This is a genomic window from Marinovum sp. E3, assembly GCF_055755275.1.
On the sequence record NZ_CM146908.1, the window covers coordinates 395,754 to 440,000 of the forward strand.

The following is a 44,247-nucleotide window of genomic DNA, read 5'->3' on the forward strand; positions in this document are numbered from 1 at the left end:
TTCAAACGCGGCAAACCCGATGCGGTGGCGCTGGAGATCAATTCCCCCGGCGGCTCGCCGGTGCAATCCTCGCTCATTGCCGGCCGTATCCGGCGGCAGGCGGCGGAAAAGAACATTCCGGTGATTGCCTTCGTCGAGGATGTGGCGGCCTCGGGCGGCTATTGGCTGGCCAGCGCGGCAGATGAAATCTACGCCGACCATTCCTCGATCATCGGCTCGATCGGGGTGATTTCGGCGGGCTTCGGCGCCAATGTCTTTCTTGCCCGTCAAGGGCTCGAACGGCGGGTGCATACCGCCGGCGCGTCCAAGAGCTTTCTCGATCCCTTCCAGCCGGAAAAGGAAGAGGATGTGGTGCGGTTGCGGCGCCTGCTCGACCAGTTGCATGTGAATTTCATCAGCCAGGTCAAGGAACGCCGCGGGGCCAAGCTGGCCGACAACCGCGATCTGTTTACCGGCGAGATCTGGGTCGGCGAGACGGCGCAGGAAGTGGGGCTGATCGACGGCATCGGCCATCTCGATCAGGTGATGAAGGACCGGTTTGGCGACAAGGTGAAATTCCGCCGCTACGGCCGCGGACGCAGCCTGGCGCAGCGGCTCGGCCTGTCGCTGGCCGAGGATGCCCTGGGGCTGATCGAAGAGCGGGCGGCCTATGCCCGGTTCGGGCTCTGACGTGATCGTCAAGATTGTCACATTGTTTCTCATCGGGATGGGCGTGCTGGCCATGTTCGGAAAGCTGCGCCTGCCGAAACGCCTGACCTCGGCGAAATGCCCGGCTTGCGGACGCTACCGGATCGGCAAGGGCCCTTGCCCCTGCGGCAAGGACAAGGGTCGCCGGGGATGACGGTCTGGCTTCTTTGTGGACTGGGGCTGGTGATCCTGGTGCTGGCCGGCGACGCACTGGTCAAGGGCGCGGTCAACCTGGCGCTCCGGGTGGGTATTCCGGCGCTGATCGTCAGCCTGACGATCGTTGCCTTCGGCACCTCGGCGCCGGAGCTGCTGATCGCCATCGAGGCGGTGTTGCAGAATGCCCCGGGTATCGCGCTGGGCAATGTCGTCGGCTCGAACACCGCCAATATCCTGCTGGTGCTGGGCCTTCCGGCGATCATTTCCGGCCTGCATACCTCGGGCTGTGACACCCGCGCGACCTATGTCCAGATGCTGATCGCCTCGGTGCTGTTCATGGGGCTGGCTTTTGTCGGCGTCTTTGTCTGGTGGTCGGCGCTGATCCTCCTCGCGGCGCTGGGGGCGATGCTCTACCTCGCCTCGCGCCAGGCGGTGCAGCATCGGCGCGACGCCAAAGCCGCGGCCGCGGTCGAGACGGTGGACGATCTCGAAGGCGCCGATCCCAGCATGTCCTGGGCCAAGATCGCCATGTTCCTGGCGCTGGGCCTCGTCGGCCTGCCGCTGGGTGCCGACCTGCTGGTCGAGAATGCCGCGGTGATCGCCCGCCGATATGGCGTCTCGGACACGGTCATCGGGCTGACGCTGGTGGCGGTGGGCACCTCGTTGCCGGAACTGGCGACCACGGTGATGGCGGCGCTGCGACGGCAGGCGGATGTGGCGCTGGGCAATGTGATCGGGTCGAACATGTTCAACCTGCTCGCCATCATCGGCGTGGCCGCCCTGATCAACCCGGTGCCGGTGGATGCGCAGTTCCTGACCTTTGATCTCTGGGTCATGCTGGGGGCGTCGCTGTTGATCTTTCCCTTCGTGTTCCTGCGCTGGGACATGGGGCGGCTCTGGGGCGTGGTGCTCACGGCGTTGTATGTCGGATATATTGTGGTGGTGATCGCCTGAGAAGGAGGCCGGGATGCGGGCACTGGTGACGGGAGCGGGCAAGAGGTTGGGCCGGGCCATGGCGCTTTGTCTGGCCGAGCGGGGCCATGATGTGGCGGTTCATTACGCCAGCTCGGCCGAGGCCGCCGACGAGGTGGTCAGCCTGATCCGCGCGATGGGGCGCAAGGCGGTGGCGCTGGAGGCCGATCTCCTGGACGAGGCGGCGACGCAGGCGCTCTTGCCGCGGGCGGCCGAGGCGCTGGGCGGGCCGGTCACGGTGCTGGTGAACAACGCCTCGATCTTCGAATACGACACGATCCAGACCGCCACCCGCAGGGGCTGGGACCGGCACATGGAAAGCAATCTGCGCGCGCCCTATGTGCTGATCCAGGCGCTCGCGGCGCAGGCACCAAAGGCGGTGGCCGACGCGGCGGGCGAGCCGGTGGCGCAGGCCCTGGCGGTCAACATGATCGATCAGCGGGTGCGCAAGCTGACGCCGGAATTCTCGACCTATACGCTGGCCAAGATGGGCCTTTGGGCGCTCACCCGGACGGCGGCACAGGGGCTGGCGCCGGAAGTGCGGGTCAATGCCATCGGCCCCGGACCGACACTGCGCGGCGCCCGCCAGAGCCCGGAGCATTTCGACCGCCAGCGCGCCGGCACGGTGCTGAACCGGGGCGCCGACCCCGCGGATATCACCGCCGCGCTGGGGTATCTGCTGGAGGCGAAGGCGGTGACTGGACAGCTGATCTGCGTCGATGGCGGGCAGCATCTGGGTTGGCAGACCCCCGACATTCTCGGGGTGGAGTGAGCCGTTTTGAAGACGCTTTGAGACCGGCCTCGGACGAGTTGTGCACTGCCCGCAGTCGCCCTCGGCGAAAAATCGAGAATCTGCAAAGTTTTCATGGTGTTACAAATTAGAGATAAAAGTTTTCTTTGAAATCAATGGGTTGAGAATGTGCCTAAAAAATAGGCAATTTAATCAACCCGCGTGAAGAAAACGGAAAAACCCCGGTCTCCAGTTGTAACCCCCAGAGTTCTCCACAGGATCCGTGGATTTGTTTTTGCTTGCCGCCGTAGGGAGGCCGTTGCAGCGCCAGAAGGGGAATCATAGGTTAACGCAATGACGGAATTGCCAGAGGGGCAGGCTGCCCCGGACCTGACCGGCCACGCCTGTATTCAGGCTTATCTCAAGACGTTGGACAGTTCGCCCGGCGTGTATCGGATGCTGGATGCCAAGAACGCCGTGCTTTACGTCGGCAAGGCGCGCAACCTGCGGGCGCGGGTGTCGAACTATGCCCGGCCGGCCGGGCACAGCCCGCGCATCGCCCGGATGATCCGCGATACCGCCTCGATGATGTTCCTGACGACGCGGACCGAAACCGAGGCGCTGCTGCTCGAACAGAACCTGATCAAGCAGCTCAAGCCCAAGTACAACGTGCTGCTGCGCGACGACAAATCCTTTCCCAATATCCAGGTGACCGATCACGCCTATCCGATGATCCGCAAGCATCGCGGCGCCAAGAAGGAGAAGGGCGCCTATTACGGCCCCTTTGCCAGCGCCGGCGCGGTCAATCGCACGCTGAGCCAGTTGCAGAAGGTGTTTCAGCTGCGCAATTGCGCCGACACCATGTTCGAAGGCCGGACCCGGCCCTGCCTGCTGCACCAGATCAAACGCTGCTCGGCGCCCTGCGTCGGCAAGATCTCGGAAGCGGATTATGCCGAGAGCGTGCGCGATGCCGAACGCTTCCTGTCGGGCCGGTCGACCAAGATACAGGAAAAGCTGGCCGGCGAGATGCAGGCGGCTTCGGAGGCTATGGAATTCGAGCGCGCCGCCAGCCTGCGCGACCGCATCCGCGCCCTGACCCAGGTGCAGACCGCGCAGGGCATCAACCCGCGCACGGTGGACGAGGCCGACCTGATCGCGCTGCACCTCGAGAACGGCCAGGCCTGCGTGCAGGTGTTTTTCATCCGCGCCGGGCAGAACTGGGGCAACCGCGACTTCTATCCCCGGGTCGGCGAGGATGTGGAGGCGGCCGAGGTGCTCGAGGCCTTTGTCGGCCAGTTCTACGACAGCAAGGAGCCGCCGAAGCAGCTGATCCTGAGCCATGCCATCGAGAACGCCGACCTGATGGTCGAGGCGCTGGGCCAGAAGGCCGGGCGCAAGGTCTCGTTGCTGGTGCCCCAGCGCGGCGAAAAGGCCGAGCTGATCGAGAGCGCCACCCGCAACGCCCGCGAGAGCCTGGGCCGCAAGATGGCCGAGACGGCGACCCAGGCCAAGCTGTTGCGGGGTGTGGCCGAAGCCTTCGGGCTCGACCGTCCGCCGGCGCGGATCGAGGTCTATGACAACAGCCACATCCAGGGCGCCCATGCGGTGGGGGCGATGATCGTGGCGGGGCCCGAGGGCTTCATGAAGAGCCATTATCGCAAGTTCAACATCCGTGGCGACGACCTGACGCCGGGGGATGACTTCGGCATGATGAAGGAGGTGCTCACTCGGCGCTTCAAGCGGCTGCTGAAGGAGGACCCGGAGCGCGAGAAAGGGCTCTGGCCCGACCTGCTTCTGATCGACGGCGGTGCCGGCCAGGTCTCGGCGGTGGCCGAGATCATGCGCGAATACGGCGTCGAGGATATTCCGATGGTCGGCGTCGCCAAGGGCATCGACCGCGATCAGGGCAAGGAGGAGTTCCACCGGGTCGGCCAGCGGGTGATGGCGCTGCGCCGCAATGACCCGGTGCTCTATTTCATCCAGCGCCTGCGCGACGAGGCGCACCGCTTTGCCATTGGCACCCACCGGGCGAAACGATCGAAGGCGGTCGGGGCGACGCCGCTGGACGAGATCGCCGGCGTCGGCGCGGCGCGCAAGCGGGCGCTGCTGGCGCATTTCGGCTCGGCCAAGGCGGTGAGCCGGGCCAACCTGGTGGACCTCAAGGCGGTGGACGGCGTGTCGGAAGCGCTGGCGGAGAAGATCTACGCCTTCTTTCACGAGAACGGCTAGCGGCTCTCTCGCAGGGCGCTGGCGCGCGCCGGCCTGTCTCCGTTCACGCCACGGAGGCGTCGGGGGCGCTGCCCCCAAACCCCCACTTCAAACCGGGGGCTCTGCCCCCAGACCCCCGGCGGTATTTTCAAAGAGAAGAAGACCGGGTTGCGACGAGATTCGGCAGGTCGGCGAAGCTGGAGAAGCTGGCGGTATGGGACAAGTCTTCGACCGCGGACTTGCGGTAGCCTTCGGTGAACAACAGGAAGGGAATGCCGGCCGCCGCAGCGGTTTCGGCATCGGTTTCGCTGTCGCCGACGTAGAGCGCGGTCCCGGCGCCGTCGAGGGCGGCATGCAGCATCACGGGATCGGGTTTGCGGGTGGGCAGGCTGTCGCCGCCGATCACCCGGTCGAAGAGCAGCGTCAGGCCGGTGTCGGCAAGGCATTTCAGTGTCGCCGCATGCGGTTTGTTGGTGCAAATCGCAAGGCTGTGGCCCTCGTCCCTGAGCACCGCCAAAGCGGCGCGGACGCCGGGATAAAGCGCGCTCGCCGGGGTTTCGACACGGGTGTAGAGCGCGAGGATCTCGTCGTGCAGCGGGTCTGTGTCGGCCTCGGGCAGGCGCAGTTCCCGGGCGACCTGACGGACCAGCGCGGGCAGGCCCTTGCCGACAAAGCCCTGTACCGTCCGTTGCGTCAGCGGGCCGGCCCCGCGGGTGGCCAGCGCCGTGTTCACGCAATCGGCGATCTGGGGCACGCTGTCGATCAGCGTGCCGTCGAGATCGAAGGCGATGGTCAGGCTCATGCCAGGCTGTCGCGGATGGCCTGCATGTTGCGGCCGTAGACCTCGGGGGCCTCGACCGAGCCGCCCTTGAACACCGCCGAGCCGGCGACCAGCACGTCGGCACCGGCCGCGACCACCAGCGGCGCGGTGTTCGGGTCGACGCCGCCGTCGATCTGGATATGCACCTCGCGGTCGCCGATCATCTCGCGCACCTTGCGGACCTTGGCGGTCAGGTCGATGAACTTCTGCCCGCCGAAGCCGGGGTTGACGGTCATCACCAGCACCATGTCCGCGAGGTCGAGCACATCGGCCACCGCTTCGGCCGGGGTGCCGGGGTTGAGCGCGACACCGGCCTGCATGCCGGTCGCCTTGATCGCCTGAAGCGTGCGGTGGATATGCGGCCCGGCCTCGACATGGGCGGTGAGCATGTCGGCGCCGGCTTCGGCATAGGCCTCGATATAGGGATCGACCGGGGCGATCATCAGATGCACGTCCATGAAGGTCTTTACATGCGGCCGGAACGCCTTCACCGCCGGGGGGCCGAAGGTGAGGTTGGGCACGAAATGCCCGTCCATCACGTCGACATGCACCCAATCGGCGCCCTGATCCTCGATGGCGCGGATCTCCGCCCCGAAGTTGGCGAAATCGGCGGAAAGGATCGACGGGGCGATCTTGACGGAACGGTCGAAGGGCATGGGCATCTCCTGGCGGTTTGCCGCCTCATAAGCCGCGCCGGCCACAAGGTCCAGTGATCCGGGCGCCGGCCGGGCTTCAGCCCGGCCCCCCCGAAGACCAGCAGGGCATCATGTCCTCCGGCGCCGGGGTGGCGTGAAACACCGCCCGCGCGATTGCCCGGCTGAGGCAGGTGGCGGCTGCGTGGCAGATCTCGATCATCTGCCAGTCCGGCGCGGTCATCTCCACCGCGCCGGTGGCGGCCGCAAAGACCAGGTCGCCGTCCATCGGCGTATGGGCCGGCACCACCGCCCGCGCGATGCCGTCATGCGCCGCCACCGCCATGCGCCGGGCCTGCGCCTTGGTAAGCCGGGCGTCGGTGGCGACCACGGCGATGGTGGTATTGGCGCCCGGCGCCAGCGCCGCGAGCTTGCGGCTCTGCGCCAGGTCGAGGTGTTGCGGCGCGGGATCGGGGCCCAGACCGCCGAATTCGCGGCCCAGTTCGAAAGGCGCAGCCCAGAAATGACCTGTGCCGGGGGTGGTGACGCTGCCCACCGGGTTGGCGGCGACCAGCGCCCCGACGGTGATCTCGCCGCGCCGGAGCGAGGCCGAGCCGAGACCGCCCTTGAGCATTGCCGTGGTGGCGCCGGTGCCGGCGCCGGCAGTGCCGAGGGCGAAATCCTCGGCCGCATTGGCCAGGGCGCTGCGGCCGAGCGCGGGATAGGGGTTGGCCGCCCAGGCCTTGTCGCCGCCGTTGAGCAGGTCGAAGAGGATCGCCGCCGGCACGATCGGCACCCGGGCGGGGCCGACGGCAAAGCCGCGGCCCTGTTCGGCCAGCGCGTCCATCACGCCCTGCGCCGCCGCAAGGCCGAAGGCCGATCCGCCGGAGAGCACCAGCGCATCCACCGCCGGCGCCATCTTGTCGGGTTCCAGGAGATCGGTCTCGCGCGTGCCGGGGGCGCCGCCCATGACCGCGACCGAGGCCACGAAAGGCGCCGCGCCCACCAGCACCGTGGTGCCGGATTTCAGCGTCGCGTCCTCGGCATTGCCGACGCGCAGACCGGCGATATCGGTGATCAGGTTGCGGGGACCGGGGGTCATATGCAGCGGCCTCCGTCGACTTCCATGCAGACCCCGGTGACAAGGCCGGCCTCGTCGGAGCAGAGGTAGCAGGCGGCGCCGGCGATGTCCTCGGGCGTCGAAAAGCGGCCCAGCGGGATGGTGGCGAGGAACTGGGCCCGTCGTTCGGGCGTGTCCTCGCCCATGAAAGAAGCCAGCAGCGGGGTGTCGCCCGCCACTGGATTGACGGCGTTGACGCGGATGCCATGTGGCGCCAGCTCGATCGCCATGGCGCGGGTGGCGGTGGTCATCCAGCCTTTCGAGGCGTTGTACCAGTTCAGGTTCGGCCGGGGCGAGACAGCGGCGGTGGAGGCGATGTTGAGGATCACGCCCGACCCGCGCGCCTTCATCAGCGGCACCACGGCGCGGGCGGCAAGATAGACCGATTTGCAGTTCACGGCGAAGACCCGGTCGAACTCGGCTTCCTCGATCTCCTCCATCGGGGCCGGCATATGGGTGACGCCGGCGTTGTTGACCAGGATGTCGATCTCGCCCATGGCCGCGCGGGCCTCGGCCACCATCCGCGCCATGCTGCCGCCGTCGGAGACATCCACATGTGCCGCACGGCCGCCAATCTCGCGGGCCTGCGCCTCGGCGGCCTCGTGATTGATATCAGCGAGCAGGACCTGCGCGCCCTCGGCGGCAAATTTCCGCGCGATGCCGGCGCCAAAGCCCGAGCCTGCGCCAGTCACGATGGCGCGTTTGTCCTTCAGTCTCATGCTCTCTCTGCCTCCCTCAGCCATGATAGGCCGCCACGGTCTTGAGCGTTGAAAAGCCGTATAGCGCCTCGAAGCCCTTTTCCCGGCCGTGGCCGGATCTGCCGGTGCCGCCAAAGGGCAGTTCCACCCCGCCGCCGGCGCCGTAATTGTTGAGAAAGACCTGGCCCGAACGCAGCCCCCGCGCCAGCCGCATCTGCCGCGCGCCGTCCCGGGTCCAGACACCGGCCACCAGGCCGTAATCGGTGCCATTGGCAATCCGCAGCGCCTCTTCCTCGGTGTCGAAGGGAATGATCACCTGCACCGGGCCGAAAATCTCCTGCTGGGCCAGCGGGTGGTCCGGCGGCACCCTGTCGAGTAATGTCGGCGCGGTGAAATAGCCCGGGCCCTCGGGCACCTCGGCCCGGGCCGCCATGGCGAGCCCCTGCGCCTGGTCCAGAAAGCGACCGACAAGGCCTTGCTGGCGGGCGCTGATCAGCGGGCCGACATCGAGATCCTCGAGCGCCGGGCCGACCCGCAAGGCGTCGTAGCGCGCCGCCATCCGGTCGCGCAGCGCGGCATGGACCTCGCGCTGCACCAGCACCCGCGACGCGGCCGAGCAGGTCTGGCCGGCGTTCTGGATGCCGGCGCCGACGAGAAAGGGCAGGGCGGCGTCGAGATCGGCATCGGCAAAGACCAGCTGCGGCGACTTGCCGCCCAGTTCCAGCGTTACCGGCACGACATGTTTCGCCGCCAGCGCCTGCACTGTCGCGCCGGTGGCGACCGAGCCGGTAAAGCTCAGGTGGTTGATGCCCGGATGGCCGGCCAGCGCCGCACCGGCCTCGGCGCCGAGGCCTGGCACCACGTTGAGCGCGCCCTTCGGCAGCCCGGCCTCTTCGGCCAGCCAGGCAAAGGCCAGCGCGGTCAGACAGGCCTCTTCCGCCGGTTTCAGCACGCAGGCATTGCCCGCCGCCAGCGCCGCGCCGACGGATCGGCCGATGATCTGCATCGGGTAGTTCCAGGGCACGATATGGCCGGTCACCCCATGCGGCTCGCGCAGGGTATAGACGGTGTAGCCATCGAGATAGGGCAGGGTTTGGCCGTGCAGCTTGTCGGCGGCGCCGCCGTAGAATTCGCAGTAGCGCGCCAGCGCCACCGCATCGTTGCGCGCCTGGGTCAGCGGCTTGCCGACGTCGCGCGCCTCGAGCTCGGCAAGCCAGTCGACACGCGCGCGGATCAGCCCGGCCAGGCGCGACAGGATGCGGCCGCGCTCGGCCGCGGGCATCCGGCCCCAGCCGCCATCGCGGGCAGCCTGCGCGGCCGTGACGGCGGCGTCGATATCCTCGGGGCCGCCGCGGGCGATGCGGGCCAGATCGCTGGCGTCCGACGGGTCGATCAGCGCGAGCGTCGCGCCGCCCTGCGCCGCGCGCCAGCCGCCGCCGATCAGCACCAGCGACGGATCGAACGGCAGATCCGTGAGCGTCATCCGAGCCTCCTCTTGCTTTGCCCCACGATCCGTCAGCGGTTCGCGGACCGCAAGCCGCGATTTATCCTTGCGTCACGGCGCCCGCTTCGGCCACGATCTTGCGCGGCAAAGTGCGGTGGTCACTGGATTCCCCCGATGGCCGCTGTTACATCGGGGCAACGCGAAGCAACCGGAGGCCCGCCATGAGCGCGACCGCCCGCCAGAAAGCCCTCATGCCCAGTGAAATCCGGGCGATGAAGGGCGGCACACCGATCGTATCCCTCACCGCCTATACGACGCCGATGGCGCAGATGATGGACGCGCATTGCGATTTCGTCCTTGTCGGTGACAGCGTCGCCATGGTGCAGCACGGACTCGCCTCGACGCTTTCGGCGACGATGGAGATGATGATTCTGCACGGCCAGGCCGTGGCGCGCGGGCTCGAGACCGCGATGATGGTGGTCGACCTGCCGTTCCGCAGCTTCGAGGAAAGCCCCGAGCAGGCGTTCCGCAATGCCGCGCGGATGATGGCCGAGACCGGCGCCGGGGCGATCAAGCTCGAGGGTGGCGAACAAATGGCCGAGACCATCCACTTTCTCACCCGGCGCGGCATCCCGGTAATGGCGCATGTGGGCCTCACGCCACAGGCCATCCATACGCTGGGCGGCTACAAGGTGCAGGGCCGCGGGGCTGGGGCCGAGCAGATCCTCGCCGATGCGCGCGCCGTGTCCGACGCCGGCGCCTTTGCAGTGGTTCTGGAAAAGGTCACCGAGAGCCTGGCCGACCGGATCACCGCCGAAGTGCCGATCCCCACCATCGGCATCGGCGCCTCGGCGGGCTGCGACGGCCAGGTGCTCGTGGTCGACGACATGCTGGGGCTGTTCACCGCCTTCAAGCCGAAATTTGTCAAACGCTATGGCCAGCTCGGCCAGGACGGCGCGGCTGCGATTGCCGCCTATGCCGCCGATGTGCGCGCCCGCGCCTTTCCGGCGGCCGAACATGTCTTTGCCGACGAAGCGCCGGGAAAAGCCTCGTGAGCGTGCCGATCATTCGCGAGCCCGCGGCGCTGCGGGCGATGACCGCCGGGTGGCGGCGCGCCGGCGAGGCGATCGGCGTGGTGCCCACCATGGGCGCGCTGCACGACGGCCATCTCAGCCTTGTAGCGGCGGCGAAACAGCGGGCCGACCGGGTGATCGTGACGATCTTTGTCAATCCAAAGCAGTTCAACAATCCCGACGACCTCAAGAACTATCCCCGCACCGAAGAGGAGGACGCCCGCAAGCTCGAGCGCTTCGGGGTCGATGCGATCTGGGCGCCGGAGGGCGACATCATGTATCCGCCGGGGTTTTCGACCAATGTGTCGGTGGCCGGGCTGACCGACGTGCTCTGCGGCGCCTATCGGCCGGGGCATTTCGATGGCGTGGCGACGGTGGTGACCAAGCTCTTTCGTCAGACCGCGGCCGATTTCGCCTTTTTCGGCGAGAAGGATTTTCAACAGCTTCAGGTCGTCCGCCGGCTGTCGCGCGATCTTGATCTCGGGGTCGAGGTGGTGGGTTGTCCGACGATCCGCGAGATCGACGGGTTGGCGATGTCGTCGCGCAACCTGCTGCTTTCGGATCGGGCCCGGGTCAAGGCGCCGCGCCTGCATGAGGTGATGGAAGAGATCGCCGCCGGGCTGGCTGCGGGCCGGCCGATGCCGGAGCTGGTGCCGCCGGCGCTGCTGGCGCTGGAAAAGGCGGATTTCCTCAAGGTCGACTACCTCGAACTGCGCAGCTGCGACACGCTCGCGCTGCTCGAGTCCCCGCGCGAGCCGGCCCGGCTCTTTGCCGCCGCCTATCTCGCCGGGGTGCGCCTGATCGACAATATCGATATCCCGGTGCGTGGCTGACGCTGCCTCGGCCGGCGGCGAGCCGACCGCGGGCGCGCGCCGATATCCGGCTTGAGGCTTGGTTTGCCGCCGGCGGCCAGGCCGCACCGGTGTCGCGCGGGCAAGCGGCCGGGCACCGGGGCGCCCGGCGCGGCTTCATGCCCGGGCCTCCGTTTCTCCCGGCAGTCGGGCGAGGGCGGCGACGAGGAAGGCCGCGGCCAGGGTGATCGTGATGATGATCGGCCAGCTTGTCAGGAACCAGCCCGCCACGCCGGTCAGCACCTCGGCAAGCAAGGCAAAGGCCGAGGCCGGCCCCTGTGAGGGGTGGTGCGGAAAGAGCGCGACATAAGCGGCCAGCAGTGCCGCGGCGGCACTGCCCAGCGCGGTGAGCAGCGCGCCCAGGGTGCCGTCCCCTCCGGTCGGCGTGCCGAAATAGAGCCGGAGCGAGATTGCGAAGGCCCCGAGCCCGAGCAGGACGGAGAGGGCCAGAAAAATGCGGGTCATCGAACACCTCGGATGCTTGCGGTAATCCAGGAAAAAACGCATGGCAGCCGTCGAAGGTTCCGGCCGGTTCCGGGGTGTCGCGAGGTCAGTCGGTCAGCAAAAGCGCGGCCAAGGACAGCGCCATGACCTGCGCGCTCTGGACCATGTCGTCGATGCCGACCCATTCGTCGGGCTTGTGCGCCAGTTCCAGAACGCCGGGTCCATAGGCGATGCAGTTTTTCAGTCGGCCGATGCGGTCGATATGCTTCTGATCGTAGGTGCCGGGCGAGGCGACATATTCCGGCGCCTTGCCCATGACCTCGCGGATCGCCTGCGCCACCGTTGTGACAACCGGCGCCTCGCGGTCGGTCATCGAGGGGGCGACATGGTTGATCTCCTGCAACCGGTAGTCGAACCTCGCGCGGGTCGCCTTCAAATCGTCGAGCAGCGCGCGGACCTCGCCGGCGACGCCGGCATGGGTCTCTTCGGCAAGATAGCGCCGGTCGATCACCACGCGGCAGCTGTCGGGCACGCAATAGGCGGGCAGGCCGGTGTAATCGTCGGGCGGCTCGAGTTCGCCGCCGTGGATCGAATTGATGTTCATCGTCGATTGCCGCGCGCCTTCGGGCACCACCGGCATGTCGGTGCGCCGTTGCGCCATGGCGGGGTAGAGCCGGCTCTCGAAGGCATCGATCACCGCCCCCATGTGGCGCACCGCGCAATCGCCGAGAAAGGGCATGGCGCCATGGGCGATCTCGCCTCTGGTTTCGATCTCGGCCCACCAGGCGCCGCGATGGCCCAGGCAGATCCGGTCCTTGTTGAGTGGCTCGGGGATGATGACATGCTGCACGCGCTCGGGTGCAAAAAATCCCTGTTCGGCGAGATAGGCGACGCCGCCATAGCCGCCGGATTCCTCGTCGGCGGTGCCAGAGATCTCGACCGCGCCGTGAAAGTCGGGGCAGAGATCGACAAAGACCTCGGCCGCGAGGATCGCCGCCGCCAGCCCGCCCTTCATGTCACAGGCACCGCGGCCGTAGATCCGACCTTCCTTCACCTCGCCGCCGAAAGGATCGACCGTCCATCCTTGGCCGACCTCGACCACATCGGTATGCGAGTTGAAATGCACGCAGGGCCCGGTGTGCCGGCCCTCGCGGCGGGCCATGACGTTCCAGCGCGGGTATCGGTCGCTGTCGCCCGGGGCGCCGGTCGCGCGGATCATCTGGATGTCAAAACCGCGTTTTTCCAGGCGCTGGCCGAGAAACTCGCAGATTTCCCGATAGTTGGCGCCGGGCGGGTTCAGCGTGGGAATGCGGATCAGCGCCTGCGTCAGCGCGATCAGATCGTCGCGCCGGGCGGTGAGTTCGTCTTTCAGGCGGTTGGTGATGGCGGTCATGGGCGCAGTCTCGCGTTTGGGACCGCGGGGCGCAAGGGCATGGTTGGCCGGGGCGGTCGGGAGGACGCGGGTTTCCGCGATGTGCCCGGTTTCGGGCATCCTCCGGTGACGCGCGGTTCGATGTCCCGCAAGGGGGGCGCCCCGGGCATGATCCGGCCGCTCCTCGGGCCGCGAGGTCCCGGGTCGAGCCCGGGACGGGGTCAACGCAGGAGGAACCTCGGGGCGTCACCCACCGGCACCGGGCCAAGCCAGATCGCGCCCTCCTCGAGCCGCAGCGTCAGATCGAGCGAGCGGCGACCACCGGAGAGCCCGGCCATCAGCGTCAGTGTCGCCTCGACCCCGTCGGCCAGCACATCCGCGACCTGCCCGGAGGCGCGGGCCACCGCGAGCATCTCCTGCCAGTTCTGCGCCTGCACATGCACATCGCCGCTGGCGCGGCCTTCTCCATCGATCTCGAGATCGCCGGTCAACCGGAGCGCCATCGGACCCCATTCCAGCGCCGCTTCGCGGACCGCGATCCGGGTCGGCTGCGGCCGCGCCTCGGCCGAGGTCAGCGTCCAGGGCGCGTCAAAGCCCAGTTGCGCCGCAATCCGCGCCTCGGAAAAGGTTTGCGGCAGGGCGCCGCCGGTGGCCTGGTTGAGCCCGCGCGGCAGGGCCAGCCCCTCGGCGGTCAGCGCCACGTCATAGCTGGCCGCGTCCACCCGGGTGCCGGCCAGGCGCAGCTGCGCCAGCGCCGTGGTCGCGCCGTCGGTGCCGGTGATGTTGAGCACATCGGCCACCAGGGTGCCCCGTGTCAGCGCGTGGTCCTCGCCCTCGGTCACCAGGCTGGCCTGCATCTGCTCGCTGGTGACGTGCAGCGGGCCGTCGGGCGTCACGATCACCTGGTGGCGGGGCCAGGCGGCAATCGCGTGATGGCGGTTGTAGCTCAGCAGAAAGAGCTGAAAGAACGGCGCTTCCCAGCCCAGCCCGCTTTCGGGGTCCAGGATGCGCAGATCGGTCCAGGTGGTGTCGTGGCGGTTGGGAAAGCCGCGCACCTTCATCTCGGCATACCCGGCCTCCCAGCCATCGTCGCGGCGCTCGGCGAACCAGCGCTGGTAGCCGGCCATGAGGCTCTGTTTGCCCCAGAGCCAATAGCCCGACCAGGCCAGGGCGGCGACGAGTATCACAAAGGCGAGACGTTTCATCATGGGCTTTCTCCGCGCGTGGGCTTTCGCCTCTTGCGGCAATGCTTTACTGGCAGAAGGCGGAAAGGAAAAGCATGATGGCACTCTGGGTCTTCGGATACGGCTCGCTCCTGTGGAACCCCGGCTTTGCGGTGGCGGAAAGCCGCCTTGCCTCGCTTGAGCATTATCACCGCAGTTTTTGCATGCATTCGATCCATCATCGCGGCACCGAAGCGGCGCCGGGCCTGGTTCTGGCACTCGACGAGGCGCCGGGCGCGATCTGCGACGGGGTGGCGCTGCGGGCCGAGCCGGGCACCGAGGACGACACGCTGGCCTATCTGCGCGACCGCGAGCTGGTGTCTTCGGCCTATGTCGAACGGCATGTGATGCTGGGGCTGGAGGATGGCCGCCAGGTCGAGGCGCTGGCCTATGTCATCAACCGCGATCACTGGCAGTACTGCCGCGACATCCCGCTCGAGGACCAGGCGCAGATCATTGCGCAGGCGGTGGGCGGCCGGGGGCCGAATACCGAATATCTCTGGAACACCGCGCAACATCTGACCGAACTGGGCATCGAGGATGCAGATTTGCAATGGTTGGCCGACCGGGTCCGTGACATTTGCCGATAACGCCTTGGCTTGACCGGGAATCCTCCCTAGAGTCCGGACGGATTTAGCTATCTTCAGGAATGGTCCCTCATGGTGGACAAGCCGGACCGCGAGGCCGCACCGAGATTTTCCCAGCCTGTCCGTCAGGTCTTCTTCATGGTCACCGTTCTGGGGCTTGTCGTGGCCGGTCTGGTGCTGGCGTTGCCCCGCGTGCTGCCGGTGTTCCTGTCGAACCCCTATCTGAACGGCTTCATCGTGCTGGTCTTTGTGATCGGCGTGCTGGCGACCTTCTGGCAGGTGCTGACGCTGATCGGCTCGGTCCGCTGGATCGAAAATTTCGTCTCGGAGAACGACGCCGGCAAGGAGGCGCCGCGCATCCTTGCGCCCCTGGCCGCGCTGATGCGGACCCGGGGCAAGCGGATGCAGATTTCGGCCACCTCGTCGCGCTCGATCCTCGACTCGGTGGCGCAGCGGATCGACGAGGCGCGCGAGATCACCCGCTATATCGTCAGCCTGCTGATCTTTCTGGGGCTTCTGGGCACCTTCTACGGGCTGGCCACCACGGTGCCGGCGCTGGTCGATACCATCCGCTCTCTGACCCCGGCCCCGGGCGAGACCGGCGGCCAGATCTTTGAGCGGTTGCAGGAAGGCCTCCAGGCGCAGCTCGGCGGCATGGGCACCGCCTTTGCCTCGTCGCTGCTGGGGCTGGCCGGCTCGCTGGTCGTGGGGCTGCTGGAGTTGTTTGCCGGCCATGGCCAGAACCGGTTTTACCGCGAACTCGAGGAATGGCTCTCGACGATCACCCGTCTGGGGTATGCCGGCTCGGGTGAGGGCGAAGGCGCGAGCGACCAGCAATTGCTGGTCGCGGTGGTCGATCACATGTCTGAACAGATGGAGCATCTGCAACAGATGTTCGCCCAGTCCGACGAAAGCCGCGCGGTGGTGGATGACAAGCTCTCGACGCTGGCCGACAGCGTCGAGCGGATGACCGAACAACTCGAGCGGCAATCGGCACCGACCACGGCCCTGACCCGGCTGGCCGAGGGGCAGGAACGGCTGATCGACGCGCTCGAGAGCCGCAAGGGCGACGGCGAGGGCGGCATCGATGCCGAAAGCCGGATGCGTCTGCGCTCGATCGACGTGCAGATGCTGCGCATTCTCGAGGAAATGTCCGCCGGCCGGCAGGAAAGCATGGCCGAGCTGCGCACCGATCTGGCGCAGCTGACCCGGGCGCTCAACATGGCGGTGCGGCAGGTCAGCGCCGCAAGCGCCGCCTCGTCCCGGCCGGGCCGCCACCTGAGGCCGCCCAAGGTGGGAACCCCCGAACAGGAGGGCTGATCCATGGCGTTGTCACGCCGCACCGGTCAACGGTTTCAAAATTCGATCTGGCCCGGCTTCGTCGATGCGATGACCGGCTTGTTGCTGGTGCTGATGTTCGTGTTGACCATCTTCATGGTGGTGCAATTCACGTTGCGCGAAACCATCACCGGCCAGGAAAGCGAGCTCAACCAGCTCTCGAACGAGATCGCGGCGCTGGCGCAGGCCCTGGGGCTCGAACGGGAAAAGACCGCCGAATTGCAATCCGAGGTCGGCAATCTGGTCTCGACGCTGGTCGATGCCAATACCCGTGCCCGGGAACAGGCCGCCCTGATTGCCGGCTTGCAGCAGGACGTGACCGAGCGCGATGCCGCGCTGTCGCAGGCTGGACAGCGGATCGCCACGCTGGAACAGACCGTTGCCGAACGCGAGGATGCGCTGGGCGCCGCCAATGCGCGGATCGCCTCGTTCGAGGATCGGGTCGCCGGGCTGCTGGCCGATCAGGAAACCGCCACCGCGCGGATCGCCGAGCTGGAAGATAGCGAGCAGGCGCTGCTGTCGGAGCAGGAGGCGCTGCAACTGGCCTTGGCCCAGGCCCGCGACGAGATCGACGCCGAGGTCGAGGCGGCGCGGCTGGCGGCGGCGCAGGCCGATGCGCTCGAGGCGATGATTGCCGATCTCAAGGCGCAGCAAGAGGAGTCCTCGGCGGAATTTACCAGCCAAGTCAGCGCGTTGGAAGACCGGCTGAGCGAGGAAGAGGCGCGGCGGCTGGCCGAGGCGGCAGCGGCGGAGGCCCTGCGCGAAAAGCTGATGACGGCGGATGCCGAGCTTTCGGCAATGACGCTGGCGCTCGAGGAGCAGCGGCGCGAGGCGGAAGAGACGCTGTCGATGTTGGCGGCGGCGCAGGCGGCGGAACAGGATCTGGATGCGCGGCTGGCGGCGGCGCTGCTGTCGCAACGGGCGGCCGAGACGCGGGTTGCCGAGATCGGTGCAACGCTCGATGAAACCGCGGCCGAGACCGAGGCGCTCAAGCAGCAGCTGGCGGCGGCGCTTCTGGCCCAGCGGCAGGCCGAGCAGCGCAATGCGGCCCTGGCCGAGGATTTGCAGGTCGCGATCAGCGACGACCGGAGCACCTCGTCTCAGCTCAATGCGCTCGAGGCGCAACTTGCGGCCGCGCTGCTGGACAGCCAGGACCAATCGGCCCGGATCGGTGAGCTGGAACAGGCGCTGACCGCCCTGCGTGACAGCACCGACGCGGAAAAGGGCGCGCTGGAGCAGCAACTGGCCGAAGCGCTGGCCGCCAAGATCACCGCCGAACGCAGCGCCCGCGAGGCCGGGCAGGCGGTAGAGGCCGCCGAGGACCGGCAGGCGACGCTCGAGGCCGAGCTGGCGCGGGCGCTGGCGGCCCAGTCCGATCTGGCGGGCGTCGAGGACGAGTTGGCCGAAGCGCTGGCCGCTCAGGTCGCGGCGGAACAGGCGCGGGCGGCGGCGGAAGGCCGTCTCGAGACCGCGCAGGCGCGGCTTTCGGAGGCGCGGACCGAGACGCAATCGCTCGAGGACCGGCTGGCCGAGGCGCTGGCGGCACAATTGGCGGCGCAGGAAAACGCCGCGGCGCTGGGCGGGCAGCTGGAAGCGGCGCAGGAGGGTGTGGCGGCGCTGGAAAGCCAGCTTGCCAACCTGCGCGCGACGCTGGACGAGACCGAGACCGGCGAGGCCAGCCTGCGCGATCAGCTTTCGGCGGCGCTGGCGGCGACGGTCAAGGCCGAGACCGCGCAGGAGGACATTCGCAAGCAGCTGGCCGAGGCCCTGGCGCTGAAGCTCGCCGCCGAAGAGGCGGCCGAACAGGCCGAGGCCGCGGCCCGGACGCGGGCGCAGGAAGTGACCAACCGCGAAGCGCTTCTGGCGGCGGCACGGCAGGAGCTGGAGCAACAGACCCAGGTTTCGACCGAAGCGCAGAGGCGCGCCGCGCTTCTCAACCAGCAGGTTGCCACGCTGCGCGACGAACTCGGGCAGTTGCGGGCCTTGCTCGATGATTACAAGGCCCGCGACGCGGCGCAGAACATCCAGATCGAGAACCTCGGCTCTGACCTCAATGTGGCGCTGGCGCAGAAGGCGCTGGAAGAGCGCCGCCGGGCCGATGCTGAGGCGCGCAATGCGGCGTTGCTGGCGGCCGAGAAGGCGCGGCTCGAGGAAGAGGCCAAAGACCTCGAAAGATACCGTTCGGAATTCTTCGGCCGGCTGCGCGATCTGCTGGGCAGTCAGGAAGGCGTGCGGATCGAGGGTGACCGCTTTGTCTTTTCCTCGTCGGTGCTGTTCGGCTCCGGCGATGCCCGTCTCTCGGACGCGGGCCAGCACGAGATCGCCAAGGTGGCGAACATCCTCAAGGCGGTGGCCGATGACATCCCCGACGAAATCGACTGGGTGATCCGTGTCGACGGCCATACCGACGATGTGCCGATCGTGGGCTCGGCGCAGTTCGCCGACAATTGGGAGCTGAGCCAGGCCCGGGCGCTTTCGGTGGTGCGCTACATGATCAATTTCCTCGGCATCGCGCCCGAGCGGCTGGCGGCAAACGGCTTTGGCCAGTTTCAGCCGGTCGATCCCGGCACTTCCGAGGCCGCGCGGGCCCGCAATCGCCGGATCGAGCTGAAACTGACCGAGAAATAGCCCGACCGGTCAGAGCGCCACGATCTGCTTGCCGAGGTTGCCGCCCCTGAGCATGTCGAGAAACGCCTGCGGCGCGTTCTCCAGCCCCTGCGCCACATCCTCGAGCCAGGTGACGCCGCCGGATTTCACCAGCGGCGCGACCTCGTCGAGGAAGGCGGGGAAATCGTCCCAGTGGTCAAAGATGATCAGCCCCTGGATGCTCAGCCGCTTGACCAGCACCTGACGCCAGAGGGCGGGCAGGGTGTCGGGCCCGTCGGTGGAAACGCCCTCGTACCAGGCGACGGTGCCGATCACCGGCACCCGCGCATGGGTGTTGAGCAGGGGCAGCACCGCGCGCAGGACGTCGCCGCCGACATTCTCGAAATAGACATCGACGCCATCGGGCGCGGCAGCGGCAATCGCCGCGCGCAGATCCGCCACCTCGTCAAAGGCATGGTGATCGATCGCGGTGTCAAAACCGAAGGTCTCTTGTGCGATGCGGCATTTCTCGGCCCCGCCGGCAATGGCCACGGTGCGCATTCCGGCGCGTTTCGCCAATTGCCCGACCATCGATCCCACAGGCCCGGTCGCCGCGGCGACGACCAGTGTCTCGCCCTGTTGTGGCCGGCCGTATTTGGTCATCCCGGTCCAGCCGGTAAAGCCCGGCATCCCCAGCACCCCGAGCGCGGTCGAAGGCGCGAGAACGGCGTCGAGCTTGCGCAGCTCCTTGCCCGACAGCACCGCGTGGCTTTGCCAGCCGGTCATGCCGGTCACCAGATCGCCCTCGGCAAAGCCTTCGGCGCGGCTCTCGACCACATGGCCCACGCCCTGGCCGGTCATCACCGCGTCCACCGCCACCGGATCGGCATAGGATTTCGCATCGCTCATCCGCCCCCGCATGTAGGGATCGAGCGACAGATGGCTGACCTTGACCAATACCTCATCTTCGCCCGGGGCCGGCATTTCCGCCTGCTCGAGCCGGAAATGTTCCGGCCCTGCTTCGCCTTTGGGCCTTGCTGCCAATACCACACGTTCTACGACCATCTTACGTTCAGTCCTTTTCCGAAATCTGTTGCACCGCGGCGCGCTTCGCCGCCAGACTGTCACCTAGGCCGCCGGGAGAGCAAGCCAAAGGGAGGACGCCCCATGATGGGTCAAATGATGCAGCGCCCGCTGCAAGTGATTGAACTCTTGCGATATGGGGCGGAAATCTTCCCCGAGGCCGGGCTGGTCTCGGCGCTGTGCGAAGGCGGGCGTCACCGGCAGAGCTACCCCGAGACCCTGGCGCGCACCGCGCAGCTTGCGCATGGGCTGGCCGGGCTGGGCATTGTGCCGGGCGACCGGGTCGCGACCCTGGCCTGGAACACCCATCGGCATTTCGAGCTCTACTACGCCACCGCCGGCATGGGCGCGGTGGTGCATACCATCAACCCGCGGCTCTCGCCGGAACAGATGCTCTATGTCATCGGCCACGCCGGGGATGCCGCGATCTGTGCCGATCTGACCTTCGTACCGATCCTCGAGGCGCTGGCGCCGCAACTGCCCGAGGGGATCCGCCTGATCGTGATGACCGACCGGGCGCATATGCCCGACAGCCCGCTCGACCTGATCTGCTACGAAGAGCTGCTGGCTGGCCAGCCCGAGACCTACCATTGGCCCGAGACCGACGAGAACGCTGCCATCGGCCTGTGTTACACCTCGGGCACCACCGGCCACCCCAAGGGCGCGCTCTATTCGCATCGCTCGACGGTGCTGCATGCCTTTGCCATCACCCTGGCGCTGCGGTCCTCGCTGACCGAGGGCGCGCGCATCCTGCCCGTGGTGCCGATGTTCCACGTCAACGCCTGGGGGCTGCCCTATTCCGCGCCGCTGGCCGGGGCCTCGCTGGTGATGCCGGGGCCGGGGCTGGCGGGCGATGCGCTCTGGGAGCTGATGAACGAGGAAGAGGTGACCTCGGCCTGGGGCGTGCCCACCGTTTGGCTCGGGCTTCAGGCAGAGATCGCCAGGCGCGGCGGCAATCCCAAGGGGTTCTCGCAGGTGGTGATCGGCGGTTCCGCCGCCTCGCGCGCGATGATCGAAAGGTTCGAGACGGCAGGGGTGTCGGTCTGCCACGCCTGGGGCATGACCGAGATGAGCCCGGTCGGCACCCACGGCATCCTCAATGCCGCGATGCAGGCCCTGCCGCTGGACGACCGGCTGAATCTTCAGGCCAAGCAGGGCCGCCGGGTGTTCGGCTGCGAGATGAAGATCATCGACGCGGATGGCGCCCCGCTGCCCCATGACGGCACTTCGGTGGGCGAACTGCATGTGCGCGGCAACACCATCATCTCGGGGTATTTCGCCAATGACGCCGCCACAAGTGAGGCCTTCGATGCCGAGGGCTGGCTGGCCACCGGCGATGTGGCGACGCTTGATCCGCAGGGCTTCCTGTCGATCCAGGACCGCGCCAAGGACCTGATCAAATCGGGTGGCGAGTGGATTTCTTCGATCGACCTCGAGAATTGCGCCATGGCGCATCCGGGGGTGGCCAATTGCGCCGTGATCGCCGTGCCGCATCCGAAATGGGACGAGCGGCCGCTGCTGGTGGTAGTGCCCGACGGCGATGACCGCCCCGTGCTGTCGGAGTTTCACGACCTGATGCAGACGCGGTTCGCCGCGTGGCAAATGCCCGACGATCTGGTGTTTGCCGAAGATCTGCCGCTGACCGCCACCGGCAAGGTCTCCAAGCGGCAGCTGCGCGCGCGCTTTGCCGAATACACACACCCCGATCTGCGAAAGGGATAATCCATGGATCTTGGTATGACAGACCGGGTGCGCCCGCTGGTCGAGGCGGTGCGCGCAATGGTGCGGGACGAGATCGCGCCGCTGGACCGGGAGTTCCACGCAGAGGTAGGCCGGCATCCCTCGGGCGACCGGTTCCGCCACAGCGCTCGGCAGATCGAGATTCTCGAAACCCTCAAGGCCCGGGCCCGCGACCGCGGGCTCTGGAATTTCTGGCTGACCGACAGCACGCGCGGCCAGGGGCTGACCACGGTCGAATATGCCTATCTCGCCGAGGAGATGGGCAAGGTGCATATCGCCGCCGAGGTGTTCAACTGTAACGCCCCGGACACCGGCAACATGGAGGTCTTTGAACGCTACGGCCCGCAATGGATGAAAGACCGCTGGCTGGCGCCGCTGCTAGAGGGCGAGATCCGTTCGGCCTATGTGATGACCGAGCCCGATATCGCCTCGTCCGATGCAGCCCAACTCGCCTTTGCCGCGCGGCGCGACGGCGACGATTACGTGCTGAATGGCGAAAAGTGGTGGATCTCCGGCGCCGGCGATCCGCGCTGCAAGGTCTATATCCTGATGGCCTGCACCGATCCCCAGGCCCCAAAGCACCAGCGGCACACGATGTTCGCGCTGGATGCCGAGACGCCGGGGATCGAGGTGCTGCGCCCGATGCAGGTCTTTGGCCAGGACGACGCGCCGCATGGCCACATGCACCTGCGTTTCACCGATGTGCGCATCCCGGCCGAGAACGTGATCCTGGGCGAGGGCCGGGGCTTCGAGGTGGCGCAGGGGCGGCTGGGGCCAGGGCGCATCCACCATTGCATGCGCGCCATTGGTCAGGCGGAAAAGGCGCTCGAGATGATCTGCCGTCGCGGCCTCGCACGCGAGGCCTTTGGCAAGCCGCTGGCCGAGCTGGGCGGCAATTTCGACAGGATCGCCGACGCCCGGATGGAGATCGAGATGGCGCGGCTTCTGTGCCTCAAGGCGGCCTGGATGATGGACACGGCGGGGGTGCGCGCGGCGCAGCCGTGGATTTCCAAGATCAAGGTGGTGGCGCCGCTGATGGCCGGCCGTGTGCTGGACGAGGCGATGCAGATCCACGGCGCGGCCGGCATCTCGCAGGATTTCGATCTGGCGCATATGTGGACCCATGTGCGCACCCTGCGCTTTGCCGACGGGCCCGACGCGGTGCACCGCCGGCAGGTGGCGCGGGCCGAGCTGCGGAAGTATCGCAATGGGTGAATGGCGGCGCGACAGAGGGATGCGCCCGCCCGGGATCGGCGCGGAATGCGCCCGGCCCGGGGCCGGGCGGGCCAAGCGGGGGAGGCCGAGCTGATGGACGGCGATGCGCTTTCGCGCCTGACCCCCTGGCTGGCTGACCATATCGCCGGCTTCCAGGGCCCGGTCGCGGTGGAGAAATTCGCCAGTGGCCAATCGAACCCGACCTTCCGCCTCACGACCCCCGGCGCGGATTACGTGCTGCGCCGCAAGCCGTCGGGCCAGCTCCTGAAGTCCGCCCATGCCGTCGACCGCGAATTCCGCGTGCAAAAGGCGCTGGCCGACACCGATGTGCCGGTTGCCCGCGTACTGACGCTCTGCGACGACGACAGCATCCTCGGCGCGATGTTCTATGTCATGGAGCATGTCCCCGGCCGGGTGATCCTTGACCCCTCACTGCCTGGCGCCACGCCGGACCAGCGCGGTGCGCATATGGCCGAGATGAATCGCATTCTTGCCGCCATCCACGAGGTCGACCTGGCCGCCTGTGGCCTGTCTGACTATGGCCCGCCCGGCGATTACTATGCCCGGCAGCTCGGCCGCTGGACCAAGCAGTACCGGGCCAGCGAGACCGGTGCGCTGCCCGAAATGGACCGGCTGATCCTCTGGCTCGAAAGCAATCTGCCGGAAGAGGACGGCCAGCGCTGCCTTGTTCATGGCGATTACCGGATCGATAACCTTCTCTTTGCCCCGGAAGCGCCCGAGATCCGCGCCGTGCTCGACTGGGAACTGTCCACCCTTGGCCATCCCTTTGCCGATCTGGCCGGCGTCATCATGCAATGGCAGTTGCCGCCGGGCGAAGAGGGCCGGGGGCTGGCCGGCCTCGACCGTGCGGCGCTGGGCCTGCCCGACGACGCGGCCTTTCTTGCCAGCTATTTCGACCGCCGGGGAATCGACCCGCCGGACAGTTTCGGCTTTTACCTGGCCTTTGCCTTCTTTCGCATGGCGGCGATCCTTCAGGGGGTCAAGAAAAGGGCTCTGGACGGCAGCGCCTCGAACCCCGAAAAGGGCCGCAGGCTTGGCGCCTTCGTGCCGCGCTTTGCCGAATTGGGACTGGAGGCCGCAGATGCGCGATGACACCGCCGCCGATTGGGAAAGCCCCTCGCCCTGGGGCAGCCATATCGGCATGGACCTGACAGAATGGCAGGCGGATTTCGCCCGGGTCGAGCTGTCTCTCGCGGCGTTCACCCGCAATCGCCATGGTGCGCCGCATGGCGGGGTGCATGCCAGCCTGCTCGACACCGCCATGGGCTTTGCCGGATGTTACACCGGCGATCCGGCGCGGCGGCAGATGTGCCTGACGCTGAACCTCTCGGTAAATTACCTGTCACGGCCGCAGGGCAGTCGGCTGCTCGCCGAAGCCCGCAAGACCGGCGGCGGCCGATCGACTTTCTTTGCCGAGGGCAAGGTGCTGGATGTGGATGGCACGGTGATTGCCACCGGCACCGGGGTGTTTCGCTACCGCAAGTAAGGCTCAGCCGATCGCTTCGAGCAGTGCGCGCCGGGGCGCGTCAAGCGGACTGGGGCGGTGGCTTTGGGCATCGACCTGCACCTGCGCGAAAAAGCCGGTGGCGGCGGCCTCTTCGGAGGTGCCCCGAAACAGCGCCAATTCCAGCGTGAAAGAGCTGGTGCCGATGCGGCCACAGCGCAGGCCGGCATGGATCAGATCGGGAAAGCGGAGCTCCTGGAAAAAGCGACAGCCGTTTTCGACCACCAGAAAACGGGGCGAATTCACGGTCTCGCCGAGAAAGCCGGTCTCGATCTGCCACAGGGTCAGCGCGGTGTCGAAAAGCGAGAAATAGGTCGCGTTGTTGAGATGGCCGTATTGGTCATTGTCGGCCCAGCGGGTCGGCAGGGCCGTGTGCCAGGGATATGCGCCGCGCGCGCGGGTCATCCCCGGTTGAGCAGACGGAACGCCGAGGAGGCGCCCCAGCCGGCGGCGATGGCAATCGCCAGCGACAGCAAGCCGTAGATCAGTGGTTGTTCGCGCGACAGGTTGAACAGGAAGCGTTCCAGCCCGACCTTGCGCACATCGATCACCGTCTGGTGCAGCGAGATGACCTTTTGATCGCGCACCAGAAAGACGCGGGCGATATAGGGGCCTTCGGTCAGGTTCGCCGGCATCTGGACAGTGCTGCGGAACAGCGCCTGTTCGGCCACTTCCACCGCGCCCTCGTTGCGTTGATACAGCCCGTTGTTGCTGCGGATCCGCAGCACGGCCTCGGCAAAAGCGGCTTCGGATTTCAGCGTCCAGACCGCGCGGTCGGCGGTGATCCGGTACTGGTTGTTGGCGTTCTCGCTCAGGATTTCGTCGAGCGGACGCGAGGAGGACACGGCATAGAAGCTGGGTGCCGCCGAGACATCGACCGACTCGGTGTTGATCCAGATGCCGAAGCGCCGCTCCTTGCGGCGCACCACCACCGGCTCGGACGGGCCGGCAATGGCGATGATCACGTCAAGCTCGCCCTCGGGCTGCGGCGCATTGCGCTTGATCGCGCCAAACAGCAGGATTTCGGAGCCGTCGAAATTGGCGGTGATGCGAACCCGCTTCTGCGACAGGCCCAGAACCACGTCTTCTTCGACGGCTTCGGTCTGTGCGGTGACACCAAGCGGGGTGAGCAGGCAAAGCAGTAAGGCGGCCAGTCGCAGCATCAATGGCCCTCCACATCGCCGATGGAATAGAGCTCACCGGGTTGCAGCAGCAGGTCGAGCGCCAGTTTGCCGCACACCACGAGGACCAGGATCGCCAGCAGGATGCGCAGTTGCTCGGCCTTGAGCTTGACACCGATCCGGGTGCCGATCTGGGCGCCGATGACACCGCCCACCAGCAAGAGGACCGCCAGCGCCATGTCGACGGTAAAGTTCGTCGTGGCGTGCAGCAGCGTGGTAAAGGCGGTGACGAAGATGATCTGAAAGAGAGAGGTGCCGACCACGACCTTGGTCGGCATGTGCAGGATATAGATCATCGCGGGCACCATGATGAACCCGCCGCCGACGCCCATGATCGCCGCGAGAATGCCGACAAGCACCCCCACCATGATCGGCGGGATCACCGAGATATAAAGACCGGAGGTGCGGAAGCGCATCTTGAACGGCAGCGCGGTGACCCAGCCGCGATGCTTGCGCTTGGCCGGGGCGACGCCGCCGGACTGGCGCATCTTGCGGATCGCGCGCAGGCTTTCGATGAACATCAACGCGCCGATGATGCCGAGGAACACGACATAACAGAGGCGCACAAGAAGATCGACTTGGCCCAAGGATTTCAGGTAGTTGAAGACAAATACACCCACCGCGGCGCCAATCAGGCCGCCGATCAGGAGGACAACCCCCATTCGGAGATCGACGGTCTTTCGCTTGAGATGCGCCAGGAGGCCAGAGAAGGAAGAGGCGACAATCTGGTTGGCCTCGGTGGCCACGGCAACCGCCGGCGGGATGCCGATGAAGAACAGCAGCGGCGTCATCAGAAAGCCGCCGCCCACGCCGAACATGCCAGACAGGACGCCCACCATGCCGCCCAGCCCGAGGAGCAGGAAGGCGTTTACCGAAACTTCGGCTATAGGCAGGTATATTTGCATGCGGTTCTCTAGCCGCAACTCAGAGGGCTTTGCAAGCGGGCCGGCGGCCTCTGAAGGCAAGTTTTTCCGCGTTGCGGCATTTTTTTTGACGACGGGTCAGGTTGAAGCGGTTTGATGTTGTGTCTTCTGCGAAAAGATTTCCGTGAATACTCGTTATGGTTGTGCAATCTTTGAGGGAAAGGAAAAAATGTCTCTGGTGCGGGCGGTTTTGCAGGAATCTGTCGCAAAAGGATTCGCAGGCGCAATTCGTGCTGCGCCTGCGAGATGTCGGCCCCTGGCGTTCAGCGCTCCTTGACGTAGGGCTGGCCGCCGGCGCGCGGCGGGATCGCCTTGCCGACAAAGCCTGCGAGGATCACCACGGTCAGCACATAGGGCAGCGCGTCCATGAACTGCACCGGCAGGGTGATGAGGCCGAGATCGATGTTCTGATAGCGCAGAGCCACGGCTTGCAGCAGGCCGAAGAGCAGACAGGCATAAAGCGCATACCACGGCCGCCACTTGGCAAAGATCAGCGCCGCCAGCGCGATGAATCCGCGACCGGCCGTCATGTCCTTGACGAAGCCGGCCTGAAGCCCGGTCGCCAGATAGGCGCCGGCGATGCCGCAGAGCACGCCGCAGATCGCTACCGCCGCATAGCGCAGCCCGACGACCGAGACGCCGGCGGTATCGACCGCCGCCGGGTTTTCGCCCACGGCGCGCAGGCGCAGGCCGAAGCGGGTGCGAAACAGCACCCACCAGCTCAGCGGCACCATCAGGAAGGCGACATAGACGAGGATGGAGTGGCCCGAGATCAGTTCGTAATAGATCGGGCCGAGCACCGGGATGTCGATGACTTCTTCGGCGAAGGGCAGGGTGATCGGTTCGAACCGGCCCTTGCCGATCAGCGATGGCGTGCGCCCGCCCTGGCTGAACAGATCCTGCGCGATCAGCACGGTCATCCCGGCGGCAAGGAAGTTGATGGCGACGCCGGAAATCAGCTGGTTGCCGCGAAAGGTGATCGAGGCCAGCCCGTGGATCGCCGAGAGCATCAGCGAGGCGGCAATGCCCGCCAGCAGCCCCAGCCAGACCGAGCCGGTGATCGCCGCCAGCGCGGCGGCAAAGAAGGCCGCCGCCAGCATCTTGCCTTCGAGGCCGATGTCGAAGATGCCGGCGCGTTCGGAAAACAGCCCGGCGAGGCAGGCAAGAAGCAGCGGCGTCGCCAGCCGGACAGTGGAATCGAGCACTTGCAGGATGGTGAAAAGATCCATGGCTCAGCCCTCCTTCCGGCGCAGCGCCAGGAAGACACGTTCCAGCGGCATGCGCACCATATTGTCGAGCGCGCCGGTGAAGAGGATCACCAGAGCCTGGATGACGACGATCAGCTCGCGCGGGATATTGGTCCAGAGCGCCAGCTCGGCCCCGCCCTGAAAGAGGAAGCCGAACAGGATCGCGGCAAGAAAGACGCCAAAGGGATGCGACCGCCCCATCAGCGCCACGGCGATGCCGATGAAGCCGGCGCCCTCGGTCGCGTTGAGGATCAGCCGCTCGCTTTCGCCCTGGGTGGTGTTGAGCGCCATCATGCCCGCAAGCGCGCCAGAGATCAGCATGGCGATGACGGTGATGCGCACCGGCGAGATGCCGGCGTATTTCGCCGCGCTCTCGGAATGACCGAAGGCGCGGATCTCATAGCCCAGACGGGTGCGCCAGAGCAGTAGCCAGACCACGAGACAGGCAATCACGGCAAGGAAGAAGGTGACATTGGCCGGCGCACCGCGAAACATGATGGTCTCGGCGCTCGAGAACATGTCGCGGAAGGTGGGCAGATGGGTGGCCTCGGGGAATTTCTCGGTCGCCGGGTCCATCGCGCCCTGTGGCCGCAACAGGTTGACCAGAACGTAGTTGAGAAAGGCGGCGGCGATGAAGTTGAACATGATCGTGGTGATCACGATATGGCTGCCGCGTTTGGCCTGAAGGTAGGCCGGGATGAAGGCCCAGACCGCGCCAAAGGCGGCCGCCCCCAGGGTTGCGGCCAGCAGCGCCAGCGACCAGTGCGGCCAGGGAATGTAGAGCAGCACCAGCGCCACCCCGAGCCCGCCCAACGTGGCCTGCCCCTCGCCGCCGATGTTGAACATCCGCGCATGGAAGGCGACGGCCACGGCGAGGCCGGTGAACATGAAGTTAGTGGCGTAATAGAGCGTGTAGCCCCAGCCGGCCGAGCGCATCAGCGCGCCTTCGACCATCAGGTTGAAGGCGGCGACCGGGTCTTCGCCGATACCGATGATCACCAGCGCCGACAGGATCGCCGCGAGGATCAGCGAGATCAGCGGCACGAGGACGGCATCGGCCCAATGGGGCATTCTATCCATGGAGCGGGTCTCCGTCGTTGAGTAACCAGGCGTGAAGCCGCGCGATCGCCGCCCCGCGAGGGGGCGATCCGATGGCGCTTCGGGCCACTTTATGGCGCCAAATCCACAGGAGTTCGGAACTGAGCGCCAAACTTGCGAAATCGCCGCCCCGGGCGGCAGTTGGGTGATCTCGCGGCGGCCTCGGGCCTTGATCCCACGCGCGGGAACTTGTCTCACCCATGTTGCTTGGCCTCCCGCGCTTCCTTGGCCGCCAGTTGCTCTTCCACCGCGTCGATGATCGGCTTGTCCGGCATCTCGGTGATCCCGGCCATCAGCAGCCCCAGCTCCTTCTCGTCGGTCTCCGAGGCGCGCCGTTCGCCCATGATCACCCCGTCGAACATCACCGCCACCCGGTCCGCGAGCGACAGGATCTCGTCCAGCTCGACCGAGACCAGCAGCACCGCCTTGCCGGCATCGCGCAGGGAAACGATCTGCTGGTGAATGAACTCGATGGCGCCGATATCGACGCCGCGCGTCGGCTGGCCCACGAGCAGCAGATCGGGATTGCGCTCGATTTCGCGTGCGACGACGATCTTCTGCTGGTTGCCGCCCGAAAAATTCTTGGCGGCAAGGTTGGGATCGGGCGGGCGGACGTCGAATTTCTCCATCTTGCGTTCGGTGTCGGCCTTGATCGCGGCATTGTTCATCAGAATGCCGGATTGATAGGCCGCGTCGTGGTGATAACCGAAGGCCACGTTTTCCCAGGCGTGATAATCCATGATCAGCCCTTCGCGCTGGCGATCTTCGGGCACATGGGCGATGCCCCGCTTGCGGCGCGACTGGCCATCGGATTTCTTGCCGGTCAGGTCGATTACGTCGCCGTTGAGCCGCACCTCGCCTGTGGCGTCGCGATAACCGCCCAGCACCTCGAGCAATTCCGACTGGCCATTGCCCGCCACCCCGGCGATGCCGAGGATCTCGCCGGCATGCACCTCGAGGTCGATGCCCTTGAGCCGTTCGACACCGTCGCCATCGACAACCCGCAGCCCCCGCACCTGAAGGATCGGAGCGCCGGGCTCCGCCGGCTGTTTGTCCACCCGGAGCAGCACTTTGCGGCCCACCATCAGCTCGGCCAGCGCCTCGGGGTCGGTCTCGGCGGTCTTGACCGTGGCGGTCATCTCGCCGCGGCGCATCACCGACACCGTATCGGTGATATCCATGATCTCGCGCAGCTTGTGGGTGATCAGGATGATCGTCTTGCCCTCTTCACGCAGCCGGTTGAGGATGCGGAACAGCTGATCGGCCTCGGCCGGGGTCAGCACGCCGGTGGGTTCGTCGAGGATCAGGATATCGGCCTGCCGATACAGCGCCTTGAGGATCTCGACCCGCTGCTGGTGACCGACCGAAAGGGTCTCGACCACGGCATCCGGGTTGATCTTGAGTTCATATTCCGCCGCCAGATCGGTCAGCGCCTCGCGCGCCTTGGCCAGCGAGGGTTTGAGCAATTCGCCGTCCTCGGCCCCGAGAATGACGTTTTCCAGCACGGTGAAATTCGGCACCAGCTTGAAATGCTGAAACACCATGCCGATGCCGGCGGCGATGGCGGCCTGGCTGTCTGGGATAGTGGTCTTCTGCCCCTGAATGAAGATCTCGCCGGCGTCGGCCTTGTAGAAGCCGTAGAGGATCGACATCAGCGTCGATTTGCCGGCGCCGTTCTCGCCGATGATGCCGTGGATCGTTCCCGGCATCACGCGGATCGAAATGTCCTTGTTGGCCTGAACCGGGCCAAAGGCCTTGGATATGCCTTTGAGTTCAATGGCGGGGGCGGTCTGGGTCATCCGGTCTGTCCTCGTGATCCTGGTCAGAGTTGCAAAGCTGGACGGATTTGCAAAGAGGCAAATGCCCCGTGCCGTGGCGGCAGGGCGGGGCCTGGTGCGACTTGTGCGTTTTGTCAGTCCGGGGCCGGGCGTCGGGCGGCCGGCGGCGCAGAGAGCGGCGAAAAATCCCGGCGCGCGAATGTCCGCCGGCTTGGCCTCAGGGCTCGGGCCTCGGGAGAGGCAAAGAAGCCGCGCCATTGCGGGCGCGGCTTCGGTCTCAGTCTCGCGCGGGGATTAGAAGTTCAGATCCGGGCAGCTGTCGTCCGAAGTGTAATCATGCACCGTCAGCTCGCCGCTGGCGATCTTGCCCTTGGCTTCATCGACGGCGGTCTTCATCGCCTCGCCGACCAGCGCTTCGTTGTGCTCGTCCAGCGCGTAGTCGATGCCGCCATTGCCGACGCCCATCACGTTGATGCCGGTTTCCAGCGCCTCGCCCTGGGTCATCGCGTCATAGACCGCGTTGTCGACCCGTTTCAGCATCGAGGTCAGGACTTTGCCGGGGTGCATGTAGTTCTGGTTGCTGTCGACGCCGACCGAGAGGATGCCCTCGTCGGCCGCGGTTTGCAGCACACCGACGCCGGTGCCGCCGGCGGCGGCATAGATCACGTCGGCGCCCTGAGAGATCTGCGCTTTGGTCAGCTCCGAACCCTTCACCGGGTCGTTCCAGGCCGCCGGCGTGGTGCCGGTCATGTTCGACAGCACGGTGATGTCACCGTTGACCGCCTTGGCGCCCTGGGCATAGCCGCAGGCGAACTTGCGGATTAGCGGAATGTCCATGCCGCCGATAAAGCCGACGGTGCCACTGTCAGAGGCCATCGCCGCCATCATGCCGACGAGGTAAGACCCCTCGTGCTCGTTGAACACCACCGAGCGCACGTTGGGCTCGTCCACCACCATGTCGATGATGGCGAATTTGGTCTCGGGGTAATCGGGGGCCACTTCCGACAGCACGTTGCCAAAGGCAAAGCCGGTCATGACGATCGGGTTGTTACCGTTTTCGGCAAAGCGGCGCAGCGCCTGTTCGCGCTGGGCCTCGGATTGCAGCTCGATCTCGCGGAAGCTTTCGCCGGTTTCTTCGGCCCAGCGCTGCGCGCCGGCAAAGGCGGCTTCGTTGAAGCTCTTGTCGAATTTGCCGCCGAGGTCAAAAATCAGCGCGGGTTCGGCCAGCGCCGCCCCGGCAGACAGCGCCATCGCGGCCGTGGTGGCAAGTACTTTATGCATGAATGTCATATGGTTGCTCCCGTTGGTATGCCTCGGGGTAGCCCCCCCGGGCAAAGGTCTCTTGCCCGGGCTGCCCCGGATCATGGCCAATTAAGGCCGGGTTGCCGGCAAAGGGTCAACCGATTCTTGTGCAGTTCCGCTGCGGAAACCGGGGGTTAGCCCAGCGCGCGGCGCAAGATCAGCGCATCGGCGGCGGCGCCGTCGCGGCGCGGGTAATAGCCCCTGCGCCGGCCTGCCATCGCAAAGCCCGCGCCGGCATATAGCGCGCGGGCGGCGGCATTGTCCTCGGCCACTTCCAGAAACAGCGTCTCGGCGCCGCGCCCGGCCAGCCCGCCGAAGAGCGCGCCAAGCAGCCCGCGCGCGACGCCCTGGCGGCGCCGGGCGGGATCGGTCGCGATGGTCAGCAGCTCGGCCTCGTCCAGTGTCACCCGCGCCAGGGCAAATCCCTCGGGGCGGGCCACCAGAAGACAGGCGGGATCGGCCAGAAAGCTGTCGAATTCAGCGGCGCTCCAGCCGCGGGCGGGGGCAAAGGCGGCGGCGTGCAGCGCCGCCAGAGCCTCAGGCCTCATCGAGGATCTCCGGCGGCAGATCGCGCGCCGGTGCGGCATCGGCCGGGCGAATGTAGAGCGGCGCCGGCGGGCGGGTCTCGGTCGCAAAGCGCTGCGCGGCAATCCGGGCGATGGCCTCGGCTATCGGCACCGGCTGGGGCAGGGTCCGGGCGCTCAGCAGCGCGGCCCCGGGGCCGGTGATCGCGGTTTCCGGGGCAAAATCCGCCAGCGCCACCAGACCCGGAGCGCCGTCGGGAAACCGCTGCACATAGGCGCGCTCGCGCCGCGCGTCGACCACCGCCGTCACCGGCTCGGGCAGGCCGAAGGCCGCCGCCTCCAAAGCCGAGACGCCCACCGCCGGAAGGCCCAGCGACAGCGCCAGCCCGCGGGCGGCGGCGACCGAGATGCGGATGCCGGTGAAATTGCCGGGGCCGGTGCCGACGCCAAGCGCCGTCAGGTCGCGCCAGGTGACGCCGCCTTCGGCCAGCAGTTCCTCGAGCAGCGGAAACAGCCGTTCGGCCTGGCCGCGGCCCATGTCTTCGGCGTGTTGCGCGACAACCCGGTCGGCGCACAGCAAAGCGGCCGCGCAATGCGCGGCCGATGTGTCAAATCCCAGAACCAGCGGTTCAGACATCAGGACTATCCGCGCCGCCGCTCAGACAGCGACGGGGCGCACCTCGGTGACCTCGGGGATATAGTGGCGCAGCAGGTTCTCGATGCCCATCTTCAGCGTCAGCGTCGACGAGGGGCAGCCGGCACAGGCGCCCTGCATGTGCAGATACACGACGCCGCGCTCGAAGCCGTGGAAGGTGATGTCGCCACCATCCTGTGCCACCGCCGGGCGCACCCGGCTGTCGAGCAGTTCCTTGATCTGACTGACGATTTCGCCATCTTCGCCGGAATGCTCGGCATGGCCCGAGGGGCCTGCGGCATCGCCCGCCATGACCGGCGCGCCGGATTGGAAATGCTCCATGATCGCGCCGAGAAGCGACGGCTTGAGGTGATCCCAGTCCATTGCCTCGGCTTTGGTGACGGTCACGAAATCATGGCCGAAAAACACGCCCTCGACGCCATTGACCGCAAACAGCCGCTCCGCCAGCGGCGAGGCCGAGGCGCCCTCGGCCGAGGGGAAATCCGCGGTGCCCATTTCCAGCACGGTCTGGCCGGGCAGGAATTTCAGGGTCGCGGGGTTCGGTGTGGATTCGGTCTGGATGAACATGGGTCAGGGTCCTTATCGCTTGGATGAGATATGTCCATCCGCCGGCGCATTGTCAATGTTTGGAATGGTTCTAAACGGCGGTGCCCGGCGCATCCTTGCGGGTGCCGGCCCGCGGTGTATCGACAAGGTGAAGCGCCGAGTCCGCCTCGGGAGCCGCCCGCGGGCCGCGATGAGGGCCAGCGCTGGCGGTCAGGTGATCGCTTCCAACCGCTCCTTGGAAAGATCCCCCGGCACGATCGTGACCGGGATCGGCAGCAGGCCGGAGTTGCGGGTGAGCTGGGTGACCAGCGGGCCGGGGCCCTGCTTGTCGGTGCCGGCGCCCAGCACCAGCACGCCGATTTCGGGGTCCTCGCTGACCTGGGCGATGATCTGATCCACCGGCTCGCCTTCGCGGATCACCAGCTTGGGGTCGACGTTCTGCCGGTCGCGCATCCATTTGGCGAAGACCTCGAAATGCGCATGAATGCGCTCGCGCGCCTCTTCGCGCATCACTTCGCCGACGCCGATCCAGTGGTTGAACTCGTCCGGCGGGATCACCGAGAGAATCTCGACACCCCCACCGGTATGGTTGGCCCGCATCGCGGCGAACCGCATCGCGTTCAGGCATTCTCGGCTGTCATCCAGCACGACGAGGAATTTGCGCATCTGTCCACTCCTTGCGACGGATCATGCCCGCCTTCGTCCTTACGGACAATTGGTTATTGCTGCGAGGCCGCCCAGTCCCAGTACAGCGCGCGGGCGCGGCGGGTCAGGGGGCCTGTTTGATAAACGGTGCCGTCGAACCCGGTGACCGGGGTGACCTTCATCATGTTGCCCGACAGAAACACCTCGTCGGCGGCATGGAAATCGGCAAAGCTCAGCACCTTTTCCACCACTTCGACGCCATCGGCGCGCAGGTTCTCGATATGCCGTGCGCGGGTGATCCCGGCGAGGAAGGTGCCGTTGGCCACCGGCGTGAAGACCACGCCGTCGCGCACCATGAAGACATTGGCTGTCGCGGTCTCGGCCACATTGCCCAGCGCATCGGCCACCAGCGCATTGCCAAAGCCCTTGGCGCGGGCCTCGGCCAGCATGCGGGCATTGTTGGGGTAGAGACAGCCGGCCTTGGCATTGACCACGGCATCGGCCAGCACCGGGCGGTGAAACTGGGTCCGGGTCAGCGTCGTGCTGGCCTCTTCGGACGCCATCGGGATGGCCTCGAGGGAAATGGCGAAGCCGGTGGCGCCAAGCTTGGGCACGACACCGAGGAAATCCCCCTCGAGCGCCCAATACATCGGCCGGATATAGACCGCGGTGCCGGGGGCATAGGCCGCGAGACCTTCCTGGACGATCGCCACCATGTCTTCGGTGCTGACGGTGGGGGTGATCATCAGCGCCTCGGCCGAGCGGTTGACCCGGGCGCAATGGCGATCGAGATCGGGGGTCAGGCCGTTCACCATGCGCGCGCCGTCGAACACGGTCGAGCCCAGCCAACTGCCGTGATCGGCCGCCTTCATCACGGCGACATCGCCGTCATGCCACTGGCCGTCGAAATAGGTGCGGATCTCTGTGCCGGTCGCCATATGCGTCCTCCTTCGCGCGGACACTAGGCGGGCCGGCGGGCAAGGTCCAGAGGTTGCGCCGGGCCCCGGCGCCAAGGCCCCGGGGCCATCGGAAAACCCGTTTTGCCCGAGAACCGCCCTCAAGAGGACACAATTACCGAGAAAAACCGGATTTGTTTCCAATTCGAGCGGTACAAGGAGACCCGCGTTGCCCGACGTCCTGTCCTTTGGCAAGAGCCTGACACTTTTCGCGACCTCGCCGATCACCGGCACGGCGCTTGGCGATTATCTGCGCGGCACGGGTGCGGCCGATACGATCCTTGGCAGGGGCGGCAGCGATACCCTGCGCGGCGGATATGGCGATGACCTGCTCTCGGGGGGCGCCGAGGCGGATTACCTGCATGGCAACCGGGGCGCGGACACGCTTGAGGGCGGCGCGGGCGACGATCACCTCAGCGGCGGCGGCGACGATGACATGCTGTCCGGCGGCCTGGGCGCCGATGCCCTGCGCGGCGGCAGCGGCAGCGATCTGCTCTACGGCGGTGCGGGGGCCGACACGCTCAATGGCGGCAGCGGCAGCGACACGCTGGATGGCGGCGCCGGAGATGACAGGTTCTACGGCGGCACCGGCGCGGATGTGATCCTTGGCGGCGCGGGGCATGACACGGCCTACGGCGGCACGGGCAACGACACGATCGCCGGCGGCGACGGCAATGACAGGGCCTATGGCGGCAGCGGCGCGGACCTGATCGGCGGCGATGCGGGCGATGACACGATCTACGCCGGCGGCGGCAATGACACGGTGCTGGGCGGCGCGGGCCACGACCGGATTTCGGCCAATGGCGGCCATGACAGCGTTGACGGCGGCGCCGGATACGACAGGCTGGCCGGCGGTGCCGGGCATGACACACTGGTCGGCGGCGCGGGCAATGACCGCCTCTCGGGCGGCAGCGGCCACGATTTCCTGACCGGCGATGAGGGCCGCGATGCTCTCTTTGGGGGCAGTGGCGACGATGTTCTGTTCGGCGGCGCGGCGCAGGACACCCTGACCGGTAGCAGCGGGCATGACCGGCTTGACGGTGGCGGTGACGACGATCTGCTGCGCGGCGGGTCGGGCGCGGATACGTTGACCGGCGGGGCCGGCGACGATCTGCTGATCGGCGGCCAAGGGGATGATGTCTTTGTCTTTCTTCCGGGGTTCGGCGCGGATACGGTCGCGGGCCACGGCACTGGCGACGACCTGATCGACATGACCGCGCTCGGGGTGAGCGACCTTTCCGACCTGGCGTTTGCCGAGACCGAAGCAGGGCTGGTGATCACCGCGCCCGAGGGCGACAGCCTGCTGATCGACGGCGCCACGCTGGCGAATTTCGACAGCGACACCATCCTGATCTGATACGCAAAGACGCGCCGGGTTTCCCCGGCGCGCCTATGTGTTTCTCTCAGGTGTCTTTCGCTCAGTGAACGACGGCATCATCCGGCCGTGGCCGGTTGGTCGCCGCCACTCGATTGCCGATGATCAACCCCTCGGACCCGGCGCTCACCGGCACCAGATCGCCATCGGCCACGTCGCCGGCCAGCAGCATTTCGGCCAGCGGATCTTGCAAGGCGCGCTGGATCACCCGCTTGAGCGGACGCGCCCCGAACACCGGATCATAGCCTTCGTCCGCCAGCCATTTGCGCGCCGTCTCGTCCAGCTCGAGCGCGATCTTGCGCGTGGCCAGCCGCTTGAGCAGCCGGGCAAGCTGAATGTCGACGATGCCCGACATGTCCTCGCGCTTGAGCCGGTCGAAGATGATCGTCTCGTCCAGGCGGTTGAGGAATTCGGGCCGGAAATGCGCCCGCACCGCATCCATCACGTCGCGCCGGGCCTGCGCCGAATCCGCGCCCTCCGGCAGTTGCGACAGCGCCTGACTGCCGAGGTTCGAGGTCAGCACGATCAGCGTCTGCTTGAAATCGACCGTGCGACCCTGACCATCGGTCAGCACGCCGTCATCGAGCACCTGCAACAGCACGTTGAAGACATCCGGGTGCGCCTTTTCCACCTCGTCGAAGAGCACGACCTGATAGGGCCGGCGCCGCACCGCTTCGGTCAGCACCCCGCCTTCGTCGTAGCCGACATAACCCGGCGGCGCGCCGATCAGGCGGGCAACGGCATGTTTCTCCATGAACTCGGACATGTCGATACGCACCATCGCATTGTCGTCGTCGAACAGGAAATCGGCCACCGCCTTGGTCAGTTCGGTCTTGCCCACACCGGTCGGCCCGAGAAAGAGGAAGGAGCCAAGCGGCCGGTTCTCGTCGTTGAGCCCGGCGCGCGCACGGCGTACGGCATTGGAGACCGCTTTGACCGCCTGATTCTGACCGACGACACGGCGGTGCAGGTCTTCCTCCATCCGCAGAAGCTTCTCGCGCTCGCCCTCGAGCATCTTGCCGGCGGGGATGCCGGTCCAGCGTTCGACAACCGAGGCGATCTGATCGGGGCGCACGGCCTCTTCGACCATGACGCCATCCTGCTCCTGCTCTTCGGCTTCCGAGAGCTGCTTTTCGAGCTGCGGAATGACGCCGTAGGACAGTTCGCCGGCTTTGGCCAGATCGCCATTGCGCTTGGCAATGTCGAGCTCGGCGCGGGCGCGGTCGAGCTGTTCCTTCAGGTCGCGGGCCGAGGCCAGCTTGTCACGTTCGGCCTGCCATTTGGCGGTCAGCTGCGCCGACCGGTCCTGCAAGTCGCCCAGCTCCTTTTCCAGCTTTTCCAGCCGGTCCCGGGAGGCCTGGTCATCCTCGCGCCGCAAAGCTTCGACCTCGATCTGCTTTTGCAGGATGTCACGGTCGAGCGCGTCGAGCTCTTCCGGCTTCGAATCCACCGCCATGCGCAACCGGCTGGCGGCCTCGTCCATCAGGTCGATTGCCTTGTCGGGCAGGAAACGGTCGGTGATGTAGCGGTGCGACAGGGTCGCGGCCGCGACCAGGGCGCTGTCGGAGATCCGCACGCCGTGGTGCAGCTCGTATTTCTCCTTGATGCCGCGCAGGATCGAGATCGTGTCCTCTTCGGTCGGCTCGGCCACCATCAGCGGCTGGAACCGCCGCGCCAGAGCCGCGTCCTTTTCCACGTGCTTGCGGTATTCATCCAGCGTTGTCGCGCCCACACAGTGCAGCTCGCCGCGCGCCAGCGCCGGTTTCAGCAGGTTCGAGGCATCCATTGCGCCATCGGCCTTGCCGGCGCCGACCAGGGTGTGCATCTCGTCGATGAAGAGGATGATCTCGCCGGCGGCCGCCGTCACCTCGGCCAGCACCGCCTTCAGACGTTCCTCGAACTCGCCGCGGTATTTCGCGCCGGCGATCAGCGCGCCCATGTCGAGCGACAGCAGGCGCTTGTCCTTCAGGCTCTCGGGCACGTCGCCATTGACAATGCGCAGGGCGAGGCCCTCGGCAATCGCCGTTTTACCGACGCCGGGTTCCCCGATCAGCACCGGGTTGTTCTTGGTGCGGCGCGACAGCACCTGCATGGCGCGGCGGATTTCCTCGTCGCGGCCGATGATCGGGTCGATCTTGCCTTCGCGGGCCCGTTCGGTGAGGTCGAGGCTGTATTTCTTCAGCGCCTCATATCCGTCTTCGGCGCTTGCCGTATCGGCGGTGCGACCCTTGCGGATGTCGTTGATCGCGCTGTTCAGCGCCTGGGCATTGACCGCCCCGGCCTCCAGCGCCTTTTTCGCTTCGGAGCGGACCAGCGCCAGCGCCATCAGGATGCGTTCGACCGGCACGAAACTGTCGCCCGCCTTCTTGGCGACCTTCTCGGCCTCGTCCAGCACCTTGCCGGTGCCGCTGTCCATGTAGATCTGGCCGGCGTCGCCGGTCACCTGGGGGATCTTGCTCAGCGCCAGATCATTGGCCTGCACCACCCGGTCCGGCGCGCCGCCGGCACGTTTGATCAGGTTGGCGGCCAGGCCTTCCTCATCATCTAGCAGGGCTTTGAGAATGTGTTCCGGGGCGAGCCGCTGGTGGCTTTCCCGCATTGCGATGGTCTGCGCGGCCTGAATGAACCCGCGCGACCGCTCCGTGAACTTCGACAAGTCCATGGCTGTCTCCTTCATGTCAAGCGCCCGGTAATGTGGATGCCCGGCTTGGCGGCACATCCCCTTGTGGGCCTTATGACAGAAAAATGGGCATGGCGCCCGGCATTTCAAGCCTGCGGGAGCAGGCTTTGCCAGCCCGCCCCGATGGGTCCGCCGGGGTCTCTGCGGCGCCGCGCCTGACAGCCCCGGAGCCGGGCGCGGGGCAGGGCGCGCCGGGGGCGGGCGGGAACAAACCCCGGACCTGCCGGGTTTTCTTGCCAGGGGTCGCCCCCGCGAGCAGACAGATGGAGGCAGGAGCATGCCGTTCAAGACCCGTATCACCGACGCCCGCCACAATGCCGAAACCGGTTGTTTCGAGGCGCATGTCACCCTGATGGAGGGCACCGAGAGCTTCACCTATTCGGTTGAATGCCCCGCCCCCATCGACAGTGACACCGACGAGGTGCAGGCGGCATTGGTGGCCCGCGCCCGGCGCCGGCACCGCCCGGCAGAATGCCGGCTGGTCCGTCGCCGTGTGGCCACGCCTCTGCCGGACCGGCAGGAGGATATCTCCCGCCGCATCCTCGACGCCCAGCCCAATTACCTCGAGCACATCCTCACGCGGCACTGAGCTACATCTGTAGAACCACGCGCCCGCGCGCGTGCGTATGCGCGAGGCTTGACCTCCTGCGGCCACTCGGCCAACAAGGCGCGACCCCGCCCAATGGAGCTGCGCCATGACCCTTCCCTCCTCTGATGACCGCCTGATCGTTGCCCTTGACGTGCCGAATGCCGTGGCCGGGCTGGCACTGGCCGAAAAGCTGGGGGACAGCGTTTCGTTCTACAAGATCGGGCTGGGCATGCTCACCGGCGGCGGCATGGCGCTGGCCAACGAGCTGAAGGCGGAACAGGGCAAGCGCATCTTTCTCGACATGAAGCTGTTCGACATCGGCGCTACGGTCGAGGCCGCGGTGCGCGGGCTGGCGCAGTTCGATCTCGATTTCCTGACCGTGCACGGCGATCCGCATGTGGTGCGCGCCGCCAAGGAGGGTGCCGCCGGCAAGGAACTGAAAATTCTCGCGGTGACGATCCTCACTTCGCTTGATCGCGACGATCTCGATGACGGGCTGATTGCGCCGGGCGACATTCATGACATCGTCGCCACCCGCGCCGCCCGCGCGCTGGAGGCGGGCGCCGACGGGGTGATCGCCTCGGCGCAGGAGGCGGCGATGATCCGCGGCCTGCCCGAGGCGCAGGGCCGGCTGATCGTCACCCCCGGCATCCGCCCCGCCGGTGCGGCGGCTGGCGACCAGAAGCGCATCGTCACCCCCGGTGCGGCGGTGGCCAGCGGCGCCGATCACATCGTCGTCGGCCGCCCGGTCTGGCAGGCCGGCGATCCGCGCGCCGCGGCCCAGGCCATCGTGGCCGAGCTCAATGGCTGAGCCCGGGCGCAAAACGTTACAGAAAGGCCACGCAGAGTTGAGCAAGCGTGGTTTTGTCCAGACCCCGGTGCCCGCTAGATAGAAGGCTAAGCGGGGCGCCTGCACTCGGACCCTGCGCGACAAACCAAGGGGAACGACATGGCCAATCGCTGGAAGAACACGCTGACCGAGACCGACGTCACGCCGGAAACCGTCTACCTCAATCGGCGGCAGCTCATGGGTGGGGCCGCCGGCATCGGCCTTGCCGGCCTCGCCGGCCCGGCGATGGCACAGGAGGATGCGCTCGAGCCCAATGAATGGGACGACATCACCACCTATAACAACTTCTACGAATTCGGCACCGGCAAGGATGACCCGGCGCGCAATGCCCATGCGCTCACCACCGATCCGTGGAGCGTGAAGATCGATGGCATGGTCGACAATCCCGGCGAGTTTGCCTTCGAGGACATCATGGCCCGGATGACCGTCGAAGAGCGCATCTATCGCTTTCGCTGCGTCGAGGCCTGGTCGATGGTGGTGCCCTGGAACGGCTTCGAGCTGGCCGACCTGCTGAACCTGGCCGGGGTGCAATCGGGCGCGAAATACGTGGCCTTCGAGACGCTCTATCGCCCGGACGAGATGTGGGGCCAGAAATATCCGGTGCTGGAGTGGCCTTATGTCGAGGGGTTGCGGCTGGACGAGGCGATGCATCCGCTCACCATCATGGCCACCGGCATCTATGGTCGCGACATCCCCAATCAGAACGGCGCACCGCTGCGGCTGGTGGTGCCGTGGAAATACGGCTTCAAGTCGATCAAGTCGGTGGTGCGCATCACCCTGACCGATCAGGAGCCGCCGACAAGCTGGAACATCGCCAATGGCCGCGAATATGGGTTCTACAGCAACGTGAACCCCGAGGTGGATCATCCGCGCTGGTCCCAAGCCAGCGAACGGCGGATCGGCGGCGGGCTGTTTGCGCGCAAGATCCCGACGCTGATGTTCAACGGCTACGAAGAAGAAGTGGCCAGCCTCTATGAAGGCATGGATCTGCGAAAGTTCATCTGATGGTCGATTACCTCAATACGGCGTTGCGCCGGGTGCCGGCGTGGCTGCTCTATATCGTGCTGCCGCTGCCGGCGTTCTGGTTCCTCTATCTCGGCCTGACCGGCGGGCTCGGCGCCGAGCCGATCAAGGCGCTCGAGCAGGAGCTTGGCGAATTCGCCCTGCAATTGCTGATCGTCGGGCTGGCGGTGACGCCGCTGCGGCGGTTCGCCGGGCTCAACCTGATCCGGTTTCGTCGCGCCATCGGCCTCATGGCCTTTTTCTACGTGGCGCTGCACCTGCTGACCTGGCTGGTACTCGACGTGCAGATCCTGTCGCAGATCTGGGCCGATATCGTCAAACGCCCCTATATCACCATCGGCATGGCGGGCTTTGTCCTGTTGGTGCCTCTGGCGCTGACATCGAACAACTGGTCGGTGCGCCGCCTGGGGCCGCGCTGGCGCAAGCTGCACAAGCTGACCTATCTGGCGGTGTTGCTGGGGGGTGTGCATTACCTGATGCTGGCCAAGGGGCTGCAACTGGAACCATTGCTCTATCTCGGCGTTATCCTCGGACTGCTCGCGCTCCGGATCGAACCCGGCAAGCTGCGTCGCCGCATCGGCCGGCGCAGCGCGGCCTGACCGGCGCCATAGACATATTGGAGAGACCCATGCTGCGTTCCCTCATCCTCGCCTTGACCTTTCTGGCCGCCACCGGCGCCGGCGCCGAGACCGTGAAGGTCGCCACCGGCAAATCCGTGGCCGAAGCCGCCGAGGCGCTGGCCCAGGCGATCGAAGCGGCCGGGGCCACGCTCTTTGCCCGCGTCGATCACGGGGCCGGGGCGCAGAAGGTGGGCCAGGACATCGGCGCATCCGAATTGCTGATCTTCGGCAACCCCGAGGTCGGCACCCCGGCGATGGTCGAGGCCCGCGAAGCCGGGCTGGCCCTGCCGCTCAAGGTGCTGGTCTATGAAGACCGGCAGGGCGGCACCTGGCTGGCCTATGAGGCGCCCGCCGAACGGCTCGCCGATCTGGCCGATGGCGCTTTGCCCTCCGAGGTGACCGATCCGATGACCGGCGCGCTCCGGAAGCTGACGGCCAAGGCGGCGGAATAACCTGCGGGGTCCGGCGGGCGCGATTCCAGGGCGCGCGTCGGTCACATCCGGAGATTCGACTCGGCAACGGCTCCTTTCGGAGCCGTTTTTGATTCCAAAGGGGGTGACTCGGCCGAGTCACGGGGCTGAATCGGGGGCTATAGGGCCCGGATCTGTGGGTAAGCCTGTGGATAGGCCGTTCGAGTCGGAATCGCAGCCTCCGAGAGGCCTTCCGGCAGGCGGCAATATCCGCGCCAAAGCAAGAAAGTGCAGAAAAAATGACATCGTAACCTTATGATTTTGTGTCATTTTTTGTATTTGTGTTAGAAAGTTTTGGATTTGAGTGAAAAAGCGCTTGCGGGTTTGTGTGGGTATACGTAAAAGCCCCCTCACCGGCGGCGCTGAGGCGCACAACGGGACGCCAGACGGGGCGGCGGCGACGAGGCAACGAGACGCTGACGCAGACGAGGCGGAAGATTTTGAGGGAATGACGGGCGGGCGCGCCAAGAAGTTAGGGCGCATCCGGTTGGTTTTTGTCTCTACGCTGTTTGAAATTGATGGTATCTGAAGAGATATGTGGGCGGTTTGGTTCGTTTCGACGAACGACGTCTGTATATCAACGCTGGTAGGGTTTCGACCCGATGATCCAGTGTCAGCTTCACTGTTTGAGCGGCTTTCGGTTTCTTTAGGAAACCAGAAGCACAATCAAACAGATGACTTTCAATACGTGTCCAATCCTTAGCCGGGTGGACATAGGGTTCTGCCCCCAAAGCGGACCTTAAGTATTGAAGATGTGCAGAGGTTCGAACGTCAAGGATACGCTGGTGACAGCGTTTCAACTTGAGAGTTTGATCCTGGCTCAGAACGAACGCTGGCGGCAGGCCTAACACATGCAAGTCGAGCGAGCTCTTCGGAGCTAGCGGCGGACGGGTTAGTAACGCGTGGGAACGTGCCCTTCACTGCGGAATAGCCACTGGAAACGGTGAGTAATACCGCATACGCCCTTCGGGGGAAAGATTTATCGGTGAAGGATCGGCCCGCGTTAGATTAGATAGTTGGTGGGGTAACGGCCTACCAAGTCTACGATCTATAGCTGGTTTTAGAGGATGATCAGCAACACTGGGACTGAGACACGGCCCAGACTCCTACGGGAGGCAGCAGTGGGGAATCTTGGACAATGGGCGCAAGCCTGATCCAGCCATGCCGCGTGAGTGATGAAGGCCTTAGGGTCGTAAAGCTCTTTCGCCAGAGATGATAATGACAGTATCTGGTAAAGAAACCCCGGCTAACTCCGTGCCAGCAGCCGCGGTAATACGGAGG

42 protein-coding genes and 1 rRNA gene (2 of these 43 running past the window's edge) are annotated in these 44,247 nt (G+C 66.4%); 21 read left to right on the forward strand and 22 right to left on the reverse strand.

Translation table 11 applies throughout. From position 1 onward, the window contains the following. The 5 genes from AC0J5K_RS01930 to uvrC form a co-directional block, all read left to right on the forward strand. Window positions 1–669: the 3' portion of a S49 family peptidase gene (locus AC0J5K_RS01930; RefSeq protein WP_048529476.1), read on the forward strand. 129 nt of this gene lie to the left of the window's left edge; 669 of the gene's 798 nt are visible here — the last part of the coding sequence; the start codon falls outside the window, past its left edge; the stop codon is at window positions 667–669. Continuing rightward, on the forward strand, window positions 650–841 hold the full coding sequence (locus AC0J5K_RS01935; RefSeq protein WP_074836992.1) for a hypothetical protein: 192 nt from the start codon (window positions 650–652) through the stop codon (window positions 839–841). Before AC0J5K_RS01930 ends, AC0J5K_RS01935 begins: the two co-directional genes overlap by 20 nt. Next, the gene (locus tag AC0J5K_RS01940; RefSeq protein WP_074836993.1) at window positions 838–1,797 is read left to right on the forward strand and encodes a calcium/sodium antiporter; all 960 of its coding nucleotides are present in this window, start codon (window positions 838–840) and stop codon (window positions 1,795–1,797) included. Before AC0J5K_RS01935 ends, AC0J5K_RS01940 begins: the two co-directional genes overlap by 4 nt. A gap of 13 nt (window positions 1,798–1,810) precedes the next feature. Next, the gene (locus tag AC0J5K_RS01945; protein WP_274565819.1) at window positions 1,811–2,587 is read left to right on the forward strand and encodes an SDR family oxidoreductase; all 777 of its coding nucleotides are present in this window, start codon (window positions 1,811–1,813) and stop codon (window positions 2,585–2,587) included. A 312-nt stretch (window positions 2,588–2,899) separates the two neighbouring features. After that, window positions 2,900–4,774 (forward strand): excinuclease ABC subunit UvrC, encoded by a 1,875-nt coding sequence (gene uvrC, locus AC0J5K_RS01950; RefSeq protein WP_274565818.1) that lies wholly within the window; start codon window positions 2,900–2,902, stop codon window positions 4,772–4,774. A 127-nt stretch (window positions 4,775–4,901) separates the two neighbouring features. Here the strand turns inward: uvrC and gph are convergent, their stop codons facing one another. The 5 genes from gph to AC0J5K_RS01975 form a co-directional block, all read right to left on the reverse strand. Then, window positions 4,902–5,555 carry a phosphoglycolate phosphatase gene (gene gph / locus AC0J5K_RS01955; RefSeq protein WP_274565817.1) on the reverse strand — a complete coding sequence of 218 codons (654 nt, stop codon included), beginning with the start codon at window positions 5,553–5,555 and terminating at the stop codon, window positions 4,902–4,904. Then, window positions 5,552–6,229, reverse strand: coding sequence for a ribulose-phosphate 3-epimerase (gene rpe / locus AC0J5K_RS01960; RefSeq protein ID WP_274565816.1), 678 nt, complete (start codon window positions 6,227–6,229; stop codon window positions 5,552–5,554). The genes gph and rpe overlap by 4 nt, the downstream gene beginning before the upstream one ends. 76 nt (window positions 6,230–6,305) lie before the next feature. After that, a complete protein-coding gene (locus tag AC0J5K_RS01965; RefSeq protein ID WP_274565815.1) occupies window positions 6,306–7,307 on the reverse strand; it encodes a P1 family peptidase in 1,002 nt (333 codons plus the stop codon). Continuing rightward, window positions 7,304–8,044 carry an SDR family oxidoreductase gene (locus AC0J5K_RS01970; RefSeq protein ID WP_274565814.1) on the reverse strand — a complete coding sequence of 247 codons (741 nt, stop codon included), beginning with the start codon at window positions 8,042–8,044 and terminating at the stop codon, window positions 7,304–7,306. Before AC0J5K_RS01970 ends, AC0J5K_RS01965 begins: the two co-directional genes overlap by 4 nt. Before the next feature lie 16 nt (window positions 8,045–8,060). Continuing rightward, on the reverse strand, window positions 8,061–9,506 hold the full coding sequence (locus tag AC0J5K_RS01975) for an aldehyde dehydrogenase family protein (protein ID WP_274565813.1): 1,446 nt from the start codon (window positions 9,504–9,506) through the stop codon (window positions 8,061–8,063). 182 nt (window positions 9,507–9,688) lie between these two features. On the opposite strand from AC0J5K_RS01975, the gene panB reads away from it, so the two are divergent. Both panB and panC read left to right on the forward strand, forming a co-directional pair. Then, window positions 9,689–10,522, forward strand: a complete 834-nt coding sequence (gene panB, locus AC0J5K_RS01980; protein ID WP_274565812.1) for a 3-methyl-2-oxobutanoate hydroxymethyltransferase — start codon at window positions 9,689–9,691, stop codon at window positions 10,520–10,522. Then, a complete protein-coding gene (panC, locus tag AC0J5K_RS01985; RefSeq protein ID WP_274565811.1) occupies window positions 10,519–11,373 on the forward strand; it encodes a pantoate--beta-alanine ligase in 855 nt (284 codons plus the stop codon). Before panB ends, panC begins: the two co-directional genes overlap by 4 nt. A 135-nt stretch (window positions 11,374–11,508) precedes the next feature. Here panC and AC0J5K_RS01990 read toward each other — a convergent pair whose 3' ends face one another. The 3 genes from AC0J5K_RS01990 to AC0J5K_RS02000 form a co-directional block, all read right to left on the reverse strand. Further along, a complete protein-coding gene (locus tag AC0J5K_RS01990) occupies window positions 11,509–11,856 on the reverse strand; it encodes a hypothetical protein (protein WP_274565810.1) in 348 nt (115 codons plus the stop codon). 85 nt (window positions 11,857–11,941) lie between these two features. After that, window positions 11,942–13,228: an acetylornithine deacetylase/succinyl-diaminopimelate desuccinylase family protein gene (locus tag AC0J5K_RS01995; protein ID WP_274565809.1), complete on the reverse strand. Its 1,287-nt coding sequence runs from the start codon at window positions 13,226–13,228 to the stop codon at window positions 11,942–11,944. A gap of 200 nt (window positions 13,229–13,428) precedes the next feature. Continuing rightward, window positions 13,429–14,415, reverse strand: a complete 987-nt coding sequence (locus AC0J5K_RS02000; RefSeq protein ID WP_274565808.1) for a DUF2125 domain-containing protein — start codon at window positions 14,413–14,415, stop codon at window positions 13,429–13,431. A 74-nt stretch (window positions 14,416–14,489) separates the two neighbouring features. Here AC0J5K_RS02000 and AC0J5K_RS02005 point away from each other — a divergent pair, with 74 nt between their 5' ends. From AC0J5K_RS02005 to AC0J5K_RS02015, 3 genes are all read left to right on the forward strand, one after another. Beyond that, window positions 14,490–15,020 (forward strand): gamma-glutamylcyclotransferase, encoded by a 531-nt coding sequence (locus tag AC0J5K_RS02005; RefSeq protein ID WP_048529498.1) that lies wholly within the window; start codon window positions 14,490–14,492, stop codon window positions 15,018–15,020. Window positions 15,021–15,092: 72 nt separating this feature from the next. Then, a complete protein-coding gene (locus tag AC0J5K_RS02010; RefSeq protein WP_048533649.1) occupies window positions 15,093–16,337 on the forward strand; it encodes an AAA family ATPase in 1,245 nt (414 codons plus the stop codon). A 3-nt stretch (window positions 16,338–16,340) separates the two neighbouring features. Further along, window positions 16,341–18,983 carry a peptidoglycan -binding protein gene (locus AC0J5K_RS02015; protein WP_274565807.1) on the forward strand — a complete coding sequence of 881 codons (2,643 nt, stop codon included), beginning with the start codon at window positions 16,341–16,343 and terminating at the stop codon, window positions 18,981–18,983. Between the two features lie 9 nt (window positions 18,984–18,992). Here the strand turns inward: AC0J5K_RS02015 and AC0J5K_RS02020 are convergent, their stop codons facing one another. After that, window positions 18,993–20,006, reverse strand: a complete 1,014-nt coding sequence (locus AC0J5K_RS02020) for an NADP-dependent oxidoreductase (protein ID WP_074837003.1) — start codon at window positions 20,004–20,006, stop codon at window positions 18,993–18,995. Window positions 20,007–20,108: 102 nt separating this feature from the next. On the opposite strand from AC0J5K_RS02020, the gene AC0J5K_RS02025 reads away from it, so the two are divergent. The 4 genes from AC0J5K_RS02025 to AC0J5K_RS02040 all read left to right on the forward strand — a co-directional run bounded on the left by AC0J5K_RS02025 (window position 20,109) and on the right by AC0J5K_RS02040 (window position 24,486). Next, window positions 20,109–21,746, forward strand: a complete 1,638-nt coding sequence (locus AC0J5K_RS02025) for a long-chain fatty acid--CoA ligase (protein ID WP_274565806.1) — start codon at window positions 20,109–20,111, stop codon at window positions 21,744–21,746. Between the two features lie 3 nt (window positions 21,747–21,749). Next, on the forward strand, window positions 21,750–22,979 hold the full coding sequence (locus AC0J5K_RS02030) for an acyl-CoA dehydrogenase family protein (RefSeq protein ID WP_274565805.1): 1,230 nt from the start codon (window positions 21,750–21,752) through the stop codon (window positions 22,977–22,979). Between the two features lie 93 nt (window positions 22,980–23,072). Continuing rightward, window positions 23,073–24,092 (forward strand): phosphotransferase family protein, encoded by a 1,020-nt coding sequence (locus tag AC0J5K_RS02035; RefSeq protein ID WP_274565896.1) that lies wholly within the window; start codon window positions 23,073–23,075, stop codon window positions 24,090–24,092. Then, entirely contained in the window at window positions 24,082–24,486 is a 405-nt protein-coding gene (locus AC0J5K_RS02040) for a PaaI family thioesterase (RefSeq protein ID WP_274565804.1), read from the forward strand. Before AC0J5K_RS02035 ends, AC0J5K_RS02040 begins: the two co-directional genes overlap by 11 nt. A gap of 3 nt (window positions 24,487–24,489) precedes the next feature. Here AC0J5K_RS02040 and AC0J5K_RS02045 read toward each other — a convergent pair whose 3' ends face one another. The 12 genes from AC0J5K_RS02045 to AC0J5K_RS02100 all read right to left on the reverse strand — a co-directional run bounded on the left by AC0J5K_RS02045 (window position 24,490) and on the right by AC0J5K_RS02100 (window position 35,341). After that, complete coding sequence (locus AC0J5K_RS02045; RefSeq protein WP_274565803.1) at window positions 24,490–24,909, reverse strand: acyl-CoA thioesterase; 420 nt, start codon at window positions 24,907–24,909, stop codon at window positions 24,490–24,492. Next, window positions 24,906–25,667 (reverse strand): TIGR02186 family protein, encoded by a 762-nt coding sequence (locus tag AC0J5K_RS02050; RefSeq protein ID WP_274565802.1) that lies wholly within the window; start codon window positions 25,665–25,667, stop codon window positions 24,906–24,908. The genes AC0J5K_RS02045 and AC0J5K_RS02050 overlap by 4 nt, the downstream gene beginning before the upstream one ends. Further along, a complete protein-coding gene (locus AC0J5K_RS02055; RefSeq protein ID WP_048529515.1) occupies window positions 25,667–26,590 on the reverse strand; it encodes a sulfite exporter TauE/SafE family protein in 924 nt (307 codons plus the stop codon). The genes AC0J5K_RS02050 and AC0J5K_RS02055 overlap by 1 nt, the downstream gene beginning before the upstream one ends. Window positions 26,591–26,871: 281 nt before the next feature. After that, window positions 26,872–27,837 carry an ABC transporter permease gene (locus tag AC0J5K_RS02060; RefSeq protein WP_048529516.1) on the reverse strand — a complete coding sequence of 322 codons (966 nt, stop codon included), beginning with the start codon at window positions 27,835–27,837 and terminating at the stop codon, window positions 26,872–26,874. A 3-nt stretch (window positions 27,838–27,840) separates the two neighbouring features. Further along, window positions 27,841–28,935 (reverse strand): ABC transporter permease, encoded by a 1,095-nt coding sequence (locus tag AC0J5K_RS02065; RefSeq protein WP_048529518.1) that lies wholly within the window; start codon window positions 28,933–28,935, stop codon window positions 27,841–27,843. A 212-nt stretch (window positions 28,936–29,147) separates the two neighbouring features. Continuing rightward, on the reverse strand, window positions 29,148–30,752 hold the full coding sequence (locus AC0J5K_RS02070; protein ID WP_274565801.1) for an ABC transporter ATP-binding protein: 1,605 nt from the start codon (window positions 30,750–30,752) through the stop codon (window positions 29,148–29,150). Window positions 30,753–31,025: 273 nt separating this feature from the next. Further along, a complete protein-coding gene (locus AC0J5K_RS02075) occupies window positions 31,026–32,021 on the reverse strand; it encodes a BMP family lipoprotein (protein ID WP_274565800.1) in 996 nt (331 codons plus the stop codon). 146 nt (window positions 32,022–32,167) lie between these two features. Then, a complete protein-coding gene (locus tag AC0J5K_RS02080) occupies window positions 32,168–32,581 on the reverse strand; it encodes a GNAT family N-acetyltransferase (protein ID WP_274565799.1) in 414 nt (137 codons plus the stop codon). Continuing rightward, window positions 32,571–33,197, reverse strand: a complete 627-nt coding sequence (tsaB, locus tag AC0J5K_RS02085) for a tRNA (adenosine(37)-N6)-threonylcarbamoyltransferase complex dimerization subunit type 1 TsaB (protein ID WP_274565895.1) — start codon at window positions 33,195–33,197, stop codon at window positions 32,571–32,573. Before tsaB ends, AC0J5K_RS02080 begins: the two co-directional genes overlap by 11 nt. Before the next feature lie 18 nt (window positions 33,198–33,215). Continuing rightward, window positions 33,216–33,779 carry a NifU family protein gene (locus AC0J5K_RS02090; RefSeq protein ID WP_048529526.1) on the reverse strand — a complete coding sequence of 188 codons (564 nt, stop codon included), beginning with the start codon at window positions 33,777–33,779 and terminating at the stop codon, window positions 33,216–33,218. 189 nt (window positions 33,780–33,968) lie between these two features. Beyond that, window positions 33,969–34,424: a universal stress protein gene (locus tag AC0J5K_RS02095; RefSeq protein WP_048529528.1), complete on the reverse strand. Its 456-nt coding sequence runs from the start codon at window positions 34,422–34,424 to the stop codon at window positions 33,969–33,971. Window positions 34,425–34,477: 53 nt separating this feature from the next. Then, complete coding sequence (locus AC0J5K_RS02100; protein ID WP_074837012.1) at window positions 34,478–35,341, reverse strand: branched-chain amino acid aminotransferase; 864 nt, start codon at window positions 35,339–35,341, stop codon at window positions 34,478–34,480. A gap of 187 nt (window positions 35,342–35,528) precedes the next feature. Between AC0J5K_RS02100 and AC0J5K_RS02105 the strand changes: the two genes are divergently transcribed. Next, on the forward strand, window positions 35,529–36,716 hold the full coding sequence (locus AC0J5K_RS02105) for a calcium-binding protein (protein WP_274565798.1): 1,188 nt from the start codon (window positions 35,529–35,531) through the stop codon (window positions 36,714–36,716). A 61-nt stretch (window positions 36,717–36,777) separates the two neighbouring features. Here the strand turns inward: AC0J5K_RS02105 and clpB are convergent, their stop codons facing one another. Further along, a complete protein-coding gene (gene clpB, locus AC0J5K_RS02110; protein ID WP_274565797.1) occupies window positions 36,778–39,396 on the reverse strand; it encodes an ATP-dependent chaperone ClpB in 2,619 nt (872 codons plus the stop codon). A gap of 295 nt (window positions 39,397–39,691) precedes the next feature. Between clpB and AC0J5K_RS02115 the strand changes: the two genes are divergently transcribed. The 6 genes from AC0J5K_RS02115 to AC0J5K_RS02140 form a co-directional block, all read left to right on the forward strand. After that, window positions 39,692–40,003: a hypothetical protein gene (locus AC0J5K_RS02115; protein ID WP_274565796.1), complete on the forward strand. Its 312-nt coding sequence runs from the start codon at window positions 39,692–39,694 to the stop codon at window positions 40,001–40,003. Window positions 40,004–40,109: 106 nt separating this feature from the next. Continuing rightward, window positions 40,110–40,814 (forward strand): orotidine-5'-phosphate decarboxylase, encoded by a 705-nt coding sequence (gene pyrF / locus AC0J5K_RS02120; protein ID WP_274565795.1) that lies wholly within the window; start codon window positions 40,110–40,112, stop codon window positions 40,812–40,814. A gap of 138 nt (window positions 40,815–40,952) precedes the next feature. Beyond that, complete coding sequence (gene msrP, locus AC0J5K_RS02125; RefSeq protein ID WP_074837017.1) at window positions 40,953–41,858, forward strand: protein-methionine-sulfoxide reductase catalytic subunit MsrP; 906 nt, start codon at window positions 40,953–40,955, stop codon at window positions 41,856–41,858. Then, on the forward strand, window positions 41,858–42,475 hold the full coding sequence (msrQ, locus tag AC0J5K_RS02130) for a protein-methionine-sulfoxide reductase heme-binding subunit MsrQ (RefSeq protein WP_274565794.1): 618 nt from the start codon (window positions 41,858–41,860) through the stop codon (window positions 42,473–42,475). The genes msrP and msrQ overlap by 1 nt, the downstream gene beginning before the upstream one ends. 29 nt (window positions 42,476–42,504) lie before the next feature. Beyond that, window positions 42,505–42,948 (forward strand): DUF302 domain-containing protein, encoded by a 444-nt coding sequence (locus AC0J5K_RS02135; RefSeq protein WP_274565793.1) that lies wholly within the window; start codon window positions 42,505–42,507, stop codon window positions 42,946–42,948. A gap of 815 nt (window positions 42,949–43,763) precedes the next feature. Continuing rightward, window positions 43,764–44,247: ribosomal RNA gene (locus AC0J5K_RS02140) — 16S ribosomal RNA — on the forward strand (it continues 980 nt past the right edge of the window).

Bases quoted from the DNA above. Each gene is read 5' to 3' on its own strand.
- AC0J5K_RS02055 (WP_048529515.1), bottom strand. From the start codon at position 26,590: ATGCAAATATACCTGCCTATAGCCGAAGTTTCGGTAAACGCCTTCCTG.
- AC0J5K_RS02080 (WP_274565799.1), bottom strand. From the start codon at position 32,581: ATGAGGCCTGAGGCTCTGGCGGCGCTGCACGCCGCCGCCTTTGCCCCC.
- AC0J5K_RS02115 (WP_274565796.1), top strand. From the start codon at position 39,692: ATGCCGTTCAAGACCCGTATCACCGACGCCCGCCACAATGCCGAAACC.
- AC0J5K_RS02040 (WP_274565804.1), top strand. From the start codon at position 24,082: ATGCGCGATGACACCGCCGCCGATTGGGAAAGCCCCTCGCCCTGGGGC.
- AC0J5K_RS02030 (WP_274565805.1), top strand. From the start codon at position 21,750: ATGGATCTTGGTATGACAGACCGGGTGCGCCCGCTGGTCGAGGCGGTG.
- AC0J5K_RS02075 (WP_274565800.1), bottom strand. From the start codon at position 32,021: ATGACATTCATGCATAAAGTACTTGCCACCACGGCCGCGATGGCGCTG.
- AC0J5K_RS01990 (WP_274565810.1), bottom strand. From the start codon at position 11,856: ATGACCCGCATTTTTCTGGCCCTCTCCGTCCTGCTCGGGCTCGGGGCC.
- msrQ (WP_274565794.1), top strand. From the start codon at position 41,858: ATGGTCGATTACCTCAATACGGCGTTGCGCCGGGTGCCGGCGTGGCTG.
- AC0J5K_RS02015 (WP_274565807.1), top strand. From the start codon at position 16,341: ATGGCGTTGTCACGCCGCACCGGTCAACGGTTTCAAAATTCGATCTGG.
- AC0J5K_RS01945 (WP_274565819.1), top strand. From the start codon at position 1,811: ATGCGGGCACTGGTGACGGGAGCGGGCAAGAGGTTGGGCCGGGCCATG.
- AC0J5K_RS01965 (WP_274565815.1), bottom strand. From the start codon at position 7,307: ATGACCCCCGGTCCCCGCAACCTGATCACCGATATCGCCGGTCTGCGC.
- gph (WP_274565817.1), bottom strand. From the start codon at position 5,555: ATGAGCCTGACCATCGCCTTCGATCTCGACGGCACGCTGATCGACAGC.
- uvrC (WP_274565818.1), top strand. From the start codon at position 2,900: ATGACGGAATTGCCAGAGGGGCAGGCTGCCCCGGACCTGACCGGCCAC.
- AC0J5K_RS02100 (WP_074837012.1), bottom strand. From the start codon at position 35,341: ATGGCGACCGGCACAGAGATCCGCACCTATTTCGACGGCCAGTGGCAT.
- AC0J5K_RS01970 (WP_274565814.1), bottom strand. From the start codon at position 8,044: ATGAGACTGAAGGACAAACGCGCCATCGTGACTGGCGCAGGCTCGGGC.
- AC0J5K_RS02020 (WP_074837003.1), bottom strand. From the start codon at position 20,006: ATGGTCGTAGAACGTGTGGTATTGGCAGCAAGGCCCAAAGGCGAAGCA.
- AC0J5K_RS02095 (WP_048529528.1), bottom strand. From the start codon at position 34,424: ATGCGCAAATTCCTCGTCGTGCTGGATGACAGCCGAGAATGCCTGAAC.
- AC0J5K_RS02045 (WP_274565803.1), bottom strand. From the start codon at position 24,909: ATGACCCGCGCGCGCGGCGCATATCCCTGGCACACGGCCCTGCCGACC.
- AC0J5K_RS01975 (WP_274565813.1), bottom strand. From the start codon at position 9,506: ATGACGCTCACGGATCTGCCGTTCGATCCGTCGCTGGTGCTGATCGGC.
- AC0J5K_RS01940 (WP_074836993.1), top strand. From the start codon at position 838: ATGACGGTCTGGCTTCTTTGTGGACTGGGGCTGGTGATCCTGGTGCTG.
- AC0J5K_RS02070 (WP_274565801.1), bottom strand. From the start codon at position 30,752: ATGACCCAGACCGCCCCCGCCATTGAACTCAAAGGCATATCCAAGGCC.
- msrP (WP_074837017.1), top strand. From the start codon at position 40,953: ATGGCCAATCGCTGGAAGAACACGCTGACCGAGACCGACGTCACGCCG.
- AC0J5K_RS02135 (WP_274565793.1), top strand. From the start codon at position 42,505: ATGCTGCGTTCCCTCATCCTCGCCTTGACCTTTCTGGCCGCCACCGGC.
- rpe (WP_274565816.1), bottom strand. From the start codon at position 6,229: ATGCCCTTCGACCGTTCCGTCAAGATCGCCCCGTCGATCCTTTCCGCC.
- AC0J5K_RS02065 (WP_048529518.1), bottom strand. From the start codon at position 28,935: ATGGATAGAATGCCCCATTGGGCCGATGCCGTCCTCGTGCCGCTGATC.
- AC0J5K_RS02090 (WP_048529526.1), bottom strand. From the start codon at position 33,779: ATGTTCATCCAGACCGAATCCACACCGAACCCCGCGACCCTGAAATTC.
- AC0J5K_RS02060 (WP_048529516.1), bottom strand. From the start codon at position 27,837: ATGGATCTTTTCACCATCCTGCAAGTGCTCGATTCCACTGTCCGGCTG.
- AC0J5K_RS02025 (WP_274565806.1), top strand. From the start codon at position 20,109: ATGATGGGTCAAATGATGCAGCGCCCGCTGCAAGTGATTGAACTCTTG.
- AC0J5K_RS02035 (WP_274565896.1), top strand. From the start codon at position 23,073: ATGGACGGCGATGCGCTTTCGCGCCTGACCCCCTGGCTGGCTGACCAT.
- AC0J5K_RS01995 (WP_274565809.1), bottom strand. From the start codon at position 13,228: ATGACCGCCATCACCAACCGCCTGAAAGACGAACTCACCGCCCGGCGC.
- clpB (WP_274565797.1), bottom strand. From the start codon at position 39,396: ATGGACTTGTCGAAGTTCACGGAGCGGTCGCGCGGGTTCATTCAGGCC.
- panB (WP_274565812.1), top strand. From the start codon at position 9,689: ATGAGCGCGACCGCCCGCCAGAAAGCCCTCATGCCCAGTGAAATCCGG.
- AC0J5K_RS02050 (WP_274565802.1), bottom strand. From the start codon at position 25,667: ATGCTGCGACTGGCCGCCTTACTGCTTTGCCTGCTCACCCCGCTTGGT.
- AC0J5K_RS02005 (WP_048529498.1), top strand. From the start codon at position 14,490: ATGGCACTCTGGGTCTTCGGATACGGCTCGCTCCTGTGGAACCCCGGC.
- AC0J5K_RS02000 (WP_274565808.1), bottom strand. From the start codon at position 14,415: ATGATGAAACGTCTCGCCTTTGTGATACTCGTCGCCGCCCTGGCCTGG.
- AC0J5K_RS01935 (WP_074836992.1), top strand. From the start codon at position 650: ATGCCCGGTTCGGGCTCTGACGTGATCGTCAAGATTGTCACATTGTTT.
- pyrF (WP_274565795.1), top strand. From the start codon at position 40,110: ATGACCCTTCCCTCCTCTGATGACCGCCTGATCGTTGCCCTTGACGTG.